Origin of the sequence: Denitromonas ohlonensis, from assembly GCF_007625205.1 — a bacterium.
Taxonomy (GTDB): Bacteria; Pseudomonadota; Gammaproteobacteria; order Burkholderiales; family Rhodocyclaceae; genus Nitrogeniibacter; species Nitrogeniibacter ohlonensis.
On record NZ_VMNI01000007.1, the window covers coordinates 113,608 to 169,739 of the forward strand.

Below are 56,132 nucleotides of genomic sequence, written 5' to 3' on the forward strand. Positions count from 1 at the left end.
CCCGCGACAGGGCGGGATTCTAGCAGAAATCATGGCGCTTCCGTCGGCGCCGAGTGCGTGGATGGGCGTGGGTTTGGCGGGCAATATGTACATCAAAGCCTGTTTCACTTACCATCGAACGCTTACAGTTCACGGCGGCGACGGCCGCCGTACGTGTTTTGAACGGATCAATTTCTGATTCCTGATTTTGGGGCTTTTGCATGTCGCATGTCATGAACACCTATGGCCGCCTGCCGGTCGCGTTTTCCCACGGTGAAGGGGCCTACCTGTTCGACACCGAGGGCAAGCGTTACCTCGACGCGCTGGCCGGAATCGCGGTGTCCACGCTGGGTCATAACCATCCGGATCTGGTCAAGGCCTTGGCCGAGCAGGCCGGGCGTGTCTTGCATACCTCCAATCTTTACCGGATCCCTGCCCAGGAAGCGCTGGCCGATCGTTTGGCCGAGCTGTCGCAGATGGATGAGGTGTTTTTCTCGAACTCGGGCTGCGAGGCCAACGAGGCGGCAATCAAGCTGGCGCGTTACTACGGCCACAAGCGTGGCGTGACGCAGCCGGCCATCGTGGTGATGGAGCAGGCGTTTCACGGGCGGACGCTGGCCACCTTGTCGGCCACGGGCAACCGCAAGGTGCAGGCAGGCTTTGAGCCGCTGGTGCCGGGTTTCATTCGGGTGCCCTTCGATAACATCGCGGCAGTGGAGCAGGTGGCCAAGGCCAATTCCGATGTGGTTGCCGTGATGCTTGAGCCGATTCAGGGCGAAGGCGGCATTCGTGTGGCTCACACCGAGTATCTCAAGGCGTTGCGGGCACTGTGTGATGCACACCAGTGGCTGCTCATCGTTGACGAGGTTCAGTGCGGCGTGGGCCGGACCGGGAAGTGGTTCGGACACCAGTGGTCGGGCATCAAGCCGGACGTGATGACCTTGGCCAAAGGCCTCGGCTCGGGCGTGCCTATTGGCGCATGTCTGACCGCCGGGCGCGCAACTGGTGTGTTTGGCCCGGGCAATCACGGCTCGACCTTTGGCGGCAACCCGCTGGCGTGTACGGCAGGCCTGACAACGATTGATGTGATGTTGCGCGATGGCCTGCTCGACAATGCCGCGGCGCGCGGTGTGCAGTTGCGCGATGGCATGGCGGCGGCCCTCGACGGCGTGGCCGGTGTTGTGGATATTCGAGGTGACGGTTTGATGGTCGGCATTGAGCTCGACCGACCGTGCGCCGAACTGGTGGGTCAGGCACTCGAGGCTGGCTTGCTGATCAATGTGACGGCAGAGCGCGTGATTCGCCTCCTGCCGCCGCTGACGTTTACGGATGCCGATGTGACAGCGCTGATCGATGCGCTGGCGCCGTTGGTGCGTAAGTTTCTGTCGGCGTAACCTACTCCAAGAGCGTGTCATGAACGCCATAAAACACTATTTGCAGTTCAAGGATTTTACTCGCGACGAGTACGCCTACCTGTTTGAGCGTACGCGCTGGATCAAGGAAAAGTTCAAGCGTTACGAGCCGCACCACCCCTTGTTTGATCGCACCCTGGTGATGATTTTCGAGAAGGCCAGCACCCGAACGCGCCTGTCGTTCGAGGCCGGCATGCACCAGCTTGGCGGCTCGGCGATCTATCTCAACACCCGCGATTCGCAACTCGGGCGCGGTGAGCCGGTCGAAGATGCGGCGCAGGTGATCTCGCGCATGAGCGATGCGGTGATGATCCGCACCTTCGAGCAGTCGGTGATCGAGCGTTTCGCCGAGAACTCACGCGTGCCGGTGATCAACGGCTTGACCAATGAGTATCACCCCTGCCAGATCATGGCCGATATCTACACCTTCATCGAGCATCGGGGTGATATCAAGGGCAAGACCGTGGCCTGGATTGGTGACTCGAACAATATGTGCAACACCTGGCTGCAGGCCGCCGAGTTGCTGGATTTCAACGTGCATGTGTCGACGCCGCCGGGGTACGAGATTGAGCCCGAGCGCGCCGGTTTGTACGGCACGAATCATTTCGAACAGTTTGCCGACCCGATGGACGCTTGCAAGGGCGCCGATCTGGTGACCACCGACGTGTGGACCTCCATGGGCTTCGAGGCGGAAAACGAAGAGCGGATGAAGGCTTTTGCTGACTGGTGTGTCGACGAGGACATGATGCAGGTGGCGGCAGCTGATGCGGTGTTCATGCATTGCCTGCCCGCGCACCGTGGCGAAGAGGTTACCGCCGGCGTGATCGACGGCGCCCAGTCGGTGGTGTGGGATGAGGCGGAAAACCGCCTGCATGCGCAGAAGGCGCTGCTGGAATATCTCGTTATTGGCCGCGTGGAAAGCTGATCGCGCGGGTGAATTTGAATCTCGCCGCGTGATCCGCGGCATGTTTTATCGTCAGGGAATGCTATGAGCGATGTGAACAAGGTAGTGCTGGCCTATTCGGGCGGCCTGGATACTTCGGTGATCCTGAAGTGGCTTCAAGATACGTACCAATGCGAAGTGGTGACCTTCACCGCCGACCTGGGGCAGGGCGAGGAGCTTGACCCGGCACGCGAGAAAGCGCTCAAGTTCGGCATCAAGCCGGAGAACATCTTCATCGACGACCTGCGCGAGGAGTTTGTCCGCGATTTCGTGTTCCCGATGTTCCGTGCCAATACCGTGTATGAAGGCGAGTATCTGCTGGGGACCTCCATCGCACGCCCCTTGATCTCCAAGCGCCAGATCGAGATCGCCCGTCAGACCGGCGCCGACGCGGTCTCGCACGGCGCCACCGGCAAAGGTAATGATCAGGTGCGTTTCGAGCTCGGTTACTACGCGCTGATGCCGAACGTGAAGGTGATCGCGCCGTGGCGTGAGTGGGATCTGCTCTCGCGCGAGAAGCTGCTCAAATACGCCGAAGATGCGGGCATCTCCATCGACATGAAGCATCGCCAGGGCGGCGCACCGTATTCGATGGATGCCAACCTGCTGCACATCTCCTACGAAGGCCGTCACCTCGAGAACCCGGCGGCTGAAGCCGAAGAGTCGATGTGGCGCTGGACGGTGTCGCCCGAGGCGGCCCCGGATGCGGCCGAATACCTGGATCTGGAATTCGAAAACGGCGATCTGGTGTCGATCAACGGCAAGCGCATGAAGGCGCATGAGCTGCTGGCGACCCTGAACCAGGTCGGCGGCAAGCATGGCGTGGGCCGGCTGGACCTCGTCGAAAACCGCTATGTCGGCATGAAGTCCCGCGGCTGCTACGAGACCCCGGGCGGCACCATCCTCCTCAAGGCGCACCGCGCGATTGAGTCGGTGACGCTGGACCGTGAGGTTGCGCATCTGAAGGACGACATCATGCCGCGCTACGCCAGCACGATTTACAACGGCTACTGGTGGGCGCCCGAGCGCCTGGCCATGCAAGCACTGATCGATCAGACCCAAAAGACCGTCAACGGCTGGGTGCGCATCAAGCTCTACAAGGGCAACGTGATTGTTGTCAGCCGCGACTCGAAAACCGATTCGCTGTTCGATCCGACCATCGCGACCTTTGAAGATGACCAAGGCGCCTACGATCAGAAAGATGCGCATGGCTTCATTCGTCTCAATGCATTGCGCTTGCGTATTGCGGAGAATGCGCGCAACAAGCGCGGCTAAGGATGCAGTGGCGTGGAAAGTGATGTCATCCTGTTCGGTCTGACCGTTGCGGAATTTGAAGAAATTTCGCTCAAGGTCTGCTTTGGTGGATTGATCCTTTACATGCTGTTCATCATCGGCAATCTGGCCAAGGAATCGAAGGCCGGCAAGTACGGCACCGTGTGGATGTTTGCTGCCTTGGGGCTGGGCTTTGTCGGCTTTATCGCCAAAGGGCTTATCGCCCGTTTGTTGGGTATCGAGTGACCCCGGGGAGGGGTTTCAGGGAGAGTGTCATGACAGAAAAAACGCTGATCGAAGGCGTGTCGGTAGCCAAGGAAGCCAATGTGTATTTCGGCGGAAAGTGCGTCAGTCACAACCTTACCTTGGCTGACGGTACGCGCAAATCGGTAGGAGTCGTCCTGCCGGCGACACTCACCTTCACCACGGCATCGCCCGAGGTGATGGAAATCGTGGCCGGCGCGTGCAGTGTGCGCATGGGCGGCGACGCCGAGTGGCGCAGCTTCGAGGCCGGACAGACTTTCAAGGTGGCCGGTTCATCCAGCTTCGATATTCAGGTGGTTGGTTCGCCGATGCATTACGTTTGCCATTTCGGTTGATCCGGCGCTGATGAGCCGAGGTGCGGCGGCTCAGGCCGCCGTTGCCTTTTCTGCCATTCGTATGGCTTGAATAAATCAGAACAGACAGGAGTGCTTATGCCGTCGTTTGATATCACCTCAGAAGTGGATATGCCGTCGCTCAACAACGCAATCGACAGCACCAACAAGAAGATCACCAACCGTTACGACTTCAAAGGGACTGATGCGCGGGTCGAGCACAAGGACAAGATGCTCACCCTGCATGGCGACAACGATTTTCAGATCGATCAGATGAAGGCCATCTTGCTGCCTGAACTGACGGCCAAGAAAATCGATGTGCGCTGCCTTGAAGAAGAAAAGCTGCAGAAGGTCGGCGGGAACAAGGTGAAGCAGGAGATTCGCGTTCGTGTCGGCGTCGAACAGGATCTGGCCAAGAAGATCGTCAAGCTGATCAAGGACGGCAAGGTCAAGGTGCAGGCGGCGATTCAGGGTGAGTCGATTCGGGTGACGGGCAAGAAGCGGGACGACCTGCAAGACTGTATCGCCCTGGTCCGCAAGGAAATTACCGACTATCCTTTGCAATACGAGAACTTCCGGGATTGAACGCATGGATGTTTCAGCGGTATCGGCCAGTGCATTGACCGACGTGCAAAGTCAGGCGGCCTTGCTGATGCAACGCAAGGCGCAGGATATCGCCGCGAGCAATGCGGCGCAGTTGATCGAGGCCTTGCCGCAACCGGCGGCTGCGCCCGATCCGAATGCGACGGTGGGTGGAAAGATCGACGTATTTGTCTGAATTCGCTCAGCGAAGTTTATTACGCTCGGCCGGGCACCTTCAGGGTGGCCGGCCGTTTCATTTTATGAACTGACGCCAAGCGTTATGATGGAGACTGATTCGGTCGGGAGAGGGTGATGTTGCAGCAGACCCGGTGGGTATTTTTTTGCGCCGCTGTATTGATGGCTGGCGCCGTTCAGGCGACTGATGTCGCGGTGGTGGGTCTGTTCCCCGGCAAAGCCGTGCTGGTCATCGATGGCGGGCGCCCTGCGACACTGGCGGTAGGGCGCAGCACAAAGAGCGGCGTGAAGGTGGTGTCGGTGCAGGGCGAGCAAGTGGTTGTCGAGATCAACGGCACGCGTGAAACCCTGCGCCTTGGCCAGCGGGTGGTGAAATCGGCGGCATCCACCGAGGCGCCGACCGTCAACCTCACCGCAGATTCGCGTGGCCATTTTCTTGCCGCAGGCAGTATCAACGGCGCCCCCATGCGTTTCCTGGTCGACACCGGTGCGAGCATGGTCGCGCTTGGGCGGGCGGATGCCGAGCGTGCGCGTATCGACTATCTCAAGCATGGTCGCCCAAGCGTTTCCCAGACCGCCAATGGCATGGTGCGAACCTGGGTCGTCAAGCTGGCGGAAGTCAATCTGGCGGGCGTGACCCTGCATCAGGTGGACGCTGCCATCCATGATTCCGACCTGCCGGTCGCCTTGCTGGGCATGAGTGTGCTCAACCGCATGGAAATGCAGCGCTCGGGCGACACCTTGACCCTCCGAAAACGGTATTGATCGTGTCTCGGCCCGACGCACTCTCTGATCGATTACTGACCGCCGCCGCCCTGCGCGAGCGGTTTGCGCTGTCGCCAGCGCCTGCGGTGATGCGCGACGATGCTGCGCCGGATCGTTTGCGACCCGCAGCGGTGCTGGTGCCACTTGTTGATCGCGATGAGGGGCTGACGGTGTTGCTCACCCGGCGCACCGACCACCTGCATCACCATCCGGGGCAGGTGAGTTTCCCTGGTGGTCGGGTGGAGGCTGGTGACCGGGATGCGGAAATGACCGCGCTGCGTGAAACCCACGAAGAGATCGGCCTGCATCCCGAACGCGTCGAGTTGCTGGGCGCACTGTCCGAATACCATACCGGCACAGGCTTTCGGGTGACGCCGGTAGTCGGGCTCATTCAACCGCCCTTTGATCTGACGCCGGACAGCTTCGAAGTTGCCGAAATTTTCGAGGTGCCGCTCAGTTTTCTGATCGATCCGGCGAATCGCCGTCAGGAGCAACTTCTGATCGACGGGCGGGCGCGAACCTACTACGCCATGCCATGGCAGCATCACCATATCTGGGGGGCGACCGCAGGCATGCTGGTCATGCTCTCGCGTTTTCTCGGTGAGCCCGATTAGCGTTGCCCAGTATCGGATGTCAAATTGCCGCGGCTTGCGCTTTGAGACGCGGGCAATTGTGGTATGTTTCCCGTCGATTCCCGTCTGTCCAGACGCCGCGTAGTTGGCCTGAATGAAACTCCTTGCGATCGTGTTGGCCTTGTTGGTCGAACAAGTACGTCCCCTGTCGGTAGAGCGCTGGGTTCACGCGCCCCTGCACCGATTGGCCGATGCCTGCGCGGGTCGGTTCTATGCCGGTCGCGGCGGCAGCGCGGTGTTTGTCTGGCTCGCTTTTGTCGGTTCCGCCAGTCTTGCAACGCTGGGCTTGTATTGGTTGTTGTGGTCAGTGCAGCCGGTGCTGGCCTTCGCACTCAACCTTCTTGTGCTTTATCTGACCCTGGGCTTCCGGCACGAAAGTCACTATTTCACCGATATTCATCTCGCGCTCGGCATGGGCGAGTTGACACGCGCCCGTGCCCTGTTGGGACAGTGGCGGGGTGCATCGTATTCAGAGGCGACAGACACCGAAGTGGCACGGCTTGCCATCGAAGAGGCCTTGCTGGCCGCCCACCGGAACGTGTTCGGGGTGATGTTCTGGTTCGTGATGTTGCCGGGGCCGGTGGGGGCGGTGGCGTATCGCCTGTCAGATTTCCTTGTGCGCCGCTGGCGCAAGGCGAGTGCTGATGAACCGAACACGTTCGATCGCTTCGCGCGCCGGGCCTTCAACGTGGTGGATTGGGCGCCGGCGCGTCTGACCGGTATCTCATTTGCGATCGTCGGAAATTTCGAGGATGCAATCCTCTGTTGGCGGACCCAGGCAGCCCTATGGGCCGAACCGAGTTCGGGTGTAGTATTGGCCTGCGGAGGCGGTGCGCTCGGCCTGAGGCTGGGCTTGCCAATCCGTCAATCGGGCACTTTGCTTGAGCGTCCGGAACTGGGCGCAGGCGAAGATGTTCGTGTTGAATCCATGCAGGGCGCGATCGGATTACTATGGCGTGCCTTGCTCATGTGTTTGCTCATGCTGACTTTGGGTAGCGTGGTGGTATGGGTGGCACCTTGAGTTTTCCAGGAGGGAGTGTAGATGGCTAATCGTGAAGTAGTGGTTTTGAGTGCCGTGCGTTCGCCGATCGGCGCGTTCGGTGGCAGCCTGGCCGATTTCGAAGCATCGGAACTGGCCGGAATCGTCATGAAGGAGTCGGTCGCCCGTTCCGGTGTCGATCCTCAACTGATCAATTACGTGACCGTCGGTAACTGCATCCCGACCGACGCGCGTTACGCCTACGTTTCACGTGTTGCGTCCATTCAGGCAGGTCTGCCGATGGAATCGGTGGCCATGCAGGTCAGCCGGCTGTGTTCGTCGGGTTTGCAGGGTATCGTGACCACCGCTCAGAACATTCTCCTGGGCGATGCCGACTACGGTATTGGCGGCGGCGTTGAAGTCATGTCCAAGGGTGCCTACATGCTGCCCGCGCTGCGTTCTGGCGCACGCATGGGTGACACCAAGGCCTTCGACAGCATGGTCGCCGTGCTGACGGACCCGTTTGGCGTCGGCCATATGGGTATCACCGCCGAAAACCTGGCCGCCAAGCATGGCTTCAGTCGTGAAGAGCAGGATGCCTTCGCGGTCGAGTCGCAGCGTCGTGCCGCCGCGGCGCAAGAGGCCGGCTATTTCGAGTCCCAGATCGTCCCGATCGTCAAGCAGACGCGTAAGGGCGAAGTCGTGTTTGCCGCCGACGAGCACCTCAAGCCGGGCACCACCATGGAATCGCTGGCCAAGATGAAGCCGGCATTCAAGAAAGACGGTACGGTGACCGCTGGTAACGCGTCGGGCATCAACGACGGTGCAGCCTTCTTCGTGTTGGCCGACAGTGAAGTGGCAGCCAAAGCCGGCCACAAGCCGATCGCCCGTCTGGTGTCGTACGCCATTGCTGGTGTGCCGAACGAGATCATGGGTGAAGGCCCGATCCCGGCAACGCGTCTGGCACTCAAGAAAGGCGGCCTGACGCTGGATCAGATGGACGTGATCGAGTCGAACGAAGCCTTTGCCGCTCAGGCACTGACCGTCACCAAAGTGCTCGGTCTTGATCCTGCCAAGACCAACCCCAACGGTGGTGCGATTGCACTGGGCCACCCGGTGGGTTGTTCGGGCGCCTTCATCGCGACCAAGGCGGTTTACGAACTGCAGCGCACCGGCGGCCGGTATGCGCTGGTGACCATGTGTATCGGTGGTGGCCAGGGTATCGCTGCCATTTTCGAGCGCATGTAATCGGTTCAAAGCATCAAAAAAAACCCCGCTTCGGCGGGGTTTTTTCATGTCTTGTTCACGCCAGCTTGAACTACCAGCCCTGCGACAAGCGTTTGGCGTTGTGAATCTCGTTGTGAAGCAGCCGGTAGTGCGAGAAGCGACGCGCCGAGATGATGCCTTCTTCGACCGCGGTGAGCAGTGCGCAGCCCGGCTCGGCATCGTGCCTGCAATTGCGGAACCGGCACTGACCGAGAAAGGGGGCGAACTCGCAAAAGCCGGCGAGCAGATCGTCTTCGGTCAGGTGGGCCAGGCCAAAGGCTTGCAGCCCGGGGCTGTCGATCAGCGCGCCACCGCTTGGCAGCGCGTACAGGCGGGTGGAGGTGGTGGTGTGTTTGCCGGTGTCCAGCGCTTCGGAAATCTCCCGCGTCGCTGCATTGGCGTCCGGGACGAGTGCATTGGTGAGTGTGGACTTGCCCATGCCGGACTGCCCGACCAGTATGCTGGTCTCGCCGCTCAGGACGGCCGCCAGCGTGCTGACGTCCTGCATGGCCGATAATTCGATGAGTTCGTAGCCAAGGGCGGTGAACATGGCCAGACGGCGGCGTGCGTCGTCCAGGCCAGCGGTGACGTCGGCCTTGTTCAGCACGATGCGCGCTTTCAGATTCTGGTGCTCCGCCGCGCACAGGCAGCGGGAGATCAGTTCGTCACTGAAGCTGGGCTCGGTGGCGACAACGATGAGAATCTGACTAACGTTAGCGGCCAGGAGTTTTTGGCGAAACGCGTCTGAGCGGTGAAGCAGGCTTTGGCGCGCTTCATTTTTCTGGATGACCCCGTGGCCGGCGCTGGTGGCCTTGAACTCGACCTTGTCGCCGCAGGCGAAATCGATTCGCTTGCCCCGGGTGACACATAGCCAGCGTTCGCCGTCGGTGTCGATAACTTCAAACTGACGGCCAAAGGAGGCAACGATGGTGCCTTGGTTCATCGGGTGTTTCTCAAAGCGTTTTTCCCTGAAGGTGGGCGATTCGGATGCTGGCCGGGGGGTGTGAGTCGTAAATACGTGAGTAGAGCGGATCGGGTGTCAGCGTGCTGGCGTTGTCTCGGTAGAGCTTGACCAGTGCGCTGACCAGCGCTTCGCCGCTCGATTGCTCGGTAGCGTAGCGGTCAGCTTCAAACTCGTGCTTGCGTGACCAGGCGCTCATCAAGGGCGAGAAGGGGAAGCTGAAGACGGGCAGGGCGATCATGAACAGGGCCAGTGCCATGGCGGTGTTCTGCGCCGTTACGCCCAGGCCGGTGAAGAACCACGGGGTCGCCATCAATGCCGAGAGCAGCCATAGCAGGCCCAGCATCATGGCGGACATCAGCACCAGGCGTTTGGTGACATGGCGATGCTTGAAGTGCCCCAATTCGTGGGCCAGCACGGCTTCGACCTCAATGGGCTCGAGTGTGTTGAGCAAGGTGTCGAAGAACACGATCCGCTTGCTCTGGCCAAAGCCGGTGAAATAGGCGTTGCCGTGGGCCGAGCGACGTGAGCCGTCCATCACGAACAGGCCGTTGCTGCGAAAGCCGCAGCGGGCCAGCAAGGCGTCGATGTGGCCGCGCATGCGTTCGTCTTCAAGGGGGGTGAAGCGGTTGAACAAGGGCGCGATGAAGGTTGGCCAGACGAGCAGCACCAACAGGTTGAAGCCAAGCCAGAATAGCCACACCGCCCACCACCAGTGCGCGCCCATGGTGACCATCAGCCAAAGCACGGCGGCGATGACCGGAAGACCGATGATGGCGGCCAGTGCCAGCGTTTTGGCGGTGTCCGCCACAAATAGCGCGGGCGTCATTTTGTTGAAGCCGAAGCGCGCTTCGGTGACGAAGGTGCGATACAGCGTCAGTGGCAGGTCGATGAGCGCGCCAAGTACCCCGATCGATGCAAGAAACGCCGTGCCATGGAGGAGCGAGCCCTCGGCGAACACACCGGTCCAGGCCGCGTGAAGCCACTGCAGGCCGCCGCCGAGGGTCAGCACGAGCACCCAGGCGGCGTTGATCAGCAGGTCGATGCGGCCGAGCCCCAGGCGAGCCAGGGTGTAGTCGGCCGCCTTTTGATGTGCGCCCAGGGTGATCTGTTGGGCGAACTCGCGTGGCACCTCGCTGCGGTGATCGGCGACATGCGTCTGGTGGCGATAGCCGAGCCAGAGTTTGAATGCGGCGGTGGCCACAAGAACGGCAAGAAACAGGCTGGAGAACAGGGTGTTGGTCATGCGCTGTCTGAAAATGGGAGAGGGCGGCGGGCGGGCCGAAAGGCGCACGAACTATGACACAATGCGCGATTATCAACGGCTTTTGGCAAAATTATGGCACAGGATTCTAGCTACCTGATCTGGATCGACATGGAGATGACCGGGCTTGAGCCCGACACGGATCGCATTATCGAGGTGGCGCTTGTGGTCACCAATAGCCAGCTTGAAACGGTGGCCGAGGCGCCGGTGCTGGCGGTTCATCAATCCGATGACGTACTGAACGGCATGGACGAATGGAACACCCGCACCCATGGTCAGTCTGGCCTGACGGCGCGTGTGCGCGCCTCAGCGCTGGACGAAGCCGCCGTCGAAGCGCAGATGCTGGCGTTTCTGGCCGAGCATGTACCGGAGCGCGCGTCGCCGATGGCGGGCAATTCGATCTGCCAGGATCGCCGTTTCCTCGCTCGGCACATGCCCAAGCTCGAGGCGTGGTTCCATTATCGAAACCTGGATGTGTCAACACTCAAGGAACTGGCCAAGCGCTGGCACCCCGAGGTGCACAAGGGCGTTCAGAAGAAAGGCAAGCATGAAGCGCTGGCCGATATTTACGAATCCATCGAAGAGTTGAAGCACTACCGGGCGAACTTCCTGCGCTTGCCGGAGTGAGCTTGACGGGCTGAGTCGAGGCCGCGCTATGTGGCCTGTATCACTCGCCCCGGGCGTACAGGCTGAGGACTTCCTTGCGGCTGCCACCGCCGCGCTCATAGCGCCACAGTGGCTCGCCCATGTCGCGCACCTCGGTGCCGGCAATCAGTAGCAGCGGGCAGGTTTTGTCGGCCACGGCGTGGGGGCGGATGCCGGCGCGATAGTCCAGACTGACCTGCTGGCTCGGCGACAGGCCGAGGCCCGAGAGGCAACCCGCGGGCTGATCCTTGAGCGCTTCGCGCAAGGACAGCACGGCCGGATCGTGGCTCTTGCTGTAGTCAAACCAGGGTTGCAGGAGAATCACCGCCAGGCACCACAGCATGGTCATGCCGAGTGCGGAGTTCTGGGCGCCGCGATACGGGCTGCGCTTCGTGGTGGCGACCAGCCAGGTCCAGCCCGCGCAAAGTGCAAGACCCAGTAGCGATGGCCACAGCAGCCTGTCGAGCGTGAAGGCAGGCGTCACTTTGGCAAAATGCCGACCGAGCCCCGGTGGCCACTCGAAAGCCAAGGCGCTCCATGCGAGCCATAGTAGTAGCGCGAACGCAGCAAACGTCATGCCGCCAAACCAGTCGAACGCGTTGGCCGCGCCACGCCGCAAGGTGCTTACGCCGGCGGAGGCCATCAGCGCCACCGGCAGCAGCAAGGGCAGAAAGCTGGCGGGGCGGAGTGCGCCGGTCAGGCTGGTGACCAGCAGCGCGAGCAGGGCCGCTGTACAGATGATCTGCCATGCGCGGCTGCCCAGATGTCGGCGCTCACGCCATAGCGCCCAGCCGGCGATAGGCCACATTGGCCAGATGAACCAGCCGAGCAGACCGAAGAGCGCCGCGGTGTCAGTGAATTTTTTGCCGTGCGGCACGGACGCTGCGACGCTCATGTCCCACCACTGAGCAAGCATGTTGGGCGCGGTCGTCGCCAAGGGGAGCAGCCACAGGCCGGCGACCGCGACGGCAGCCACAAGACCGATCAGGCGAGCGGCCATCGACGGCAGCAACAGCAGCAATGGTGCGGTCATCAACAAGGCGTTCAGGCCGTTGGCGAGGCAAGCCAGACCCACACCGAGACCGGCGATCAGCGCGCCTTTGCGGGCATGTTTCATGGCCACGGCCATGCCCCAGAAGGTGATCGCCTGAGCGAGCATGACAGCGAGCATGGGTTGGGTTTCATGGGCGTGAACCACGAGTCCCAGGCTCGCGATCAGCAGTAGCATGGCCGGGGCATGGCCACGCTCACCATGCATGCGACGTGCGGCATCTGCGGTCAGGAGTAATGCGATCGCGGTGAGCAAGCCGCTGGCCAGGCGTGCGGCGTCATGCAGGGGCAGGATCGCGCCGAGCGCGGTGGCCAGTGCTGCCGCGATCCAGTAATACAGCGGGCCGAAATCCAGAAAGGCTTCGCCGGCCAGATGCGGCACCAGCCAGTGTCCGTCGCGCACCATGCCGAGTACCGGCCCGAAGAATCGACCGTCATCGCCGCGCCACGGGGCGTGGCCGGTGAGGCCCGCCAGCAGGTATACGCCCAGCAGAACCGCAATGAGGATCGCGGGGGGCGGTGGCGCTAGTGTGGGGGCGAAGGGGTCAGGGCGTGTTGTCATCCGGGGCGGTTAGTAGCCGTCGTGGCGTGCGAATTTTACGCCAGTGCGTGTTTTGTGGTGCGCCGAGCGGCGTGGATGGGCAACAAAAAAGGCAGCCGGGGCTGCCTTTTTTGCTGGCGCAAGACTGCGCAGGGCGAAATCAACCCAGGCGCTGTACGTTGCCGAACTTCTTGTTGAAGCGCTCGACGCGGCCGGCGGTGTCGACGATCTTCTGCTTGCCGGTGTAGAACGGGTGGCACTCGGAACACACTTCGATCGTCATGGCTTCTTTGCCAGAGGTCGAGCGGGTCACGAAGGCGTTGCCGCAGCTGCAGGTGATGGTGATGTCTTTGTACTTCGGGTGGATGTCCGCTTTCATGGCGTTCGTCTCGTCTGGTTCGCGGGCGGCGATTGTGACCGCCCTAGGCTGTAAAGCCGAGCATTATCCTTGATCATTCCATGAAAATCAAGAAGCTGGCCCGGTTGCGGTACATTCGCTAGGTTAGAATTCGCTTTGCTCAGTCGAGCAGTTCGAGCACCTTCTCCGGTGGCCGGCCAATCACTGCGCGCTCCCCTCGAATCGCGATGGGGCGTTCGATCAGTTTCGGGTGGGCTGCCAGTGCGTCCAGCGCCGCGTCGGCGTCGAGGGTTTTGCCCTGATAGTGGGTCTTGAAGATGTCTTCGCCGCGGCGGATCAAGGCGTCGGGCGTGATGCCCAGTTGCGCGACGATGCGCGCCAGGGAGTCGCGGCTGGGCGGCGTGTCGAGGTAGAGCAGCACGCTCACGTCGGCGCCGGCATCCTGCAGCAAGGCAAGGGCGGCGCGGCTTTTGGAGCAGCGCGGGTTGTGGAGCAGGGTAATCGTGTCGGACATGTCTGACGGTTTTTAGTGAGAGAGAGCATGAGTTTACTGTGTTGGGGCGCGTCGTGAAGCTTTTGCTGGCGCCGATGGAGGGTTTGGCCGACGAGGTGCTGCGCGATGTGCTCACCCGGCTGTCGCCCTATGACCAGGCGGTGAGCGAGTTTGTGCGCATCTCGGCGACGGTGCTGCCGCAACGCAGTTTTTATCGCATCAGCCCGGAGTTGGCTCAGGGCGGCCGAACGGCGGCCGGCACGCCGGTCCAGCTGCAATTGATGGGGTCTGACCCGGATCTGATGGCACAGAATGCGGCGCGGGCGGTTCAGTGGTCGCCTGCCGGCATTGATCTGAATTTTGGTTGCCCGGCGCAGCAGGTGAATCGCCATCGCGGCGGCGCGGTCTTGCTCGATGAGCCCGAGACCCTGCATGCCGTGGCGGCGGCGGTGCGCGCCGTGATGCCGCTCGGTGGCCCGAAGCTGACCGCCAAAATGCGCCTTGGTGTGCGCGATACCGGCCTGACCCTGGCCTGTGCCGAGGCGCTGACCGAGGCGGGTGTCGAGCGGATCGTGGTCCACGCCAGAACCAAACTCGAAGGTTACCGTCCGCCAGCGCATTGGGTCTGGGTTGGGCGGATCGCCGACCATGTCAAGGTGCCGGTGGTGGCCAATGGCGAGGTGTGGTCAGTCGCCGATTGGCAGCGTTGTCGGCAGGAAAGCGGTGTGGCAGACGTGATGCTCGGTCGCGGTGCGGTGGCGGACCCCTTTCTGGCGCGCGATATTCGCGCCGGCCGGGTTCGGGATGCAGCGGACCCGCGAGAGGCCGACTGGGCTGAACTGTTGCCGGCGATCGCCTTTTTCTGGGCGCGCGTGCGTGACAAGCTGGCGGCGCGTCATGCACCGGGCCGGCTCAAGCAGTGGCTGGCTTTTCTGAGTCGGCGTTTCGTGCAGGCTGAAGCGCTTTACCAGGCCTTGCGCCCCCTGAATGATATTCATGCAATCGATGCGGCGCTGGCAGCCGCCGGCGCCGATTGTCTCGCTCGCGCTGCATAGGCCAAAACCATGAGCTACGCCAATTCCCGGATTCCGACCAGTGCTCAGGAAGCCGTGCACGGCGATCTGATTCGTCAGGTCGAGCGCCATCGCGAGCGCCCTTTCGCCAAACCGTTCGCGCAGTACAACCGCGCCGCGTTTGATGTGGCCATGTCCGGATGGGACGCGTCCGCACCCTTGATTCTCGACGCGGGTTGCGGGGTGGCGCACAGTACGATTGCGCTGGCGCGTGCGTATCCGGATCACTGGGTGATCGGCGTCGATCAGTCGGCTGACCGGCTGGCGCGGCGCAAGCCCTACCCGGACGCGCTGATGCCGAAAAACATGGTGCTGGTGCGTGCCGATCTGCTGGATTTCTGGCGCTTGATGGAGCAGGCGGGTTTGCGTCTGGCCCGGCACTATGTGCTGTACCCGAATCCGTGGCCGAAAATTGGCCACCTCGGACGTCGCTGGCACGCGCATTCGGTGTTCCCGACGCTGCCGCGTCTGGGGGGCGTGCTTGAATGCCGTACCAACTGGCAGGTGTATATCCAGGAGTACGTGATCGCGCTGGGCCTGCTGATTGGTCGGCCGGTGGCATGGGAAACCTTTGACGCCAAGACGCCGCTGACCCCGTTCGAGCGCAAGTACCGCGACTCGGGGCAGCCGCTGTACCGCGCCGTGGTTGATCTGGACGCCGCGGGCTGAGTTGTTCTTGCGGGCCTTGCTGTCTTGCGGCATGCTGTCGGGCGCCGGTGGCTACCGGCAATATCCTAGGAGAGGCGCATGAACACCACGCAACAGGACGCTGTTTGCCTGAGCGAATCGGAAATGGACGCCTTTGAGGCGCTGCTTGCGTCGGATTCCGTTCCCGATGACTGCATGAGCCTTGAGATGCTCGATGGTTACCTGGCTGGCGTGATCGTTGCGCCCACGCCCCTGAAGCCTGTCGAGTGGCTGCCGTCGGTGTGGTCGGAGTCCGATGTCGACATGCGCGGCTCCGGCGTGCAAAAAGTCCTCTCCCTGGTCTTGCGCTACCACGATGAACTGGTCGAAACCCTGGGCGATCCCGAAGGGTGGGCGCCGTTTTTCTATGGTAGCGACGAGGAGCCCGACGGCACGCGCCTGGGGGACGAATGGATGACCGGTTTTGAGCTCGGACTGAGCCTCTGGGCCGAAGACTGGGCAGACGGTCTTGATGGTCACGATGCCGCGACCTTTGAAGGCCTGATCGAACAAGCCATGGCACCGTGGGCTGACGATGAGGTGGACGCCGCGGATGACGACACGCGCATCGAATGGCTGACCACCACGGCCACCGCCGTGCGCGCCATGCGTCAATTGCGTGAGGATTGCGGCCTGCCGCCAGTGCCGCATGCCACCGCGGCGGCCGGTGCGCCGTCGCCCAGATCGCTGGACGCCTGAGCGCCGCTCGCATCACTCAAGCCGGCTGCTGAGGGCCGGGTCTCCGAAAAGTGCGTGTTATCACGGGTTTTCCCTGATGGGGAAAATCCCGATCGGGTGTCGGTGCGTCGACCGCCTACACTCGACGACGACCGTCATGTCTACAAGTGGCGGCATGACGGAGACAATTCATGATCACACCGCTTTTCCCGCGACACCGGGGCCGATTGCTGTCGGCCCTGTGTCTCTCCTTCGGCCTCGCCGCGAGTCCCGTGCACGCCGAAGACACCATCAAGATCGGCCTGTCTGGCCCGTTCAGCGGCGGTAGTGCGCCCATGGGCAACAGCATGCGCCTGGGCATCCGCATGGCGGTCGACGAAATCAATACCTATGTTGGTGGGGTGCTGGGGCGCAAGATCGAACTGATCGAGCGCGACGATACGGCCAACCCGGCCAAGGGGCTGGAGATCGCGGAGGAGCTTGTCGGCAAGCTGAAGGTGGTGGCCACGGTCGGTATCGTCAATACCGGTGTGGCGCTCAAGTCCATCGATGTGTATCAGAACGCCAAAGTGCCCTTGGTGGTGGCGGTGTCGACCGGCTCTGAGGTCACTCAGCGCTTTGCGCCACCCAATGCGCCAGCCAGTTACGTGTTTCGCATGTCGCCGCGCACCGGTGTGTCAAACGCCTTTCTGGCAAGGCATCTGGTTGAGGCGCGGGGTTTGCGTCAGATCGGCATCGTGGCCGACGACACCGGCTACGGCGAAGCCGAGATGGGCGACCTGGTCAAGGCGCTGGCCACGCATGGCGTGACCCCGGTGCGGGTCGAGCGTTTTGGCATTGGCGACCGCGACATGCGCGCCCAGCTTGACGCGGTGCGTGCTGCCGGTGCCCAGGCCCTGGTGATGTATGGCATCGGCCCCGAGTTGGCGGCGATTGCCAAGACCAAGGTCGACATGAACTGGACGGTGCCCACCTTTGCCAGCTGGACGGTGTCGATGCGCAACTTTCTCGATCAGGCCGGGCCGGCCGGGGACGGTGTCATGACCGTTCAGTCTTTTATTCCGGGTAGTGAAAACACCCGGCACCGGCAATTCGTCAGCGAGTTCGCGACCCGTTTCGGAAAAGATGCCATGGAGTCGGCCATGTCGGCGGCGCAGGGCTACGACGCCATGCGTGTCCTGTTCAATGCCATGTCGCTGGCAGGCGATACTGACGGCAACCGGATCCGCCTGGCGCTGGAGCAGTTGAACCGCGGCGTGGAAGGCGTGGTGACGACCTATATCCGCCCCTTTACGGCGGAGGATCATGACGCGATTACCGAGAATATGCTGGTGCTCGGCGTCGTGCGTGAGGGCCGAATCGACTACGCGTTCAAGGAAGACGCCAGGCGCAGTTTCGCGGTGCGCCGAAAGGCACAGTAAATTGGCCGGGAAGTGATTGTTTTTTAGGAAAAAATCGATATAATCCGCGCGCCGGAATCGATGGATCGCAGTCACAATTAGCCCCCCGTGGTGCCCGTCCGGGCGGCCACAGTCCAGCAGGCGCGAGGCGTCGTCGATTTGGCGGTGTGCACCCGTGGTGCATGCCGGCATTTCCATTGCGTGTGTTGGACATGACTGAACCGAACCCGTGTCTTGAGTGCGGCATTTGCTGCACCCACTTCCGTATCTCGTTCTATTGGGCTGAGGCGGATGACGCCCCCGGCGGCTTTGTGCCGGCCCATATGACCGAGAAGCTCAACCATCATATGAGCTGCATGAAAGGCAGCAATCAGATGCCGCGCCGGTGCAGTGCGCTCGAGGGCGTGGTTGGCGAAGCGGTGTCGTGCAGCATTTACGAGAACCGGCCCACGCCGTGCCGTGAGTTTCCGGTATTTTTCGCCGATGGCACACCCAATCCCAAATGCGACGAGCTGCGTGCCTTGATTGGTCTGCCGGCGATCGAACCCTGGATTCTGCCGACCGCCGCCTGATCAGTCTTGCGCTTCGGCGACGGCTCTGAGTACCTCGAGCGGGCCGGTCTCCGTCAGCGCTTGGAGTTGATCCCGGGATTTGACGAACAAGGACCCCGCAAAGCCGAGGGCATTGATCGACATGTGCTGCCAGCGCTCGACCGAGCGGGGGATCACGCACATCCATTCACGGGTCATCAACAGGTTGTATGGCGGCAGATCCGCGCGCGCCGGTGCGATGCCAAGTTGCGTGAGCAGCGTGCGATAACACTGCCCCAGCCCTGAGCCGAGCTCGTCGGACGACCAGAGGGCGGTGGGGAGTGACGCGAAAGCGTGTCGAAACCCGAACCGCGCGACGGTGTCGTCCGGCTGCTCGGAGACGCGCTGGGCCAGCGGCGGCAGGTCGGGAATCCATTGCAGGTGTTTATGGTCCTGACTGGCGCCGGCGCGCTCGCCTGCGTTGTAGAAACCCAGCCCGCCGTGCGCCGCGAGAATCGCGCCGAGAGCAGCAAAATCGTCGTCGGTGATGGGCCGGGTCTGCGCTTCGAAGTCGCTCGTCACGATCAGCAGGTGGCGCGCCATCACCGGGTACTTGTTCAGCAACACCAGATGATGTTCGCCGATGGCGCCGAGCGTCAGTGTGGCTTCGGGCGGCAGGAAGGGGTTGTGGGTGGCTGAACGGGTGGGTTTGTGGCGGTGCACCTGGCCGTCGCGCCGGGCGATCCACTTGACGACAAAGGGCGCGCCGCGGTCGCTCAGCTGCGCCTGATCGGTTTCGATCGGTTGCAGCGCGCCGCAGGCGTAGGCCTCGCCGAGACGACGGTCGATGGCATCAAGGCTCAGGTCGGGTGGGGCGGGCGGGGCAGTCATGGCCGGCTCATGATCCTAGAAACCGCAGTTGACCGCTTGTGCCCATGAGCAAGGTATTGAACATGCGAACCTTTTCGGTTTCTAGGATGATAGCGATTTGTGTCGAGGCGGCAAGCCGGTTACGGTCAACTTCAGGCAAACTGCAAATCTTCGAAGCGATCCATTCATGAGAGCGACGCATGCGAATCCTGATAGTCGATGATGATTATGTGAATCGCAAGCTGCCTGCGGTTGTCCTGGGGCGTGTCGGGCATGAAGTTGTCGAAGCGGCCACCGGTGCCGAGGCGCTGACGTTCGCGGCCAGTGATGCCTTTGATGTGGTGTTGCTGGATCTGACCATGCCGGACATGAGCGGCTATGAGGTCTGCCGCCAGTTGCGCGCCGCGGACGGCGGCGGCCGGTTGAGGGTGGTGGCCTATACCGCTTACGGCGTGGACGGGCTGCGCGATCAGGTGCTGGCGTCGGGCTTTGATGCCCTGCTGCTCAAACCGGTGACGCCGGCCGAGATTCTCGAGGCGCTGGTGCCGCGCTCAGCCGGCGCCGGCGGCGCGCCGCCGGCGCTCGGCTAACCACTCCCATACCCAGCCGCCGGGCCGGTCAGCGCCGGTCAGTACATAGTCGAGTGTGTGGCCGTTGGTCACCGTCAGCGCAAAGTCGCGCCTTGCGGCCGGCAGGCCGACCAGCAACAAGCGATCTCCCGGGCGGATGATTTCGTCCGGCGATGGCCGGATGATGTGGTCGTCATCATCGCGGCGCAGGTACAGCACGGCAGCTTCGAGTGCGGCGGCGCGATCATGCGGATTTCGCAGCAGGTCGCCCAGGCGCACGCTGCCGCTGTTGCGCATCAGGTGCCGGTACAGCGCCGGCGCACGCCGAAGATTGAGGCGCACACTCCAGACGGCGGGCACCGTCCAGCCAAAGCGGTCGGTCAGCTGCTCGACCAGCTCGGCGGACCATGCGTCGTCTTTGGTGGCGATCTCGGCCAGGAAGGGTTCGAGCAAGGGCGTGGTCAGCACCGCCAGGCACTCATGGCCGATGATCTCGCTCGGGACCACCGTGACGTCAGATTCAAAGGCGTCGAACAACGCGTGATTGGCATAAGCGTTCATGCGCAGGATCACGAACAGATTCGGGTTCAATTCGCGGGCAGTGACGGCAATCGACAGGTTGTCGAAGTCGTTGCCGGTGGTGGCGACGATGCCAACCGCCTGGTTGATGTTGGCACGCTCAAGTGTGGAAGCGCCGGTGCCGTCGCCCTTGACCACGCGGTGTCCGTGGCCGTCAGGCGCTTCGCGATCGATGATGGTGACCGGAACCGCTTCGCGGTCGAAGGCTTCGACGATGACCTTGCCGAATCCTCCGTAGCCGCACAAGACCCACTTGCCCCGCGGCGGATCGCGGTGACGCTCGACGGCGGTGCCGGGCAGGCCGGTGAGCCAGGTCAGCAAGTGATAGGTGTTGGGCGCATGCAGCGCCAGCGCCAGGTATTCGGCGAATTTGGCGTACGGGTTGATGATGTAGCGGGTGCCGAAAGAGGCCATGTTGGCGGCGATTTCGGTCGACCCGGCGCGGCACAGCACCGGCAGTTTCGGCGCCAGCAGCCGGGCCGAAATGGCGACCGCCAGGTTGGTGTTGTCATCGTCCGTCAGCGCCAGCACGCCCCGGCAGTGGCGACTCGTAAGCCCGGCAAAGCGCAGCGTTTCGGGCAGGCTGGCATCCGCCGCCAGGCAGGGCATGTCGGTCACGTAGCCATGCAGTTCCTGCTCGCCGGCCTTGTCGGGGTTGCGCTCGACCACCACGGCGCGCTCGCCCAGGCGATCGAGCGCCTTGCATACCAGGCGTCCGGTTTCGCCGTAGCCGCACACCAGATAGAAGGGTTCGTGGATGCGGCGGACCTGCCGGGCAAAGTGCTCAGTGGCCACGGCGTTCTGAAAGGTATGGTCTTGCAACAGCGAAAACAGCGAGCCGATGGTGTAGGCCCAGCCGACCACCGCCAAGTAAATGCAGATGGTGGCCCACAGGCGTTGCTCGTTGGAGAACTCGATCGGGATTTCACCAAAACCGATAGTGGTGGCGGTGTAGCTGATGAAGTAGAAGGCGTGAAAAAAGCTCATCTTCTCGCCGCCGATTCCCGGCGCCAAGGTGAGGCCAAGCACCGAGATGGCGAAAATCGTGATGAGCGTGATCAGCGGCGCCCGCAGGCGCCGCATGGCAAGAAACAGTGTGCTGTGGTGAGTGGCTGGCGTCATCGACGCTGCATGATGGTTTCGGCGATCAGGATGATGACCGACACCACGTTGGCAAACAGCGCGCCGCCCGACAGCGACACGACCTTGGCGGTCATGTCCGGCGTCATGCCGGTGCCGACCACATGGGCGCCATAACCCCACACCATGGCGGCGGCGATCAGTTGCAGGTCGGCCACCAGCGAGGTGGATAGATGCACCGCGCCGATCTGGGTGCGATCACCGAACTTGAGCACCGTGGCAATCAGGTTCACCACGATGGCGGCGAATAGTTCGTAGATGTCGTGGTGTTCGGGGTTGCTCAGGTCGCCGACAAAGAAACCGAAGTTGAGCGTGGCGGCGAGGACGATGAAGAAGCCGAAGATGACCTTCTCGAGATTCATGCGCGGGCGCTCCGGATGACGGCAAAGCCTGATTATAGGCACCGCTCGGGTGCGCTGTCAGTCGTCCTGAAACTCGCCGTCAACATAAAACCAGCGTCCGTTTTGGCGGCGGAAGCGGCTTCGCTCGCGAATCTGCCCGGCGCGACCGCCGCTGCGATAGCGCGCGATGAAGGACACCGTGCCCGCATCGCCATCGGTTGGCGGGGCGGAAGCGATTGTGAGCCCGAGCCAGCGCATGGGGGGCTCATCGTCCAGGCTGAGGCTGTCGGGGCGGGTGTCCGGGTGCCAGCTGGCGAGCAGGTAGCTCGTGTCGCCGCGCGTGAAAGCCGTGTAGCGGCTACGCATCAGCGTCTCGGGCGTGTCGGCGGCCCGCGTACCCGCCAGGACCGGCCCGCAGCAGGCGTCGAAGGTGGCGGGACGCCCGCAGGGGCAGGGGGTGGGCTTTTTCTTCATGGCGCGGGCCGGGCGAAATGGCGAGCGCGTCAGTCTGCCAGAATCTCCCGCAGCACATAGGGCAGGATGCCGCCGTGCTGGTAGTAGGCGACCTCCACCTCGGTGTCGATCCGCGACAGCAGGGGCACTTCGTCGGTGCCGCCCGCGGCGCGATGAATGCGCAGCGTGATGGTCTGGCGGGGGGCCAGCGCGTCGGTGACGCCGAGGATGTCGAATCGGTCGTCCGCACCGATCTTGAGCGATTGCCAGCTCGCGCCATCAGTGAATTGCAAGGGCAGCACACCCATGCCGACCAGGTTGGAGCGATGGATGCGCTCGAAGCTTTGCGCCACCACCGCGCGCACGCCCAGCAGTTGCGTGCCTTTGGCGGCCCAGTCGCGCGAGGAGCCGGTGCCGTATTCCTCGCCGGCGAAGATCACCGTTGGCGTGCCGGCTTTCATGTAGCGCTCGGCGGCATCGAAGACCGTGGTCTGTTCGCCGTCGAAGAGCGTGAAGCCGCCTTCGATCCGCCCACCGTCGGCGTCGGCGGGCAGCATCAGGTTCTTGATGCGTACGTTGGCGAAAGTGCCGCGCATCATCACGTCATGGTTGCCGCGGCGCGAGCCATAGGAGTTGAAGTCGGCGCGCTCGACGCCGTGCGCGCGCAGCCACTGACCGGCCGGCGTCGGCTCGCCGAAGGCGCCGGCGGGCGAGATGTGGTCGGTGGTGACCGAGTTGCCGAGCAGCATCAGGGCGCGGGCGCCGGTGATGTCGGTGAGCGGCGGGGGGGTCATGTCGAAGCCCTCGAAGAAGGGCGGCTGGGCGATGTAGGTGGACTCGGGCCAGGCATAGACATCGCCGGTCGGGGCGGGGATGTCGGTCCATAGATCGACGTCGCCGGAGAAGTTGGCATAGCGCTTGCGGAAGGTGGCCGGATCGAGCGCAAAGGGCAGCACGGTGTTGATCTCGTCCGAGGTTGGCCAGAGGTCTTTGAGGAATACGGCGCTGCCGTCGGCTGCGGTGCCCAGCGCCTCGGAGGTGAGGTCGATGTTGGCGCGCCCGGCCAATGCATAGGCCACGACCAGCGGCGGCGAGGCGAGGTAGTTGGCGCGGATGTTGGGGTGAATGCGTGCTTCGAAATTGCGGTTGCCCGAGAGCACCGCGGCGGCCACCACGTCGTGCTCGGCGATGGCGGCGTTCAGCTCTGGCGCCAGGTCGCCCGAGTTGCCGATGCAGGTGGTGCAGCCGTAGCCGGCCAGGGCAAAGCCGAGTTCGGCCAGCGGTTCGATCAGGCCGGCGCGGGTGAGGTAGTCGGTCACCACGCGCGAGCCCGGTGCCAGCGAGGTCTTGATATGCGGCTTGACGCGCAGGCCGCGCGCCACCGCTTTTTGCGCCAGCAGACCGGCAGCGATCATCACCGCCGGGTTGGAGGTGTTGGTGCAGGAGGTGATGGCGGCGATGAGGATGTCGCCATGGCCCAGATCGACGCCGGGCAGGGCGGTCGGGTAGCGTTTGGCCAGCGCCTCTGCGCTGCGGTTGAAGCCGTTTTCGGCGGCCGGGGCAACAAACAGTGCGTCGAAGCGCTCGCGCATGGCGGGCATGGCGATGCGGTCTTGCGGGCGCTTGGGGCCGGCGAGCGAGGGGACGATGCTGGCCAGATCGAGGTGCAGGGCGCGGGTGTAGTCGATGTCGCCATGGCCGGGAATGCCGAACATGCCCTGCGCGCGGAAGTAGGCTTCGAACAGTTCGCAGTCGTCGTCGCTGCGACCGGTCTTGCGCATGTAGTCGACGGTCTTTTCGTCCACCGGGAAGAAGCCCATCGTGGCGCCATACTCGGGTGCCATGTTGGCGATGGTGGCGCGGTCGGTGACCGACAGGCTGGCGGTGCCCTCGCCGAAGAACTCTACGAACTTGCCGACCACTTTTTCGCGCCGCAGCATTTCAGTGACGGTCAGCACCAGGTCGGTGGCGGTGGTGCCCTCGGGCAGCGCGCCGGTCAGTTCGACCCCGATCACGTCCGGGGTGAGGATGTACACCGGCTGGCCCAGCATGGCGGCTTCAGCCTCGATGCCGCCCACGCCCCAGCCGACCACGCCGACGCCGTTGATCATGGTGGTGTGCGAGTCGGTGCCGACCAGGGTGTCGGGGTAATACAGGTCGTCACCGCTGGAGCGCACGCCGTGGAAGAGATGCTCCAGATTGACCTGATGCACGATGCCGATCCCCGGCGGCACCACCTTGAACGTATCGAAGGCCTGCATGCCCCACTTCATGAACTGGTAGCGCTCGGCGTTGCGCTCGAACTCCTTGTCCATGTTCTGGCGCAGGGCGGTGGGGGTGCCGTAGTAGTCGACCTGGACCGAGTGGTCGACCACCAGATCGACCGGCACCATGGGTTCGATGCGCTTGGGTGGCTTGCCCATGGCCTCGGCGACATTGCGCATGGCGGCCAGGTCGACCAGCAGGGGCACGCCGGTGAAGTCCTGCAGCACCACGCGAGCGACCACAAACGGGATCTCGTCGGTGCGCTCGGCAGTGGCCTGCCAGTTGACGAGGTGTTGCACATGCTCCGACGTGATCCGTTTCCCGTCGCAGTGGCGCAGCACCGCTTCGAGCACGATGCGGATCGAGACGGGGAGTCGATCGACCGGGCCCAGGGCACGAATGTCGTGGAACCGGGCCGTCTGGCCGGATGGGGTGGTAAAGCGCGAGAGGGTGTTGGGCAGCGGCGTGGCCATGACGGACTCCGATCGGTTGGCGGATGCAGCATTGGAGCAAGTCGGACCCGCGATACGCCCCGGTGTTCCCGCAGGCGTTACGCCGGCGCGGCAAGCGCGCTACAATTGCTGCAGGTGCGTAAGCGTGCCGTAAGTCGCTTCGTCCAAACTGAGTCTTATAAAAGATATATAATTCGATCGTTTGCCCCAAGGTCGTTTCTTGGGGCTCCCTGCCACTGTGTTACAGGAAGGATATCGCCGTGCTACAAGCCTACCGTCAGCATGCCGCCGAGCGCGAAGCGCTTGGCATTCCCGCTCTGCCGCTGGACAAGCAGCAGACCGAAGAACTGGTTCAACTGCTTCAGAACCCGCCCGCCGGCGAAGAAGCGTTCCTGGTTGAGCTCCTGACCTACCGCGTTCCTGCCGGTGTGGATGACGCAGCCAAGGTCAAGGCCGAGTTCCTGGCCCAGGTCGCCAAGGGCGAGCTCGCCTGTGGCCTGATTTCGCGCGCCAAGGCCGTCGAACTGCTGGGCACCATGCTCGGCGGTTTCAACATCAAGCCGATGATCGACGTGCTCGACGATGCAGACGTCGGTGGCATCGCCGCAGAGGGCCTGAAAAAGACCCTGCTGATGTTCGATTACTTCCATGACGTCAAGGAGCTGGCCGAGAAGGGCAGCGCCAACGCCAAGGCCGTGATGCAGTCCTGGGCCGACGCCGAGTGGTTCACCAGCCGCCCGGAAGTGCCGGCCTCGATGAAGATCACCGTATTCAAGGTCACCGGCGAAACCAACACCGACGACCTGTCGCCGGCGCCGGACGCCTGGTCCCGCCCCGACATCCCGCTGCACGCGCTGGCCATGCTGAAGAACCCGCGCGAAGGCATCACGCCGGAAGAAGCCGGTGTACGCGGCCCGGTCAAGTTCATCGAAGACATGCGCGCCAAGGGCAACCTGGTCGCCTATGTCGGTGACGTGGTCGGTACCGGTTCGTCCCGCAAGTCCGCCACCAACTCGGTGCTGTGGTTCACCGGCGAAGACATCCCCTTCGTGCCGAACAAGCGTTTCGGAGGTGTGTGCCTCGGCTCCAAGATCGCCCCGATCTTCTTCAACACCATGGAAGACGCTGGCGCGCTGCCGATCGAAATCGATTGCGGCGAAATGAACATGGGCGACGAGGTCGAGCTCAAGGTTGACCAGGCCACGGCCAAGGTCACCGCCTTCAAGAACGGCACGCAAATCGCCGAATCGCAGCTCAAGACCGCGGTCATCCTCGACGAAGTGCGCGCCGGTGGCCGTATTCCGTTGATCATCGGTCGTGGCCTCACCGCCAAGGCACGCGAAGCGCTGGGCCTGCCGGCTTCCAAGCTGTTCCGTCTGCCGCAAGATCCGGCCGATTCCGGCAAGGGTTTCTCGCTGGGCCAGAAGATGGTTGGCCGCGCATGTGGCCTGCCGGAAGGCCAGGGCGTGCGTCCCGGTACTTACTGCGAGCCGAAGATGACCACCGTCGGCTCCCAGGACACCACCGGCCCGATGACTCGCGACGAGCTCAAAGACCTCGCCTGCCTGGGCTTCTCGGCGGATCTGGTGATGCAGTCCTTCTGCCACACCTCGGCCTACCCGAAGCTGGTCGACGTCAAGACCCACCGTGAACTGCCGAGCTTCATGTCCACCCGTGGCGGCGTCTCGCTGCGTCCGGGTGACGGCGTGATCCACTCCTGGCTCAACCGTCTGCTGCTGCCCGACACCGTCGGTACCGGTGGCGACTCGCACACCCGTTTCCCGATCGGAATTTCCTTCCCGGCCGGTTCCGGTCTGGTGGCCTTCGCGGCTGCCACCGGCGTGATGCCGCTGGACATGCCCGAATCCGTGCTGGTGCGCTTCAAGGGCGAGCTGCAGCCGGGCGTCACCCTGCGTGACCTGGTCAGCGCGATCCCGCTGTACGCCATCCGCCAGGGTCTGCTGACGGTTGAGAAGAAGGGCAAGAAGAACATCTTCTCTGGCCGCATCCTCGAAATCGAAGGCTTGCCGAACCTCAAGGTCGAGCAGGCATTCGAGCTGACCGACGCCTCCGCCGAGCGCTCCGCCGCCGGTTGCACGGTGCACCTCGACAAGGCGCCGATCGTCGAGTACATGAACTCGAACATCACGCTGATGAAGTGGATGATCGCCAACGGCTACGAAGATGCCCGCACGCTCAAGCGTCGCATCGCCTCGATGGAAGACTGGATCGCCAACGGCGAACTGCTGTCGGGCGACGCCGATGCCGAATACGCTGCCGTGATCGACATCGATCTGGCCGACATCACCGAGCCGATCGTGGCCTGCCCGAACGACCCGGACGACGTCAAGCTGCTGTCGGAAGTGTCCGGCACCAAGATCGACGAAGTGTTCATCGGTTCGTGCATGACCAACATCGGTCACTTCCGTGCTGCGGCCAAAGTGCTCGAAGGCAAGTCGGACATCCCGACCCGCCTGTGGGTGGCCCCGCCGACCAAGATGGACGCCATGATCCTGACCGAGGAAGGTTACTACTCCACCCTCGGCAAGACCGGTGCGCGCATGGAGCCCCCGGGCTGCTCGCTGTGCATGGGTAACCAGGCGCAGATCCGCAAGGGCTCGACCGCCATCTCGACCTCGACGCGTAACTTCCCGAACCGTCTGGGTATCGACACTCAGGTCTTCCTCGGTTCCGCCGAGCTGGCCGCGGTGTGCGCCCTGACCGGCAAGATCCCGACCCCGTCGGAGTATATGGCCCAGGTCGAGTCGCTCAAGGCCCAGGCCGGCGAAGTGTATCGCTACATGAACTTCGACCAGATCGAAGCCTTCCAGGAAGTGGCCGATACGGTTGATGCCTGAACCGCAAGCCTGATCAGGTCAGCTTCGGCTGACCTGTAGCAACACCAAAAACGCCACCGGCAGGGAACTGCGGGTGGCGTTTTTTTATGATGCGCGCGGCGAGGCTTTCTGGCGCGGTTTGAAGAAAGTGAGCCGGCCGGACACGCACGAGGCGCTCCCCGTCAGGCCGGCTCGAAAGTCGGTGTTGTCGGCGCGACTGCGTCGCGCCGACGTGTTGCTAGTGTGTTGGACTTAGTGCGAGCGGGGTGCGGTCAGCACCTCGGGGCGCAGCGCGTCGTCGAGTTCTGCCTGCGTCATCAGTCCTTTTTCGAGCACCAGTTCGGCCACGCTGCGTCCGCTGCGCAGTGCTTCACGCGCCGCCCAGGTGGAGTGCTCGTAACCGATGTGCGGGTTCAGCGCGGTGGCCAGGCCAGCCGAGCAGCGCACGCGTTCGGCGAGCATCTCGACGTTGGCGGTAATGCCGACCACGCAGTTGTCGGTCAGCGTGCGGCAGCCGGCGGCCAGGTGCTCGATGCTCTTGAACAGCGAGTGGGCAATGATCGGCTCGAAGGCATTGAGCTGGAGCTGACCGGCTTCCGAAGCCATGGTGATGGTCATGTCGTTGCCGATGACCTCGTAGGCGATCTGATTGACCACTTCGGGGATGATCGGGTTGACCTTGCCCGGCATGATGGACGAGCCGGCGGCGCGCTCGGGCAGGTTGATTTCGTTGAAGCCGGCCTGCGGGCCGGACGACAGCAGGCGCAGGTCGTTGCAGACTTTCGACAGCTTGCAGGCCACGCGCTTTAGCACGCCGGAGAGCTGTACAAACGAGCCGGTGTCCTGCGTGGCTTCGATGAGGTTGTGGGCGGGCACCAGACGCACGCCGGAGAACTCGGACAGCAGCTCGGTGGCGAGCTTGGCGTAGCGGATGTCGGTGTTGATGCCGGTGCCAATCGCGGTGGCGCCGAGGTTGACCTCCTGGATCAGCGCAATCGCTTCCTGCAGGCGGGCCATGTCTTCCTGCACCATGATGGCGTAGGTCATGAACTCCTGACCCAGCGTCATCGGCACGGCGTCTTGCAGCTGGGTGCGACCCATCTTCAACACGGTCGAAAACTCGGTTGCCTTGGCCGAGAAGGCGTCATGCAGCGCAGCCATGGCGCTCAACAGATCCTGGATGGCAAAGACAATCGCGAGCTTCAGCGTCGTCGGATAGACGTCATTGGTGCTCTGCGACATGTTGACATGGTTGAGCGGGTGCAAGGCGGCGTAGTCGCCCTTGGCCTTGCCCAGCTTCTCGAGCGCCAGGTTGGCGATCACTTCGTTGGCGTTCATGTTGGTCGAGGTGCCGGCACCGCCCTGGATGACGTCAACCACGAACTGGTCGTGCAGCTTGCCGTCTTCGATGTCGCGGCAGGCGGCGATGATGGCGTCTGCGTGTTGCGGGTCGAGATGGCCGAGCTGGCAGTTGGCGACTGTGGCAGCGCGCTTAACCAGGGCCAGCGCCTTGACGAGCTCGGGGTAGGAGCTGATGTGGCGGCCGGTGATCTGGTAGTTTTCGATGGCGCGCAGGGTGTGGATGCCCCAGTAGACGTCATTGGGGACGTCACGGTCGCCAAGCAGGTCGTGTTCAGTGCGGGTGGTGTTTGACATGGTGTGGTGTGCCGAGTGGTGGAGCGGCACATTCTGCGCACTTCGCGACAGGGAGTTGATGCTGATTGCGAATTCGCTATGCCGGCGATGCATGGGGCGCCGGGTCATCCGGCTTGCAGGCCGCCCAGATGCGCTCGACCTCACCGCGCGCAGGTTCGGATTGCCGGAACAGGGTGATCGTCAGCGGCGCGGTGTGTGCGTCGGCACCGGCCTGAACGAGCAGCCCGGCGGCCAGTTCGTCACGCACGGCGAGCTCGGGAATCCACGCGATGCCGGCGCCAGCCAATGCGCCGCGCTTGAGCACATCGGACATCGAGCATTCGTAACTGAACTCGAGTTGCTTGCTCAGATCTTCGCGCTCGATTACCGCCGCGGTCACCCGGCCGAGGTAGCTGTTGCTCGAATAGCACAGGTAGGGCAGGGTCGCGCCGGTGCGCAGATCGTGCCGGGCGCGCCCCTTGTCGTCCGGTGCGCTGACCGGAATCAGGCGCTCCGACGCCAGGACGGCCGACGGGTAGCGGGCGATCTCGGTGAGGCTGGGAAAGGCGGGGCTGCTGTACGAGAGCATCAATTCGCAGGAGCCGGAGATCAGGGCTTCGACGCAGCCGGCGACGTGGTCGGCGATCACCCGTGCCCGGACCGCGCCGATCTGCGCCTGTAATCCGGCATGCCAGTCGCCAAAGAAGCTCACGGCGATGGTGTGCGAGGCGGCAATCGAGACGACTTCGCCGGCGCGGGGCACCAGTCCCTGGGCTTCTTCGCGTCCGACGCGCAGTACGTCGAGCACCTCTTGCGCGGTTTTGCGGAAGGCCTCGCCTGCCTGGGTGAGCCCCACGGGGAAGAGACTGCGGTCGATCAGCACGGCGCCGACCCAATACTCCAGGTTGCGGATGCGGCGGCTGAAGGCGGGCTGCGTGACGTTGCGCAACTCTGCCGCGCGCGAGAAGTTGCGCGTCACCGACAAGGTGAGGAAGTCCTCCAGCCAGTTCATTTCCATGCGGATCTCCCGGGGGGTGCGCAGTTCGATAGGGAGCAGATTACACCGTGTGAATCCGCGGGTGGGCGCACCCATGCAAATTCAGCATGGCGCATCGAAAAGAAGAATTGGGCAAGGGCGGCGAGGCGCCGTATAACCACTCCTACCGGCAGATCGGCAACATGGTGCGACTGCCCCACAAGAAGAAGGCGCCGCAAGTCGTCGCGCCGTTCGACAACAGACAGTGTTCGCCACGCTCGGGTGAGCAGATCAGGAGACAAGGATGACAAAACCAAACACGCCAGCAGCACGCGGCCCATTCGCGTTCTGGACCGGCATGCAGTTGTGGAAGCAGATCTTCATCGCGCTGGTCGCGGGTCTGATTATCGGTGTCTTGCTGAACCAGACGGGCAATGCGGATATCGCCAAGAGCGTCAAGCCCTTGGGTGATCTGTTCATTCGCGGCATCAAGATGCTGATCGTGCCGCTGATCTTCGTGTCTCTGGTGACCGGGGTGGCCTCGCTGCAGAACCTCTCCACCATGGGCCGGCTCAGTCTCAAGACCGTGGTGCTTTATCTGGGCACAACCGCCGTGGCAATCACCATTGGCCTCGCATTGGCCGTGGTGTTTGAGCCGGGCGTGGGTGTCGATCTGGGGTCCGCCAAGGCAGTGGCAGCCAAGGAGGCGCCGAGCCTGGTCAACATCCTCATCGGTATCGTACCGACCAACCCGATCGAAGCCTTTGCCACCGGCAACGTGCTGCAGATCATCGTGTTTGCGATCCTGTTCGGTCTGTCCATCACCCTGGCGGGCGACGCAGCCAAGCCGGTGCGCGTGTTTTTCGAATCCGCTGCAGAGGTCATCTACAAGCTGACCTCGGTGGTCATTTCCTTCGCGCCCTATGGTGTGTTTGCGCTGATGATCTGGGTGGCCGGCACTTACGGCATGGATGTGCTCGCCCCCTTGGCCAAAGTGATTGCCATGGTCTACCTCGGCTGCCTGGTCCATGCGGTGGTGGTGTATGGCGGCATGATTCGTGTGCTGGCGCGCCTGAATCCGGTGCGCTACTTCCAGGGCTGCATCGAGCCGGTGATGGTGGCTTTCACCAGCACCTCCAGCTCGGGCACCTTGCCAGTGAGCATGATGGCGGCAGAGCGCAATCTTGGCGTGCCGCGCAGCGTGTCGAGCTTTGTCCTGCCGCTGGGCGCGACCATCAACATGGACGGCACGGCGCTGTACCAAGGCGTGTGCGCGGTCTTTATCGCTCAGGCTTACGGCGTGGATCTGAACTCGGGTCAGTACCTGACCATCGTGCTGACCGCTACGCTGGCTTCCATCGGCACCGCCGGCGTGCCGGGTGCTGGCCTGATCATGCTGTCGCTGGTGCTCGCATCGGTCGGCCTGCCGCTCGAAGGCATCGCGATCATTGCCGGTATCGACCGCATTCTCGATATGGCTCGCACGGCACTGAACGTCGCTGGCGATACCGCGGTGAGCGTCACCGTGGCGCGCAGCGAAGGCCAGCTCGATCAGGCTGTGTACGACACTGCCCATGTACTGCGGGCGGATGATCTGAGCCCGACGGGTGTGGCACCGGCACCGGAGACCGCGCGCGCAGCCTCGTAAGAAAAAATCGGAAAGTTCGGTTGTTTCGTCAGGGCCGGTTGGTGTTTGTTTGATTTTTGATCGAACATGCCCAACCGGCCCTTGATCATCATGAATGGAATGAAGCCAGTGGCGAATCACGCATCTCTCGATCCCAAGAAACGACGTTTCGGCATTGTCGGTGGCCTGGGCGCGCTCGGTGGCGCCGACGTTTTGCTGAAGATGATTCGCACGGCGCAGCGCATGTCCAGCCTGTCCGGCACCGACATCGCCTTCGAGCAGCGGCATTTTGGCGAGGGCGCGATCGTGGCCGATGGCAACTACGATCCAACGCGTCGCAAGTTCTATGTCTACAACGCGCTCAAGGACATGGAAGCGCGCGGTATCGACACTGCCCTGGTGCCGTGTTTCCTGTCGCACACCTTCCTGCGCGAGATCACGCCCGAGGTCAATCTCCAGGTGGTCAGTGTGTTTGACGCCTTGCGCCGGCATGTCACCACCGAACTGAGTGGCGTGCGCAAGATCGGTGTGCTGACCTCCACCTTCCTCAAACGCGCCGGCATGTTCGAGCGTGAGATCGGCCCCTTTGCGCAGATCATTTATCCGGATGAAGAGACGCAGGTCAATACGGTCATGCAGGCCATCTACGGGCCAAACGGCGTGCGGGCCGGTCACCACGGCGGCGAGTGTCAGCACCTGCTGCTCGAAGCCTGCTTGCGACTGATCGATGCGGGGGCCGAAGTCATCGTCCCCGGCATGACCGAAATCCCGGTGCTCATCGATTCGCTGCGCCCGCTGGTGCCGGTGCCCTTGCTCGACTCCAATCTGCTGTATGCCGAGTACGCGCTGGGCATCGATGCCGCCACGCCGAGCCGGGAGTTCAAGCTCGGTGTGGTGGGTGGCGTTGGCCCGGCTGCGACGGTCGATTTCATGCGCAAGGTCGTCAAACTCACCGCCGCCGCCCGCGACCAGGACCACATCAAGATGGTCGTCGAACAGAATCCGCAGATTCCCGACCGCACCGCCAACCTGATCGGCAGCGGCGACGACCCCACCATTCCGCTGCTCGCCACCTGCATGCGGCTCAAGGCCGACGGCGCCGACGCGGTGGCCATCCCGTGCAACACCGCGCACGCCTATGTCGACCGGATCCAGCCGTATCTCGACATTCCCATCGTCAACATGTTGTCCGAAGTCGTGCGCCACATTCGCGAGACTCAGCCCGCCGTCACTCAGGTGGGCTTGCTCGCCACCTCGGGCACGGTGACCAGCGGCGTCTATAAAAGCGTGATCGAAGCCGCCGGGCTCAAGCAGGTGGTGCCGGACGACGCCATGCAGGCGCGGGTCATGGAATCCATCTACGGCGCCAACGGTGTCAAGGCTGGCTTCACGAACGGTGAGTGCACCGCACATCTGACCGATGCGATCACCCATCTGCAAGCGCGCGGCGCCGAAGTTATCGTGCTGGGCTGCACGGAGCTGCCGCTGATTGAACTGGACCAGACGGGTGAGTCGCGTCTTCCGTTGATCGACCCGACGGCTATTCTGGCTGGACGTTGCGTAGCGCTCGCTGCGGCAGCGCGCGAACGTCGTTCCGAGGCGATCGCGGCCGGGGCGGCGTAACGTGACGCACCCGGCATGGCGACATTGTCAGCGGCTCACTGCCAGTCGCTGACCGCCTTCACCTCCAGAAAATCCTCCAGGCCCCACACCCCGCCTTCGCGCCCGTTGCCTGACTGCTTGTAGCCGCCAAAGGGCGCGCCTGCGCCGAGCGGCTTGCCGTTGACCTCGACCATGCCGGCGCGCAGGGCGCTGGCGACGCGTTTTACGCGGGCCGGGTCTTGCGTTTGCAGATAGTGGGTGAGGCCGTAGGGGCTGTCGTTGGCGATGGCGATGGCGTCTTCTTCGGTATCGAAGGGGATAAGGCTGAGCACCGGGCCGAAGATTTCTTCACGGGCGATGGTCATGGTGTTGGTGACGTCGGCGAACACGGTTGGACGCACGAAGTAGCCGGTGTCGCGGCCTTCGGGTTTGCCGGGGCCCCCGGCGACGAGGCGGGCGCCTTCGTCGATGCCGGTCTGGATGAGGCGCTGGATCTTGTCGAACTGGGCGGCGGAGACGACCGGGCCGATGTGCGGGCCTTCGTTCGCGGCGAGGTCGACCGCCGTGCTTTGGGCAACCTGTGCGGCGGTGGCGACGGCTTGATCGTAAATGGACCGCTCGACCAGCATGCGCGTCGGCGCGTTGCAGGACTGCCCCGAGTTGCCGAAGCAGCGGCGCACACCGCGCACCACCGCCTTTTCATCCGCATCGGCAAAGATCAGATTGGCGCCCTTGCCGCCGAGTTCCAGGCTGACGCGCTTGACGGTGTCGGCGGCGTTTTTGGAGATGGCGACGCCGGCGCGGGTCGAGCCAGTGAAGGAGATCATGTCCACCTCCGGGTGGCCCGACAGCTGCGTGCCGACGCCGGGGCCGTCACCATTGACCAGATTGAACACGCCCGCCGGAAAGCCGGCCGCATCGATCATGTCGGCAAACAGCATCGATGACAGCGGGGCAATTTCCGAAGGCTTGAGCACCACGGTGCAGCCGGTGGCGAGCGCGGGGATGACCTTGAGCGTGACCTGGTTCATCGGCCAGTTCCACGGCGTGATCAGACCGCAGACGCCAATCGGCTCGTAGCGGATGCGGGTGCTCGGCGCGTGCTCGCCGAGCGGCCGCTCGAAGGCGAAGCTGCGCGCGGCGCGCAGGAAGGTCTTGATATGGCCGGCGCCGGCGGCGCTCTGCGCCATTTTGGCGAGGTCGATCGGGGCGCCCATTTCGAGCGAGATGGTGGCGGCCATCTCGTCGGCGCGCTCGGTGTAGATGCGCAGCAGCGCGTCGATATAGCTCAGTCGCTCGTCCAGCGTCTTGTCGCGCCAGGCCGGGAAGGCGGCGCGGGCGGCGGCGACGGCGGCATCGGTGTCGGCCTGGTCGCCGAGCGAGATGACGGCGCAGGCCTGCTCGGTGCTCGGGTTGATGACCTCGAGATCCTTGGCGTGCTTGGGAGCGACCCATTGGCCGTTGATATAGAACTGGCGCTTTTCGAGCATGGACGGACTCTCTGTGTTCGGGGTGATGTCCGAATGATGCCTGTTTTCGCGTTTTGCTGCGGCGGGCGCAAAGCGCCGCTCGGTGCGCGGCGTGCGACATGAAAGAGGCCACCCGACGCTGGGTGGCCTTTGTTTGGCGAGTGCGCGTTACAGCGCCTGGCGCTGGATGAAACGGGCTTCCTGCGTGCGTCCGCCGAAGCCCCAGGCGTCGGCGCGCACATCGTCGATGACGATGTAGCTGGTCGGGGCGCAGTCCGGGAGTAGCGCGGCGAGGTCGTTGAACACGCGCTGCACGTAGCTCGCCTTCTGCGCCTTGGTGTTGGTGCCTTCGGTGATCTTGATGTCGAGATGAAAGGCGCCGCGACCGCTGTGTGCGAGGGCGACGCCGCCGATTCGCCAGTGTCGCGGATCGACAAATTCGACGCGGATGGCGGTGACCTCGGGTTTTTTGCCGAGCAGCGTGGTGGTGTGTTCGAGCAGCACGGCACTGGCCTTTTCGGCGAGCGTGTCCGATGCCGCTGCGGCGAGGCGCAGGTGCAGATAAGGCATGTTGCGGTCTCCGTTAAACCCGCCCCGGGTGGGGCGGGCAGGGGGGCTCAGGCGTTGAGGCCTTCGGCTTCGCGCGCGGCCTGAATACTCGGACGGGCGGCAACGCGTTCCAGGAATGCGGTGATCGCCGGCCAGCGATGGACATCCACATCGACGAACTGCCCCCAGCCGAGCACGGTGTAGAGGTAGCCGTCGGCGACGGTGAATTGATTGCCGGTCAGATAGTCCTGGCCTTCGAGTCGCTTGGCGATGCTGCCGATGCGGTTGGCCAGATGGGTTTTGGCAGCGGTTTTGGTGGCTTCCGGCGTGTCGGGCTTGAACAGCGGCGAGAAGCCTTTGTGGATTTCGGAGTTGATCAGGCCGAGCACCGACTGCAGCTGGTAGCGCGCGATGGTGCCGTTTGCCGGGGCAAGACCGCTGTCGGGCGCCTGGTCGGCGATGTACTGCACGATGGCCGGGCCTTCGGTGAGGATGGTGCCGTCGTCGAGTTCAAGTGCCGGCACATAGCCGTTGGGGCTGATGGCCAGGTAGTCGCGGCCGTCAGCGGTTTTCTTGGTCTTGAGGTCGACACGCACCAGCTCGAAGGGCAGGCCCGCTTCGCGCAGGGCGATGTGCGGGGAGTGGGAGCAGGTGCCAGGGGCGAAATAGAGCTTCATGGGGGTTCTCCGTGGGTGGGGGTGGGGCGTTTTATGCGGTCTGACCGAGGTGGGGTAGTTGGATTTGGCGGGAGTTGTCGAGCGCGAAGGCGCCGCTGCCGAGCAGGGCTTGAGCCAGCGCGGCGATGACCAGATAGACAGGGTATTCCCATCCTCCGTTCGGTGCGCTGAACACCCAGCCGTTGCCGGCGTGAACACTGGCGGCGCCGATCAGAACCGGCAACAGGGCGAGGCTCACCCACCGGGTCTTCAGGCCGGCAACCAGCGCGATACCGCCGAGGAGTTCGACCGGGGTGACCACATAGGCCAGCACGCCTGGCAGGCCGACCGACTCGAAGAAGCCGGCCGTGCCCGGGAGGGTGTAGACCAGAAGTTTGAGCAAGGCGTGGGCGATGAACATCACGCCCAGCGTGACGCGTAGCAGGGCGATGCCCAGTTCGGTGGTATTGGTTTGGGTTTGCATGACAGGCTCCGTGGGTTGGGGATGCGATGAACTGAAGTCTATCCATCCCTTGATATTGGATAAACTGGCTAACCATCAAATCACTGTTGCAGAAATTGGGATAGTCGAATGGATCGAATCGAGGCGATGCGGGTGTTCTGTGCGGTGGTCGAGGCCGGCGGGTTCGCCGCTGCAGCCACGCAGTTGGGGGTGTCCACGTCGGCGGTGTCGCGGCATGTGGCGCAACTTGAAACGCATTTGAATGTGCGCCTGCTCAATCGCACGACGCGCAAGGTGAGCGCGACCGATGCCGGGCAGGCTTACTTTGAGCGTTGCGTGCAATTGCTGATCGATCTCGACGAGACGGAGGCCGCGGTGGCTGGCGAGGCGCATCGGCCAACCGGACGATTGCGATTGTCCGCGCCGATTGCGCTGTCGATTCATCGTCTGGCGCCGGCCTTGGCGGCGTTTCAGCAACGCTACCCCGAGGTAACGCTGGATGTGGCTTTGTCGGACAACGTGGCGGACTTCGTCGACGAAGGTCTGGATCTGGCGATCCGGGCCGGGCGACTGGGGAGCGACAATCTGGTGGCCCGGCGGATCGACACAGCGCGCCTGGTGTTGGCGGCGTCGCCGGCGTATCTGAAAACGCATGGCGTGCCGATGCACCCCGAGGCGCTGGCTGATCACAACTGTCTGGGTTACAGCTACGCCGCCACCGGCAACTTGTGGCAGTTCGAAGGCGCGCAGGGCGAGACCTGTGCGGTGCGTATCAATGGGGCGGTGCGCGCCAACAACGGCATGTTGCTCGCCGAGATGGCGGCCTGTGGTGACGGCATCGTGCATGTGCCCGATTTTCTGGCGAGGCCCTTGCTCGATAGCGGTCGGCTGGAGGCCTTGCTGCCCGAGTGGTCGTACCGCGAGTTGCCGATCCATGCGGTGTATCCGAGCCGGCGCTATTTGTCCGCCAAGGTGCAGGCGCTGGTGAGTTTTCTGACCGACTGGTTTGCCACGGGCGACGCAACATAGAGGTGTCGGTTATCACGGATGCCCTGCGCGTTAACTGTGGATGCTCACAATGTCGCGCCTGCTGCAGTGCGCCAATACTGTGTCACGCGAATCGAATTTCCGTTGCATGACGAATCAGGAGAAGCCGCATGGATAGCATTGAAGTCCGTCAGGATGGCCACATCGGCATCATCACGCTCGACAATCCAAAGAAGCTCAACGCGCTCAGCCATGCCTTGGTGACGTCTCTCATCCATGCGCTGAACCAGTTTGCCGAGCGCGATGTGCGGGTGGTCATTCTCCGTGCGCAGCCGGGAGTCAAGGTGTGGTCGGCCGGCCACGACGTAGGCGAACTGCCGGAAGGCCGGCGTGATCCGCTGGGCTGGGATGACCCGCTGCGCAATCTGGTGCGCAGCATCGAGAGTCATCCGACGCCGGTGATCGCGATGATCGAAGGCACGGTCTGGGGTGGGGCGGTCGAGTTGGTGCTGGCTTGCGATATCATCATCGCGGTGCCGGAATCGACCTTTGCCGTCACGCCGGCGCGCCTTGGCGTGCCTTATAACGTGAGCGGCATGATGACCTTCATGAGCGCCGCCAGCCTGCGCATCGTCAAGGAGCTGGCCTTCACCGCTGCGCCGGTCGACGCGGTGCGTGCCGAGCGGGTGGGCATGATCAACCATGTGGTGGCGAGCGACGAACTCGAGGCCTTCACCCTGGCAATGGCCGCCACCATCGCTGATAACGCACCGATGAGCATCCGGGTGATGAAGGAGCAGTTACGGGTGCTCGCCGGCGCCAAGCCGGTCAGCCCCCGCGGCTTCGAAAAAGTGCAGGGGCTGCGGCGCGTGGTGTATGACAGCTACGACTACGCCGAGGGCATCCGTGCGTTCAAGGAAAAACGCCGTCCGGCGTTTCTCGGGCGCTGACGGGCGCGCCGGCGGCCGGGGGGTGAGGGCCGGCCGTCGGCGCGTTCTGTCAGCCATCAGCCGTTGCTGGGAAAGGCGAACTGTGCCTTGCCGACGGTATCGACCGCCCAGCGCTGGGTCAGTGTTTTGCGCCGGGTGTAGAAGCGGATCGCATCCGGGCCGTAGGCGCACAGGTCGCCAAACAGCGAGCGCTTCCAGCCACCGAAGCTCTGGCAGGCGACCGGCACCGGCAGTGGCACGTTGACGCCCACCATGCCGACCTGAACCGCGTCGCTGAAGTAGCGCGCGGCGGCGCCGTCGCGGGTGAAGATGCAGGTGCCGTTTCCGAATTCGTGCGCGTTGGTCAGGGCGATGCCCTCTTCCAGCGTGCTGACCCGAACCACGATGAGCACCGGGCCGAAGATCTCTTCGCGGTAGATGGTCATCTCGGGCGTGACGCGGTCGAACAGCGTGCCGCCGACAAAGAAGCCTTCTTCAGCGCCAGCGACTTTCAGGCCGCGCCCGTCCACCACCAGATCAGCGCCCTCGGCGGCACCGGTGTCGATATAACCGACCACCTTGTCGCGATGCGCGGCGGTGACCAGCGGGCCCATGTCGAGCCCACGGGTGCTGCCGTTGCCGATGTTCAGTTCGCGCACCTTGGGCGCCAGTTTGGCGACCAGCGCGTCGGCCACCGCGTCACCCACCGCAACGACCACCGAGATCGCCATGCAGCGCTCGCCGCAGGAGCCGTAGGCCGCGCCCATCAAGGCGTTGGTGGCGGCGTCGAGATCGGCGTCGGGCATCACGATGGCGTGATTCTTGGCGCCACCGAGCGCCTGGATGCGCTTGCCGTGGGCGGTGCCGGTGGCGTAGATATATTCGGCAATCGGTGTCGAGCCGACAAAGCTGACCGCCTGCACGCGCGGGTCGGTCAGCAGGGTGTCGACTGCTTCCTTGTCGCCATTGACCACGTTGAACACGCCCGGCGGCAGGCCGGCTTCGGTGAGCAGTTCGGCGAGGATCATCGACGCCGACGGGTCTTTTTCGCTCGGCTTGAGCACAAAGGTGTTACCGCAGGCGATGGCCATGGGGAACATCCACATGGGCACCATGGCGGGAAAGTTGAAGGGCGTGATGCCGGCCACCACGCCGAGCGGCGGAAATTCGGACCACGAGTCGATGTCCGGGCCTACATCACGCGAGTGCTCGCCCTTGAGCAGTTCGGGCGCGCCGCAGGCGTACTCGACCACTTCAATGCCGCGCGCCAGTTCGCCGTGGGCGTCTTCCCACACCTTGCCATGCTCTTCGACGATGGCGGCGACGATGCGGTCGGCGTGCTGTTCGAGCAGCGCCTTGAAGCGGAACAGCACACGCGCGCGCTTGAGCGGCGGCGTCTTGCGCCAGGCCGGGAAGGCCTCGGCGGCGGCCGCGATGGCCGATTCCACCGTGGCCTGGTTGGCCATGGCGACCTGTCGGGCCGGGCGGCCGAGGGCGGGGTTGAAGACGTCTTGCGGGCGATTGCGGTCAGCGATGCGTTCGCCGTTGATGTAGTGGCCGAGTGTGGGCATGGTCGGATTCCTGTGGTGTCGTGATCAGGCGGTGGTGGCGAGCGCCTGACGCACCGTGGTGAAAATGTGGGACAGCTCGTCCGGCGTGCTGTTGAGGAAGGGCGAGAGCTGCAGCGTGTCGCCGCCATTGCGAACGACCACGCCGGCCTCGAAGCATTTGAGGAACACCTCGTAACCCCGCGCGCCGGGGGCGCCCTCGCGTGGCGCCAGTTCGATGCCGCCCATCAGGCCGATGTTCCGGATGTCGACCACGTGCGGCGCGTCGCGCAGGGCGTGGATCGCTTCCTCAAACACCGGCTCCAGCGTGCGGGCGGTGGCAAAGGTGTTTTCCTCAGCATAGACATCCAGCGTCGCCAGCGCGGCGGCGGCGGCCAGCGGATGACCCGAGTAGGTGTAACCATGCAGGAATTCGATGGTCTGCGCCGGGCCTTGCATCAGCGCCTGGTAGATCGCCTCGCGCACCAGCACCGCGCCCATCGGCACCACGCCGTTGGTCAGGCCCTTGGCGGTGGTGATGATGTCGGGCGTGACGCCGAAGCGTTCGGCGGCAAAGGGGGCGCCCACGCGGCCGAAGGCGGTGATGACTTCGTCGAAAATCAGCAAGATGCCATGGCGGTCGCAGATGTCACGCAGGCGCTGCAGGTAGCCGATGGGCGGCACCAGAATGCCGGTCGAGCCGGCCACGGGCTCGACGATGAGGGCGGCGATGTTGCTCGCGTCGTGCAGCGCACAGAGGCGTTCCAGATCGTCTGCCAGGTGCACGCCCCAGCTCGGCTGGCCGCGTGTGAATGCCATGTCGGCCAGCGAGTGGGTGTGGCGGATATGGTCGACGCCCGGCAGCAAGGCGGCGCTGAACACCTTGCGGTTGCCGGGAATGCCACCCACTGACATGCCGCCGAAGTTCACCCCGTGGTAGCCGCGCTCGCGGCCGATCAGCCGGGTGCGATGCCCCTCGCCACGGGCGCGGTGATAGGCCAGCGCCAGCTTGAGTGCGGTGTCGGCGGACTCTGAACCCGAGTTGGTGAAGAAGCAGCGGGTGAAGCCTTCGGGCGCCATGTCGGTGAGCCGGGTGGCCAGCTCGAACACTTTGGGGTGCCCCATCTGAAAGCCCATGCCGTAGTCGAGTTCGGCCACTTGCGCTTGCACCGCGTCGACAATCTTTGGATGGCAGTGGCCGAGGCCCGAGGTCCACAGGCCGGAGAAACCGTCGAGCAATTCGCGGCCGTCGTCGGTGGTGTAGTAGTGGCCGCGGGCGCGGGTGATCATGCGCGGCGCCTGCTTGAAGGCGCGGTTCATGGTGAAGGGCATCCAGTAGGCGTCGAGCGGGTTCATGAAGGTCTCCACAAAGCGTTGATGCATCCTAGTCGCGCAAAACGATGCATAAAACTACAATCAACGTCAGTAAAGTTTCGGATAAATGAAACAATGAAACCGCGCGCGCTGTTGAACAATCTGGCCGAAGCCGACCTGCGCTTGCTGCGGGTGTTTATTGCCATCGCCGAATCCGGGGGTTTGGCGGCGGCCGAGTTGCGACTCAACATCAGCCGGTCGGTGATCAGCCGTCATCTCAAGGCACTCGAGTCGCGGCTGGGTGTGCGCCTGTGTGAGCGCGGTCGGGCCGGCTTTGCGCTGACTGAGGAGGGCGCCACGGTGCTGGCGGCCGCGCGGCGTCTGCTGGCACAGATCGATGCCTTTCGTACCGAGATCGGTGAATTGAATGAGGGCTTGCGTGGTGAGCTGAACCTGGCGGTGTTCGACAAGTTTGTGACGAATCCCGGTTGCCGTCTGCCCCAGGCCATTGCGGCATTTGATGCGGTCGCGCCGTCGGTACGCATCAATCTGCATGTGGCGCACAGCGGCGAGATCGAGCCCGGTTTACTCGACGGGCGCTTTCAACTCGGCATCCAGCCGATGCACCGGGCGAGCGACAGCTTCGACGCCGTGTGGCTGTTTGGTGAGCCGATGCAGCTCTATTGCGCGGCCTCGCATCCGCTGGTGGCCGGGGGGCGTGCGCCGGATGATGCCGACATTCGGGCGGCCCGGCTGGTCGGGCTGGGGTATCACTCACCCAATATGGAAACCTTCTGGCGGCTCGGGCTCCAGCCGACGGCGCGCGCGTTTGACCAGGAGGCGACGGTGGCGCTGATATTGTCGGGCGGCTACGTCGGATTTTTACCTGCGCATTACGCGCAGCGTTTTGTGGCGGATGGCGCATTGTGTTGTATCGGTGCGTCGGTGTTTCATTACCACTGCGACTGGCATGCGTTCGTGCCGCGCAATCCGGCACCGTCGCGGCTCGCGCGCCGGTTTCTTGAGATCTTGTGCGCCTGTCATGACGCGGGAAATGTCAGCGACGGTTCGCCGCACTTCGTGAGGCCGCCTGAGGGGTCTTGATCGTCCCGAACATCGCGCGGGTGAGTGCGTGCTGCTCGAGCAGGTGCCGGAACCTGAGTCAGGTCGTCGTGTCCGGCGCGGTCTCCCACGCCGGTGCGATGCCGACCAAGCGGCGGATGGACTGACGGCCGTAGCGCGCGACTTCAATGCCTTCGTTGGAGCGGCCGAAACGTTGCTGCGCGACAAGCCTGCGCAGTCTCAGGGTCATTCCTTGAGCGGCTGTTCGCGCCCCGGCGGGCTTTTCAACGCGTGCCGGGCAGTGCATGCTGGCCCCTGAACGGGAACACCCGTGCGGGAGCGCCTGTGTCAGGGATCTTCATCAGCCACAGCAGTCGTGACAACACCGCGGCCGACGATCTGGCCACGCGGCTGCGTGCGCAAGGCTACCAGTCGCTATTCCTCGACTTCGACCCGGCTGACGGTATTCCCGTCGGTCGCCATTGGGAGCGCGAAATCTACGCGCAGTTGCGCGCTTGCAGCGGCGTGGTGGTGCTGTGCAGCGTGCACTCGATGGCTTCCGACTGGTGCTTTGCCGAAATCACTCATGCCCGCGCGCTCGGCAAACAACTTTTTCCGCTGATCATCGACGCATGCGAGTTGCGCTCCGTGCTGCTCGATACCCAGAGCACCGATCTGCGCCCCGACGCGGAGGCGGGCTACGCACGTCTGTGGCGCGGCATGCGCAGCGCCGGCCTGGACCCGACCGACAGCTTTGACTGGGATGTGCATCGTCCACCGTATCCTGGCCTGACGCCGTTTCAGATGGCCGATGCGGCGGTGTATTTCGGCCGCGATGACGACCAGCGGTGCTGTCTCGATACGTTGGCGCAGATGCGCCGGTATGGCGGCGACCGGCTGCTGGTGCTGGTCGGTACGTCGGGCAGCGGAAAATCCTCGCTGGTGCGCGCCGGGGTGATCCCGAAACTGTCGCGCATGCCCGACTGGCACGTGCTGGCGCCGATGCGACCGCGCCAGCAACCGGTCGACGAACTGGCGCGCGCCTTGCCCGAGGCCCCGCGGGTGCGGCTGATCGGAGACACCAGCGAACGGGCGCTCGCCGTTGCGGCGGCGGAGGTGGCGGCCGCATCGAATCCGGGCGCCGAGCGGCGCGCGGTGCTGCTCGTCATTGACCAACTGGAAGAGCTCGTCACCACTAGCGACGCCGCCGCGGCGGCGCGCTTTGTCGATCTGTTGCGTACCGCGCTGGTCGGCGAGGGAGGGGATCTGTATTGCCTGGCCACGCTGCGCGCGGATTATCTGTCCGCGCTGCAGTCGCACGCCGCCTGGGGGCAGATGCCGTTTCGCGAAATGTCACTCGGTCCGATGACACCACGCCATTTTGCCGAGATCATCAGCAAACCGGCGCAGGTTGCCGGCATCGAGCTCGAGCCCGGGTTGGTCGAAACCATGGTGCAGGATACCGGCACGGCCGACGCGCTGCCCTTGCTCGCGTTCACGCTCAACCGCCTGTGGCGCGACTTTGGCGCCGACGGCAAGATCACGCTCGACGAATACACCGAGCGCGTCGGCGGGCTCGAAGGCGCGATCCGGCAGGAGGCGGACGCCGTGCTCGCCGCGCTCAAACCCACGCGACCGCAGATTTCCGAGTTGCGCCGCGCCTTCCGCCACATGGTGCGGGTCGACCCGGAGGGGCAGTACACCCGGCGCTCGATGCGCTGGCAGGAGATTCCCGCCGAGATTCATCCGCTCATGGAAGCCTTCGTCAAGGCACGCCTGCTGGTGTCGGGGCAGGAGGATCCAGGCGCGGGCAGCGAGGGCGCGCGCACCCTGGAAGTTGCGCACGAGGCGCTGTTCCGCGCCTGGGATCGGCTCAAACGCTGGCTCGACGAAGACCGCGCGTTCCTGCTGTGGCGCCAGCATCTGCGTCCCGAGGCCGACGCCTGGCAGGCGGCGCCGAAGGATCAGGGGCTGCTCTTGCGTGGCGGTCCGCTGGCCGAAGCACACCGCTGGCTGAACGAGCGCGAGCGTGAAGTCGACGACACGCTGCGCGCCTTCATCGCCGCCAGCACCCAGGCGGCTCGTCGAGCGCGCCGACGCTGGCGCGCGCTCGAAGCCGGCATCGCGATCGGCTTTGTGGCGGTGAGCTGGCTGGGCGTCAAACTGTGGCAACAGCGCCTGGAGACCCACACTCAGTTGGTCAACAGCTACTGGAGCGGCGCCGTGTCGGCGCGTGACGCCACCGGCGACGCGCTCAAGGCCGCCCATTATTTCGCGCGCGTCGCGGATCTCACCCCGCTCACCCAGGCCCGCGAAAGTGCGCTCATTGGCGTGGGCGTGCTCAGCGGAGGGGTGGCGCTGAACCGTATGATCGCGCTTCCCGCCGCACCTGACGGTGTGGGCGTGCGCGCCGACGATGCGCTGCTGGTGTCGTGGTCCGCAGGAGACGCCACGCTGCATGATTTGCACAGCGGCGCCACGCTGGCGCAAGCCGCACACGCCACGCCCTTGCAGGAGGCGCTTATCGCAGCGCAACGCCATGTTGTCTCGCGTGACGCGGCGGGTGGCGTGTGGTTGTGGAGCCCCGGGCAAGCGGCGCGCGCGTTGGCATCGGACGCCATCGCCGGTATTGCGCTCGACGAGGATGGGCGGCGCCTGCTCGGCTGGCATGCGGGCGGTGTGCGGATATGGTCGCTGCCGGAAGGCGACGTGGTGCACCGCCTCACGCTCACGGCGTCGATTGCCGGCGCGCGTTTCCTTGGCGGTGAAGGCGTGCTGGCGTGGAGCAAGGACGGCCAGTTCTGGCAATGGCGCATTGGCGAGGCCGAGGCGTCATCGACCTGGCAAATGGCTTGCGCCGTGCGCGGCGTGGACATCGCTGTCGACGCGGGCAGTGTGCTGAGCTGGTGCGACGCCACATTGATGCGCCACGATTTCACGCCGGACGGGGCGCAAGTGCCGCCGTGGGCGTCGCCGGAAACGGTTGACGGTGCCCGTATCGTGCCGGGCGGTGACGTCATTGTTTCGTGGAACGCGGCGCGCGGGCGTTTGCGTCTATGGAACGCCGCGACCGGCCAGCCGCGTTTCGATCAGCCGCTCGCACGCGACAGCGACGACAGCATCTCGCACGTGCTGGTCGCGCCACAGGGGGCGCGCATCATCAGCAGCGGAGGCGGGGGCAACATCGACCTGTGGGATGTTGCCGAAGGCGCTGCCGCGGCGCGAGGCCGTCATGACAAGAACGAGGCGACGGTGTCGACCGCGATCGCCCCGGATGGCACACGCGTGCTCGCCTGGAGCGCCACGGCCGGCGCGCGCCTGTGGGACACCAACACGATGACGCCGCTCAGCCTTCCGCTGCGGCACCGCGAACGCATTACCGGCGCCGCGTTTTTCGACGACGGCGAGGGCATCGTGACCTGGTCCAACGACGCCGATCTGCGGGTGTGGCGGCGTCACCCGGGGGCCGAGCTGACCGCGCCGGTCGCAGCTTCGAGCAGCGCATCAAGCAAGGCCAGGGCGACAGTGCCGGACACCGCCCTCAAGGCGCGCCTCGACGCGCTTGGTCTGCATGGTTATGAATTGCTCGATCAACGCGATGACGCCACGCTGGTGGCAGCCGGACCGCTAGCGCGTCGCCTTGGCGCCGACGGCCTGCTCTCGCCACCGCTCACCCTCAACGAAGGTGTCAGCAGCGGCGCGCTGTTGGCCGACGGCCGTATCGTGCTGTGGGGCAATACCAGCGTACAACTCTGGGACGCCATCTCCGGCCAGCCGCTCAGCGCGCAACTGCGTTCCGACGTGCTCTATCCAGAATCCGCCCGCGTCGATGGCGGCTTGCTGACTTCCGACGGCAATCGCGCGCGCCAATGGCGCTGGCCCGTACCCGACACCGCAGGCGTGGCGGCGCAACAGTGGTTGGCCGTAACGAGTGCAACGCAGATGGACGCGCAGGGCGCAATGTCGGTGATGACGCGTGAGGCGTGGTGCGCACTGGCGGGGGCGGTGCCTGATCGTGCGGCTTGCGCGAAATAGCCGGTGCCGGAGTCGATGCGTTTTTCAGCCCGCGCGCTTATCGCACCTGAACCAGCGAATCAGACCACGCGCCGATCCAGTCTCCGCCGTCGTCCCAGACGCGCACCTGCAACTGGTGGCGGCCCCGTGAGACGCGGGCTTGTTCGTCCTGACCGTTCCAGCGTTGCGCCGGGGCGCTCTCCACACGACTGTTGCGCTGTACGCTGCCGATCCGCTGGCCATTGACATAGCGTTTGCGTGCGCCGTCCGGGCTTTGCGTGATGCGCATGTATTCGACTGCGGAGTTGTCAAAATCGGAGCGCGAGCGGAAGGCGAAGCTGGCGGTGTCGCCGTTTTGTACGCGCACTTCGCCGGGGTTGAATTCGAGCTGGTCGACGGCGATGGAGCCGACGGCGCGCGGGCCGCAGCCGATGCCGTACACGGTGAATCCGTCGATGGTTTCGGTGCCGGTTTGTGCATCGGCGGCGGTGACGGCGAACACGGCAGGTCTGACGCTATCGCCCAGAAAAGGGGGCAGATCGAAGCGCAGCAGATGACGCCCGAGGCCGAACTGGTCGAGCCGATAGGTGACGATTTCGGCACCGGGCACGCTGATGCGGAGCAGCACACGCCCCGGTTTATGCTGCGCATAATCGACCACGATCGGCCAGCCGCTGCGCACCAGCGCGCGGATGCCGAAGGCGCTGGTATTGAACTGGGTGGGGACTTGCGGTCCGGTCTGCAGCAGTTGCTGCATGCCTTTGTCGTCATTGCGTTGTTCGGTCGTCTCGGCCTTGAGGTGACGGTTAATGGCAAACAGCGCCACCGCGCCGACAATGAGCGCGGGGATGCCCCAGTTGCTGCCGCCGTCGCCGCCTTTGTCGCCGTTATCATAATTGCTCGGCGGGGTAGGGTAGGGTACGCGTGTCGGTGCTGAAGTGCCTGGAGGTGTATTGGGTGGCGGATATGGGTTCGGCGACTGCGCCCAAGCCGATGTCGGCGAGATCGCGCACAGCACGAAGCCAAGAAAGACGCAAAGGCCGCGCTGCCATTGTCGCCTCATCATGACGGGCCTCCTTATACCTGCTGACCGTCGACGGCGAGCGCATCGCTACCCGGCGACTTGCAGGCCACACCCTCCATCACCTCGCGTTTGCCGTCGACAAAAACGACCTGATCAAAACGCCGGCACTGCTGTTCGCCTTTGGCGTAGACGTCGGACGTTGGTGTGACCGCAAAGTCGCGATTGCTGTCATCGTTGTGCCAACGCACGGTTTGCCCGGTGGGCGCTTCGTTAATGGTCTCGGCGAAGCGTTTTTTGTCGGCCTCATCCATGTATTGACCGATCATGCGGCCGACTGCAGCGCCGACCAAGGCGCCGATGATCGTGCCGCCGGCGCCGCCGTCGTCGACTTGATTGCCGAGGATGCCGCCGAGAACACTGCCGATGATGGTGCCCGTATCACGCTTGTTGGTCGTTTCACAGCCTGTTGTGCTGACCAGGGTGAAGGCGACGGCGATGGACGACGCGATGGTTCGTGCTGAGACCAAATGACGCATCTTCTTTACCTCCGAAATGGCACGGGCCAAGCATGTGCAAGCGGCGCCGAGGCTGCGGTTGGCGCAGAATGGGTCGGCTGTTTATTGCAGTATAGGTAGGGATGTCGCCCATGTAATTGTGGGCCTTGGCGCTGATGCGCGCAGTGCGATGCGCCACCGGACCAGCGTGACGCAGTGCATGCTGGAGACAGCCCCTGACGACGCCGGTTTGTCTCGTGGTCGCGTGCCGGGTCTTCGTGGGAGACCAGCATTGGGTGCATTGCCCTTCGGCTATTGCACCCACACACCAGCATGCCTTCCATCTGCGGCGTCTGCCGCATGAATTCCAGATATTCCTCCGGCGTGCAAAAGCTCATCACGAACTCAACGCCGGCCCGGTTGTACCAGGAGCGATCGAAGAACACCATTTCGCCGGCGGTGGGCAGGCGTTCGATGTAGCGCGGGAAGTACCACGGGGGTGCTCGGTTTCGGTCGGCTTTTTCAGTGCCACAACGCGTGCGCCGCGCGGGTTCAGATGCTCCATGAGGCGCTTGATCGTGCCGCCCTTGCCGGTCGCGTCGTGGCCTTCAAACAACAGCGCGACTTTCTGCCCGCGCTTCTTGATCCAGTTCGGCACCTTGAGCAGTTCGATCGGCAACGCCTGTTTGGCCGCTTCGGATTCCTTGCGACCCATGCGCTGGGCGTAGGCTTAGTCGGCGGGCAGGGGGAGGCTTGCCGCGGTCTTCATGGGTGCCGTGCGATGCCTTGGCGACCTGCAGCGCGTTTGGGCCGTGACTGATTTCGAAGATTTCTTCGGCGGCATCGGCCTGTTGTTTTGCGGTGTGGTGCGACGCGTACACCACCAGTGTCTCGTCGTCCTGATCGGGTATGGCCGGCGGGGCGGATTTGTGTGGCGGCGGGTGTAGCTGTCGCGCAATGACTGCGGTCGGCGGATGGGTCGCCGTGTCCTATGCCGCAGCGGATCTCGGAAGCTGCGACAGATGGAATGCGACGGCGAGCATTGCGATCAAGAGCAGGCTCAGGCTGATGACGACGCCGATCCACAGGCCGGTGTCCCAGGCAAAACCCACCGCGGTGCCAAGCAGGCTGCTGCCGAGGTAGTAGCTGGAAAGATAGACCGCCGCGGCGAGTGCTCGGCTGGGCCCGGCGCGCCGGCTGACCCAGCCGCTGGTGGTGGTGTGCGCGCCAAAAAAACCGAAAGTGAAGATCGCGATGCCGATGATGACGGTGGCCAGGTTCACGGGCAGCGTGATGAGCACACCGAGCAGCATCAGCGCGGCCATCATCCACAACACCTGGCGGCGGCCGATGCGGTCCACCAGTTGCCCGACCCAGGCCGAACTCCAGGTGCCAACCAGGTACAACAAAAAGATGCCGCCAATGGCGGTCTGGCCCAGTTCGAAGGGCGGTGCGACGAGGCGGAAGGTGACGAAGTTGTAGAGCCCGACGAAGCAGCCCATCAACAAAAAGGCGCTCAGAAACAGCCAGGGCAGGCCGGCGTCGCGCATCAGGTTTTTGGCGTCTGCCAGGACTTTGGCCGGAGAGATGGAGCGGCGGCGGAAATGACGAGAGGCGGGCAGGCCAAACCAGAAGGCCAATGCGGCGATGGCGCCGAGCACGCCGAGCACCAGCAAGCCGGTCTGCCAATCGAAGTGGTCGGTGACCCAGGCCGTCAGGAAACGTCCGCTCATGCCACCAAACGCGTTGCCGGCGATGTAGAGCCCCATCGCGCGGCCTTGGGCGTTCGGCGCCACTTCTTCACCCAGGTAGGCCATGGCGGCGGCCGGCAGGCCGGCCAGCGCAACGCCGAGCAATGCACGCAGGACAAGCAGCTCATTGAAGGTGCTGACCCAGGGGCACAGCAGCGACAGCACCGCGGCAAGGACCAGCGAAAGCGTCATCATCGTGCCGCGGCCAAAGCGGTCGGAGAGGAGACTGGCCGGGATCAGCGCGAGGGCCAGCGCGCCGGTGCTGACCGACACCGACAGGCTGACCTCGGTGGCTGAGGTAGCGAAAACCTGTGACAGCAAGGGCAGCAGCGGCTGGGTGCCATAGAGCATCGCAAAACACGCAAACCCGCCCAGAAACATGGCTAGATTTGCCAGGCGATAGGGGCGGGTGCCGGCGTGAAGGAAACCGTCGGAGCTTGAAGTGTCGGCGTGATTGCTGGGGGGCATGAAGGTGCGATTGCTGGTGTATGGGCAGTGCTGGCATCCTAAGTCGGCAAAATATCGGCGTCCAATATATATTTACGGCTTAATTGATACGCTGGAGGTATGGATGGATTTGCGTCGCCTGCGCTACTTCGTGGCCGTGTCCGAAGAGCTGAACTTCACCCGTGCGGCAGCGCGCCTGCATATGGCACAGCCGCCGCTGTCGATGCAGATCCGCGCATTGGAAGATGAACTCGGTACGGCATTGTTCATCCGCAGCAAGCGCAAGGTCAGCCTGACGGATGCCGGCCAACGCCTGCTTGTGCGCGCACGGCGTCTGCTCGATGACGCCGACAGCGCGGTCGATGAAGTGCGCCGGGTCGCGCGCGGCGAGGCCGGCTGCCTCCGGGTTGGCTTTACCGCGTCGATGCCTTTCAGCGCGGTGCTGGGCGATGTGCTGCGCAGCTATCGCGCGCGCTTTCCGGCGGTGGATCTTCAATTGCGTGAGATGTTCACCCGCGAGCAATTCGTGGCGATCGGTCAGGGCGGGCTGGATGTGGGCTTTGTGCGCCACACGGCAAGCATGGCGAGTGATGGCGTGGTGTTGAGAGAGATCGGGCGTGACCCGCTGCGTCTGGTGATGCATGCCGGGCACCCGGCCGCGACGGGTGATGCGGTGAATATGGCCGATCTGCGCGACGAGGGCTTCATCGTTTTTCCGCCGGATGTCGGGACCGGCCTGCCGGGGGTGCTACAGCAGCTGTGTCGCAACGCAGGGTTTGCGCCGCGCATTGTCCAGACCGCGCGTGAGGCAACCACCCAGATCGGGCTGGCCGCGGCGGGGCTGGGCATCGCCTTGCTGCCGGCGCAGCTCGAATGTGTGCATATTCCGCGCGCCCGCTATGTGCCGATTCGCGATCCGGCGGCGGTGTTTTCGCTCTCAGTGGCGGTGGCGGAGGGGCCGGTCAGCCCCTTGCTGGCGGGTTTTCTGGAGGTGTTGGCGCAGGTCAGCGAAGGCGCGTGATCGGCTTGGCGGCCAATAAAAACGCCACCCGAAGGTGGCGTTTCGTGCGGCGATAGCAGCGAAAGATCAGCGACGCATGGCGTCGAAGAACTCACCGTTGCTCTTGGTCTGGCGCACCTTGTCGAGCAGGAATTCCATCGCGTCGATGTCGTCCATGCCGTAGAGCAGTTTGCGCAGCACCCAGATTTTTTGCAGCACGTCGGCTTTCATCAGCAACTCTTCGCGGCGGGTGCCGGAGCGGTTGACGTTGATGGCCGGATACACGCGCTTCTCGGCCATGCGGCGGTCGAGGTGCAGTTCCATGTTGCCGGTGCCTTTGAATTCTTCGTAGATCACGTCGTCCATGCGGCTGCCGGTGTCGATCAGGGCGGTGGCGATGATGGTCAGCGAGCCGCCTTCTTCGATGTTGCGCGCAGCGCCGAAGAAGCGCTTGGGCTTTTGCAGGGCGTTGGCATCCACACCACCGGTCAGCACCTTGCCCGAGGCCGGCACGACGGTGTTGTAGGCACGGGCCAGGCGGGTGAGGGAGTCGAGCAGGATGACTACATCCTTCTTGTGCTCGACCAGGCGCTTGGCCTTTTCGATGACCATCTCGGCCACTTGCACGTGACGCGAGGCGGGTTCGTCAAAGGTGGAGGCGACCACTTCGCCCTTCACCGAACGCTGCATCTCGGTCACTTCTTCGGGGCGCTCGTCGATGAGCAACACGATGACGACGACGTCAGGATGGTTGGCGGTGATGGCGTGGGCGATGTGCTGCAACATCACCGTTTTACCGGTTTTCGGCGGGGCGACCAGCAGGCCGCGCTGACCTTTGCCGATGGGCGCGATCATGTCGATGATGCGCGATGTGACGTTTTCGCCGCCCTTCATGTCGCGTTCGAGCTGCAGGCAGGCCGTCGGGTGCAGCGGCGTGAGGTTTTCGAACAGGATCTTGTGCTTGCATGCCTCGGGCAGCTCGCCGTTGATCTTGTCGACCTTCACCATCGCAAAGTAGCGCTCGCCATCCTTCGGGGTGCGAATCTCGCCTTCGATGGTATCGCCGGTGTGCAGATTGAAGCGGCGTACCTGCGAGGGCGACACGTAGATATCGTCCGTCCCGGCCAGGTAGGAGGCTTCCGGTGAGCGCAGGAAGCCGAAGCCGTCGGGCAGCACTTCGAGCACGCCATCACCGAAAATCGGCTCGCCTTTCTTGGCGCGGTTTTTCAGTAGCGCGAATACGAGTTCCTGCTTGCGCAGGCGATTGGCGCCGTCAATGCCATTCTCTTGAGCCATCTCAAGCAATTGGCTGACGTGGAGGTTCTTGAGCTCCGAAAGTTGCATGGTGATCTACTGGATGGGGAAGGAGAAAAACGACGGGCCGGAAGCCGTGATAACGGAGGACCGCAGAAGGGAATGTGCAACCGCGACGCCGGGGGAGGGGCTGGGCGCCCGAATTCAGGGCGTCGCGGGAAGTGACCGGAATCTAGCCCGATCAGAGGTTGCTGTCAATGAAGGCCGTCAATTGCGACTTGGACAGGGCGCCGACCTTGGTGGCTTCAACATTGCCGCCCTTGAACAGCATCAGCGTCGGGATGCCCCGGATGCCGAATTTGGCGGGGGTGTCCTGGTTTTCGTCGATGTTGAGTTTGGCGACTTTCAGTTTGCCTTCGTATTCCTTGGCCACCTCGTCAAGAATCGGCGCAATCATCTTGCAAGGGCCGCACCATTCGGCCCAGTAGTCCAGCAGGACGGGGGTCGCGGATTGCAGGACCTCGGCATCGAAAGTGCCGTCGGTGACGTAATGGATATGCTCGCTCATGGTTCCTCGCATCAGGGAGTGATGACTGGTTTGATCAGACAGGGCCATTCAGGCCGATTCAGACGAAACGACACGCGCGGATGGCGTATCGAGTGCGGTTGTGGGAGGAAAGTTATGCCAAGCCACGGCGAACGTCAAGCGAACCGCCCGCATTGTCCGTCGCGTTTCGTGACGCTGGGGGCATGTGCCGCGCTATAGTTCGCGTTGCGGGATAGCAGCCCCCGGCCGTTCGCTGTGGCGCAATTGCAACAATGGAGAGATTTGAATCATGACTTATGTAGTGACCGAAGCCTGTGTCAAATGCAAATACACCGACTGCGTGGACGTGTGCCCGGTCGATTGTTTTTGCGAAGGCCCCAACTTTCTGGTGATCGATCCGGACGAGTGCATTGACTGCACACTGTGTGTCGCCGAGTGCCCGGTCGAGGCCATTTACGCTGAAGATGATGTGCCGGACGATCAGCAGGAATTCATTGCCATCAACGCCGAGCTGGCGAAGCAGTGGAAGCCGATCATCGAGCGCAAGGACGCGTTGTCCGACGCCGAAGAATGGGCGAAGGTGAAGGAAAAGCGCCACCTGCTTGAGCGCTGAGTTCGCCTCATGATCGGGCCCGGGCTCACTCATCATCGTTTTGCGCCGGGGCTGGATTTCATCGACCGCTGTGCTGCGGCCCTGATCGATCGGGCGCCGGGGCCGGATCTGACCGGCTGGCGGGTGGTCGTGCCCAATCTGATGATGGCGCCCGCCTTCAAGCAGGCGCTGCGCCGGGCGGCGGGTCGCAGCCTGTTGCTGCCGCCGGTCGAAACTCTGCAAGTGCATCTGGCGCCGTGGGCGGCGACGTTTTCGCCGTTGTCGGACACCCGCCGGCAGTTCGCGCTGTATCAGCAGTTACGCGCGCGGGGCTGGTTTGAAAACGGCAACCTGTGGGCGCTGTGCGAAGAATTCATCGCGCTCTTTGATGAGCTGACGGAACAGGGCGCCGGCCTGGCCGCCAGTGAGGATGCGCTGGCGGCGCAGCTTGCCGCGGTGTATGGCGCCCGCAATACCGAGGCGCTGCGCTTTGAAGCGGCTGTGGTGCATCAGCTCTGGTATGCCGAAACCCAGGGCGCGCCATCGCGCCGAGCAGCGCGTTTTCTCGGCGCGGCACAATGGACGGCCACCTCACCCACGCCTTTGCTGGTGATCGCGGAGGGCGCCTTGTCTGCGCCCATTCAGGCCTGGCTTCAGCGCCATGCCGAGCGTATCGGCGTCGTGTTGTGTCAGGCCGATCGCAGCGTGGTGGCTGAGTCGCCGCTGTTGCGCATGCTCGACGCTGCCTGGCCATCGACCGGCGCCTCGGCGTTGCAGACACGGGTGGCTGCGGTCAGTGACGATGCTGCCTTGGACGCGCGGGTGCAGATCATCGGCGTCGACGCGCTGGAGCATGAAGCGCACACCGTTGCCCATCACGTGCGCCACGCACTGAGCGCCGGCGCCGAATCGATCGCGCTTGTTGCCGTCGACCGCATGGCGGCGCGACGTGCGCGTGCGCTGCTCGAACGCGACGGCATTCTGGTCGAAGATGAATCCGGCTGGAAGCTCTCCACCACGCGCGCCGCCGCGCTGGTCGACGTGGCCCTCGAAGTGCTGGCACGCTCGGCGTATTGGCGCGATGTGCTCGACCTGTGCAAATCGCCCTTTGTGTTCTCGGCCATGCCCGCCGAACAACGGCAGCGCGCCGTGCTGGCGATCGAACGGGTGATCATCGATGAACACGTCGTCACCGGCCTGGCGCCGATTGCCGCCAAGCTCAGTGAACAGCCTGACGCGCTCGCGCTGATCTCCACCTTGAGCGACGCCTGCCGCGGCTTTTCCATGCAACCGGCGGCGCCGCAAGTGTGGTTGAAGCGCTTGCGCGCCTTGCTGACGGCGCTCGACGCCACCGATGCTTTATTGGCGGATGCCGCCGGTCAGACCCTGCTGGAGAGTTTCGCCGACCATGTCGAGGCCTTGCACGACGAAGGCTGCGAGCTGAGCTTCGAGGAGTGGCGTGACTGGCTGGACGGCGAACTGGACGCGGCCTTGTTCCGCGATCGCAGCATCCGCAGCCCGGTGGTGATGACCCACTTGCCGGCCTGCCGGCTGCGGCATTTCGACGTGGCGATCGTGGTCGGCGCCGACGCTGTTCAACTGGCGGCAGAAGATCGCCGCGCCATTTTCGTGCACGACGGCGTGCGCCAGGAGCTCGGCCTGCCCGGCCGTGCCGACGGCCTGCAACGCTTGCGCGACGACCTGACGATGTTGATCGCCGGCTGTGGGCGGGTGGTGTTTACCTGGCAGCAGTTGCGCGATGGCGACCCGGGGCCGCTGGCCGCCGAGCTGGAGATTCTCGATCTGGCGCACGCGATGCGTTTTGGCCGGCCGCTGATTCAACCCGCGCCGCCCATGCCGCTGGTCCATGCGACACACCAGGGCCAGGTCGTGCCGGGGCCCGTCGTGCCGCGGGCGCAACGCCCGGCGTCGATTACCGCCTACGGTTATGCCTCGCTGGTGAGCTGCCCTTATCAGTATTTCGCGCGCAGCGTGCTTGGGCTCGACGAGGCGGGCGAAGTCAGCGAAGCCATGGAGAAGCGTGACTACGGGCAGTTTGTGCACGCGGTGCTCGAACGCTTTCACACGCGCTTTCCGGTGATTTCAGATGTTGATGACGATACTTTGCTCGCCGCGCTGGAGGCCGAGACCCAGGCCGTTTTCGGCGAGCGGGTGAAGGCCAACTTCCTCGAAACCGCCTGGCTGCTGCGCTGGCGAAAACGCATGGGCGACTACCTCGCCTGGCAGCGCACGCGCGAGCAGGCCGGCTGGCGCCATGCCGAATCCGAACGCAGTGTGCGCCGTGCGCTGACACTGGCCGATGGCGACATGGTGACGCTAAAAGGGCGGCTCGACCGGATCGACCGTGGCACCGACGGCGCGCTGG

Annotated in this window: 53 protein-coding genes and 1 pseudogene (1 of these 54 running past the window's edge); 29 read left to right on the forward strand and 25 right to left on the reverse strand. The window is 63.8% G+C overall.

Going from position 1 to position 56,132, the window contains the following annotated elements; translation table 11 throughout:
* Window positions 1–200 precede the first annotated feature (200 nt).
* The 11 genes from FHP89_RS07755 (at window position 201) to FHP89_RS07805 (ending at window position 8,603) form a co-directional block, all read left to right on the forward strand.
* Window positions 201–1,373 carry an aspartate aminotransferase family protein gene (locus FHP89_RS07755; protein WP_144172775.1) on the forward strand — a complete coding sequence of 391 codons (1,173 nt, stop codon included), beginning with the start codon at window positions 201–203 and terminating at the stop codon, window positions 1,371–1,373.
* Between the two features lie 19 nt (window positions 1,374–1,392).
* Complete coding sequence (argF, locus tag FHP89_RS07760) at window positions 1,393–2,316, forward strand: ornithine carbamoyltransferase (protein WP_144172783.1); 924 nt, start codon at window positions 1,393–1,395, stop codon at window positions 2,314–2,316.
* Between the two features lie 63 nt (window positions 2,317–2,379).
* The gene (locus FHP89_RS07765; RefSeq protein WP_144172791.1) at window positions 2,380–3,609 is read left to right on the forward strand and encodes an argininosuccinate synthase; all 1,230 of its coding nucleotides are present in this window, start codon (window positions 2,380–2,382) and stop codon (window positions 3,607–3,609) included.
* 12 nt (window positions 3,610–3,621) lie between these two features.
* Window positions 3,622–3,852: a DUF2788 domain-containing protein gene (locus FHP89_RS07770; RefSeq protein ID WP_144172794.1), complete on the forward strand. Its 231-nt coding sequence runs from the start codon at window positions 3,622–3,624 to the stop codon at window positions 3,850–3,852.
* 29 nt (window positions 3,853–3,881) lie between these two features.
* The gene (gene ppnP / locus FHP89_RS07775; RefSeq protein ID WP_144172796.1) at window positions 3,882–4,205 is read left to right on the forward strand and encodes a pyrimidine/purine nucleoside phosphorylase; all 324 of its coding nucleotides are present in this window, start codon (window positions 3,882–3,884) and stop codon (window positions 4,203–4,205) included.
* Between the two features lie 96 nt (window positions 4,206–4,301).
* Window positions 4,302–4,787, forward strand: a complete 486-nt coding sequence (locus tag FHP89_RS07780; protein WP_144172799.1) for a YajQ family cyclic di-GMP-binding protein — start codon at window positions 4,302–4,304, stop codon at window positions 4,785–4,787.
* Between the two features lie 4 nt (window positions 4,788–4,791).
* A complete protein-coding gene (locus tag FHP89_RS07785) occupies window positions 4,792–4,980 on the forward strand; it encodes a putative motility protein (protein ID WP_144172801.1) in 189 nt (62 codons plus the stop codon).
* A gap of 116 nt (window positions 4,981–5,096) precedes the next feature.
* Window positions 5,097–5,744 (forward strand): retropepsin-like aspartic protease family protein, encoded by a 648-nt coding sequence (locus FHP89_RS07790; protein WP_222105338.1) that lies wholly within the window; start codon window positions 5,097–5,099, stop codon window positions 5,742–5,744.
* Window positions 5,745–5,746: 2 nt separating this feature from the next.
* Window positions 5,747–6,358, forward strand: a complete 612-nt coding sequence (locus FHP89_RS07795) for a CoA pyrophosphatase (RefSeq protein ID WP_391525480.1) — start codon at window positions 5,747–5,749, stop codon at window positions 6,356–6,358.
* 112 nt (window positions 6,359–6,470) lie between these two features.
* On the forward strand, window positions 6,471–7,397 hold the full coding sequence (locus FHP89_RS07800) for a CobD/CbiB family protein (protein ID WP_144172803.1): 927 nt from the start codon (window positions 6,471–6,473) through the stop codon (window positions 7,395–7,397).
* Between the two features lie 21 nt (window positions 7,398–7,418).
* Window positions 7,419–8,603 carry an acetyl-CoA C-acyltransferase family protein gene (locus FHP89_RS07805; RefSeq protein WP_144172806.1) on the forward strand — a complete coding sequence of 395 codons (1,185 nt, stop codon included), beginning with the start codon at window positions 7,419–7,421 and terminating at the stop codon, window positions 8,601–8,603.
* A 70-nt stretch (window positions 8,604–8,673) separates the two neighbouring features.
* Here FHP89_RS07805 and rsgA read toward each other — a convergent pair whose 3' ends face one another.
* A complete protein-coding gene (rsgA, locus tag FHP89_RS07810) occupies window positions 8,674–9,564 on the reverse strand; it encodes a ribosome small subunit-dependent GTPase A (RefSeq protein WP_144172808.1) in 891 nt (296 codons plus the stop codon).
* Window positions 9,565–9,574: 10 nt separating this feature from the next.
* Window positions 9,575–10,828: a M48 family metallopeptidase gene (locus FHP89_RS07815; RefSeq protein ID WP_144172810.1), complete on the reverse strand. Its 1,254-nt coding sequence runs from the start codon at window positions 10,826–10,828 to the stop codon at window positions 9,575–9,577.
* Between the two features lie 93 nt (window positions 10,829–10,921).
* On the opposite strand from FHP89_RS07815, the gene orn reads away from it, so the two are divergent.
* Window positions 10,922–11,473, forward strand: a complete 552-nt coding sequence (gene orn / locus FHP89_RS07820; RefSeq protein WP_144172812.1) for an oligoribonuclease — start codon at window positions 10,922–10,924, stop codon at window positions 11,471–11,473.
* A 40-nt stretch (window positions 11,474–11,513) separates the two neighbouring features.
* Here the strand turns inward: orn and FHP89_RS07825 are convergent, their stop codons facing one another.
* From FHP89_RS07825 to arsC, 3 genes are all read right to left on the reverse strand, one after another.
* Window positions 11,514–13,103, reverse strand: a complete 1,590-nt coding sequence (locus FHP89_RS07825) for an ArnT family glycosyltransferase (protein ID WP_144172814.1) — start codon at window positions 13,101–13,103, stop codon at window positions 11,514–11,516.
* Between the two features lie 139 nt (window positions 13,104–13,242).
* A complete protein-coding gene (rpmE, locus tag FHP89_RS07830) occupies window positions 13,243–13,461 on the reverse strand; it encodes a 50S ribosomal protein L31 (protein WP_144172817.1) in 219 nt (72 codons plus the stop codon).
* Window positions 13,462–13,600: 139 nt separating this feature from the next.
* On the reverse strand, window positions 13,601–13,954 hold the full coding sequence (gene arsC / locus FHP89_RS07835; RefSeq protein ID WP_144172819.1) for an arsenate reductase (glutaredoxin): 354 nt from the start codon (window positions 13,952–13,954) through the stop codon (window positions 13,601–13,603).
* Between the two features lie 53 nt (window positions 13,955–14,007).
* On the opposite strand from arsC, the gene FHP89_RS07840 reads away from it, so the two are divergent.
* The 5 genes from FHP89_RS07840 (at window position 14,008) to FHP89_RS07860 (ending at window position 18,343) form a co-directional block, all read left to right on the forward strand.
* Entirely contained in the window at window positions 14,008–14,988 is a 981-nt protein-coding gene (locus tag FHP89_RS07840; protein WP_222105339.1) for a tRNA dihydrouridine synthase, read from the forward strand.
* A 9-nt stretch (window positions 14,989–14,997) separates the two neighbouring features.
* Window positions 14,998–15,675 (forward strand): tRNA (guanine(46)-N(7))-methyltransferase TrmB, encoded by a 678-nt coding sequence (trmB, locus tag FHP89_RS07845; RefSeq protein WP_144172821.1) that lies wholly within the window; start codon window positions 14,998–15,000, stop codon window positions 15,673–15,675.
* Window positions 15,676–15,753: 78 nt separating this feature from the next.
* On the forward strand, window positions 15,754–16,392 hold the full coding sequence (locus tag FHP89_RS07850; protein WP_144172823.1) for a YecA/YgfB family protein: 639 nt from the start codon (window positions 15,754–15,756) through the stop codon (window positions 16,390–16,392).
* Between the two features lie 170 nt (window positions 16,393–16,562).
* Window positions 16,563–17,792 (forward strand): ABC transporter substrate-binding protein, encoded by a 1,230-nt coding sequence (locus tag FHP89_RS07855; protein WP_144172825.1) that lies wholly within the window; start codon window positions 16,563–16,565, stop codon window positions 17,790–17,792.
* 191 nt (window positions 17,793–17,983) lie between these two features.
* A complete protein-coding gene (locus FHP89_RS07860) occupies window positions 17,984–18,343 on the forward strand; it encodes a YkgJ family cysteine cluster protein (RefSeq protein ID WP_144172827.1) in 360 nt (119 codons plus the stop codon).
* Here FHP89_RS07860 and FHP89_RS07865 read toward each other — a convergent pair whose 3' ends face one another.
* A complete protein-coding gene (locus FHP89_RS07865) occupies window positions 18,344–19,192 on the reverse strand; it encodes an ATP adenylyltransferase family protein (RefSeq protein WP_144172829.1) in 849 nt (282 codons plus the stop codon). It abuts the gene before it with no gap.
* A 179-nt stretch (window positions 19,193–19,371) separates the two neighbouring features.
* On the opposite strand from FHP89_RS07865, the gene FHP89_RS07870 reads away from it, so the two are divergent.
* The gene (locus FHP89_RS07870; RefSeq protein ID WP_144172831.1) at window positions 19,372–19,761 is read left to right on the forward strand and encodes a response regulator; all 390 of its coding nucleotides are present in this window, start codon (window positions 19,372–19,374) and stop codon (window positions 19,759–19,761) included.
* Here FHP89_RS07870 and FHP89_RS07875 read toward each other — a convergent pair.
* Genes FHP89_RS07875 through acnA form a run of 4 tightly spaced genes read right to left on the reverse strand, consistent with a single transcriptional unit; the run spans window position 19,723 to window position 24,991 of the window.
* Window positions 19,723–21,441 carry a potassium channel family protein gene (locus tag FHP89_RS07875; RefSeq protein WP_144172833.1) on the reverse strand — a complete coding sequence of 573 codons (1,719 nt, stop codon included), beginning with the start codon at window positions 21,439–21,441 and terminating at the stop codon, window positions 19,723–19,725. The genes FHP89_RS07870 and FHP89_RS07875 overlap by 39 nt on opposite strands.
* Window positions 21,438–21,821 (reverse strand): DUF6394 family protein, encoded by a 384-nt coding sequence (locus tag FHP89_RS07880; RefSeq protein WP_144172835.1) that lies wholly within the window; start codon window positions 21,819–21,821, stop codon window positions 21,438–21,440. The genes FHP89_RS07875 and FHP89_RS07880 overlap by 4 nt, the downstream gene beginning before the upstream one ends.
* Window positions 21,822–21,878: 57 nt before the next feature.
* Window positions 21,879–22,274, reverse strand: coding sequence for a YchJ family protein (locus FHP89_RS07885; protein WP_144172837.1), 396 nt, complete (start codon window positions 22,272–22,274; stop codon window positions 21,879–21,881).
* 29 nt (window positions 22,275–22,303) lie between these two features.
* Entirely contained in the window at window positions 22,304–24,991 is a 2,688-nt protein-coding gene (gene acnA / locus FHP89_RS07890; RefSeq protein WP_144172839.1) for an aconitate hydratase AcnA, read from the reverse strand.
* Between the two features lie 239 nt (window positions 24,992–25,230).
* Here acnA and FHP89_RS07895 point away from each other — a divergent pair, with 239 nt between their 5' ends.
* On the forward strand, window positions 25,231–27,828 hold the full coding sequence (locus FHP89_RS07895) for a bifunctional aconitate hydratase 2/2-methylisocitrate dehydratase (protein WP_144172841.1): 2,598 nt from the start codon (window positions 25,231–25,233) through the stop codon (window positions 27,826–27,828).
* A 231-nt stretch (window positions 27,829–28,059) separates the two neighbouring features.
* Here FHP89_RS07895 and aspA read toward each other — a convergent pair whose 3' ends face one another.
* Both aspA and FHP89_RS07905 read right to left on the reverse strand, forming a co-directional pair.
* A complete protein-coding gene (aspA, locus tag FHP89_RS07900) occupies window positions 28,060–29,463 on the reverse strand; it encodes an aspartate ammonia-lyase (RefSeq protein ID WP_144172843.1) in 1,404 nt (467 codons plus the stop codon).
* 76 nt (window positions 29,464–29,539) lie between these two features.
* On the reverse strand, window positions 29,540–30,460 hold the full coding sequence (locus FHP89_RS07905; protein ID WP_186300173.1) for a LysR substrate-binding domain-containing protein: 921 nt from the start codon (window positions 30,458–30,460) through the stop codon (window positions 29,540–29,542).
* A gap of 86 nt (window positions 30,461–30,546) precedes the next feature.
* Between FHP89_RS07905 and FHP89_RS07910 the strand changes: the two genes are divergently transcribed.
* From FHP89_RS07910 to FHP89_RS07920, 3 genes are all read left to right on the forward strand, one after another.
* Window positions 30,547–30,726 carry a hypothetical protein gene (locus FHP89_RS07910; RefSeq protein ID WP_144172847.1) on the forward strand — a complete coding sequence of 60 codons (180 nt, stop codon included), beginning with the start codon at window positions 30,547–30,549 and terminating at the stop codon, window positions 30,724–30,726.
* The gene (locus FHP89_RS07915) at window positions 30,723–32,066 is read left to right on the forward strand and encodes a dicarboxylate/amino acid:cation symporter (protein WP_222105340.1); all 1,344 of its coding nucleotides are present in this window, start codon (window positions 30,723–30,725) and stop codon (window positions 32,064–32,066) included. The genes FHP89_RS07910 and FHP89_RS07915 overlap by 4 nt, the downstream gene beginning before the upstream one ends.
* Window positions 32,067–32,174: 108 nt before the next feature.
* Entirely contained in the window at window positions 32,175–33,668 is a 1,494-nt protein-coding gene (locus FHP89_RS07920; protein WP_260851517.1) for an amino acid racemase, read from the forward strand.
* 35 nt (window positions 33,669–33,703) lie between these two features.
* On the opposite strand, the gene FHP89_RS07925 is transcribed toward FHP89_RS07920, so the two are convergent.
* From FHP89_RS07925 to FHP89_RS07940, 4 genes are all read right to left on the reverse strand, one after another.
* Window positions 33,704–35,137: an aldehyde dehydrogenase family protein gene (locus tag FHP89_RS07925; protein WP_144172851.1), complete on the reverse strand. Its 1,434-nt coding sequence runs from the start codon at window positions 35,135–35,137 to the stop codon at window positions 33,704–33,706.
* Window positions 35,138–35,284: 147 nt separating this feature from the next.
* Window positions 35,285–35,686, reverse strand: coding sequence for a tautomerase family protein (locus tag FHP89_RS07930; RefSeq protein ID WP_144172853.1), 402 nt, complete (start codon window positions 35,684–35,686; stop codon window positions 35,285–35,287).
* Between the two features lie 47 nt (window positions 35,687–35,733).
* On the reverse strand, window positions 35,734–36,342 hold the full coding sequence (gene gstA, locus FHP89_RS07935) for a glutathione transferase GstA (RefSeq protein WP_144172855.1): 609 nt from the start codon (window positions 36,340–36,342) through the stop codon (window positions 35,734–35,736).
* Window positions 36,343–36,373: 31 nt separating this feature from the next.
* Window positions 36,374–36,805: a DoxX family protein gene (locus FHP89_RS07940; RefSeq protein WP_144172857.1), complete on the reverse strand. Its 432-nt coding sequence runs from the start codon at window positions 36,803–36,805 to the stop codon at window positions 36,374–36,376.
* Between the two features lie 108 nt (window positions 36,806–36,913).
* Between FHP89_RS07940 and FHP89_RS07945 the strand changes: the two genes are divergently transcribed.
* Window positions 36,914–37,813 (forward strand): LysR family transcriptional regulator, encoded by a 900-nt coding sequence (locus FHP89_RS07945; RefSeq protein ID WP_144172860.1) that lies wholly within the window; start codon window positions 36,914–36,916, stop codon window positions 37,811–37,813.
* 128 nt (window positions 37,814–37,941) lie between these two features.
* Window positions 37,942–38,721: a methylmalonyl-CoA decarboxylase gene (gene scpB / locus FHP89_RS07950; RefSeq protein ID WP_144172862.1), complete on the forward strand. Its 780-nt coding sequence runs from the start codon at window positions 37,942–37,944 to the stop codon at window positions 38,719–38,721.
* A gap of 56 nt (window positions 38,722–38,777) precedes the next feature.
* Here scpB and FHP89_RS07955 read toward each other — a convergent pair whose 3' ends face one another.
* Window positions 38,778–40,271: a CoA-acylating methylmalonate-semialdehyde dehydrogenase gene (locus FHP89_RS07955; RefSeq protein WP_144172864.1), complete on the reverse strand. Its 1,494-nt coding sequence runs from the start codon at window positions 40,269–40,271 to the stop codon at window positions 38,778–38,780.
* A 24-nt stretch (window positions 40,272–40,295) separates the two neighbouring features.
* On the reverse strand, window positions 40,296–41,603 hold the full coding sequence (locus FHP89_RS07960; protein WP_144172866.1) for an aspartate aminotransferase family protein: 1,308 nt from the start codon (window positions 41,601–41,603) through the stop codon (window positions 40,296–40,298).
* A gap of 93 nt (window positions 41,604–41,696) precedes the next feature.
* On the opposite strand from FHP89_RS07960, the gene FHP89_RS07965 reads away from it, so the two are divergent.
* Window positions 41,697–42,665, forward strand: a complete 969-nt coding sequence (locus FHP89_RS07965) for a LysR family transcriptional regulator (RefSeq protein WP_144172868.1) — start codon at window positions 41,697–41,699, stop codon at window positions 42,663–42,665.
* A gap of 58 nt (window positions 42,666–42,723) precedes the next feature.
* Here FHP89_RS07965 and FHP89_RS20920 read toward each other — a convergent pair whose 3' ends face one another.
* Window positions 42,724–42,873, reverse strand: coding sequence for a hypothetical protein (locus tag FHP89_RS20920; RefSeq protein ID WP_186300174.1), 150 nt, complete (start codon window positions 42,871–42,873; stop codon window positions 42,724–42,726).
* 95 nt (window positions 42,874–42,968) lie between these two features.
* On the opposite strand from FHP89_RS20920, the gene FHP89_RS07970 reads away from it, so the two are divergent.
* On the forward strand, window positions 42,969–46,658 hold the full coding sequence (locus FHP89_RS07970; RefSeq protein WP_186300175.1) for an nSTAND1 domain-containing NTPase: 3,690 nt from the start codon (window positions 42,969–42,971) through the stop codon (window positions 46,656–46,658).
* A 37-nt stretch (window positions 46,659–46,695) separates the two neighbouring features.
* Here the strand turns inward: FHP89_RS07970 and FHP89_RS07975 are convergent, their stop codons facing one another.
* The 4 genes and pseudogenes from FHP89_RS07975 to FHP89_RS07990 all read right to left on the reverse strand — a co-directional run bounded on the left by FHP89_RS07975 (window position 46,696) and on the right by FHP89_RS07990 (window position 50,374).
* Window positions 46,696–47,703, reverse strand: coding sequence for a hypothetical protein (locus FHP89_RS07975; RefSeq protein WP_144172872.1), 1,008 nt, complete (start codon window positions 47,701–47,703; stop codon window positions 46,696–46,698).
* Window positions 47,704–47,714: 11 nt separating this feature from the next.
* A complete protein-coding gene (locus FHP89_RS07980; RefSeq protein WP_144172874.1) occupies window positions 47,715–48,197 on the reverse strand; it encodes a glycine zipper domain-containing protein in 483 nt (160 codons plus the stop codon).
* Window positions 48,198–48,202: 5 nt separating this feature from the next.
* A pseudogene (locus FHP89_RS21340) lies at window positions 48,203–48,870 on the reverse strand (hypothetical protein).
* A 274-nt stretch (window positions 48,871–49,144) separates the two neighbouring features.
* The gene (locus FHP89_RS07990) at window positions 49,145–50,374 is read right to left on the reverse strand and encodes an MFS transporter (protein WP_260851518.1); all 1,230 of its coding nucleotides are present in this window, start codon (window positions 50,372–50,374) and stop codon (window positions 49,145–49,147) included.
* 103 nt (window positions 50,375–50,477) lie between these two features.
* Between FHP89_RS07990 and FHP89_RS07995 the strand changes: the two genes are divergently transcribed.
* Entirely contained in the window at window positions 50,478–51,374 is an 897-nt protein-coding gene (locus FHP89_RS07995) for a LysR substrate-binding domain-containing protein (protein ID WP_144172876.1), read from the forward strand.
* Between the two features lie 66 nt (window positions 51,375–51,440).
* On the opposite strand, the gene rho is transcribed toward FHP89_RS07995, so the two are convergent.
* Together rho and trxA are read right to left on the reverse strand one after the other, a co-directional pair.
* The gene (gene rho, locus FHP89_RS08000) at window positions 51,441–52,697 is read right to left on the reverse strand and encodes a transcription termination factor Rho (protein WP_144172878.1); all 1,257 of its coding nucleotides are present in this window, start codon (window positions 52,695–52,697) and stop codon (window positions 51,441–51,443) included.
* Window positions 52,698–52,848: 151 nt separating this feature from the next.
* Window positions 52,849–53,175: a thioredoxin TrxA gene (gene trxA, locus FHP89_RS08005; RefSeq protein WP_144172880.1), complete on the reverse strand. Its 327-nt coding sequence runs from the start codon at window positions 53,173–53,175 to the stop codon at window positions 52,849–52,851.
* A 268-nt stretch (window positions 53,176–53,443) separates the two neighbouring features.
* Here trxA and fdxA point away from each other — a divergent pair, with 268 nt between their 5' ends.
* Window positions 53,444–53,767, forward strand: coding sequence for a ferredoxin FdxA (fdxA, locus tag FHP89_RS08010; RefSeq protein WP_144172882.1), 324 nt, complete (start codon window positions 53,444–53,446; stop codon window positions 53,765–53,767).
* A gap of 9 nt (window positions 53,768–53,776) precedes the next feature.
* Window positions 53,777–56,132, forward strand: partial view of a PD-(D/E)XK nuclease family protein gene (locus FHP89_RS08015; RefSeq protein ID WP_144172884.1) — the 5' portion only. Its footprint extends 320 nt past the window's final position; 2,356 of the gene's 2,676 nt are visible here — the first part of the coding sequence; it begins with the start codon at window positions 53,777–53,779; the stop codon falls past the right edge of the window.

Bases quoted from the DNA above. Each gene is read 5' to 3' on its own strand.
- FHP89_RS07805 (WP_144172806.1), top strand. From the start codon at position 7,419: ATGGCTAATCGTGAAGTAGTGGTTTTGAGTGCCGTGCGTTCGCCGATC.
- FHP89_RS07965 (WP_144172868.1), top strand. From the start codon at position 41,697: ATGAAACCGCGCGCGCTGTTGAACAATCTGGCCGAAGCCGACCTGCGC.
- FHP89_RS07855 (WP_144172825.1), top strand. From the start codon at position 16,563: ATGATCACACCGCTTTTCCCGCGACACCGGGGCCGATTGCTGTCGGCC.
- FHP89_RS07955 (WP_144172864.1), bottom strand. From the start codon at position 40,271: ATGCCCACACTCGGCCACTACATCAACGGCGAACGCATCGCTGACCGC.
- FHP89_RS07800 (WP_144172803.1), top strand. From the start codon at position 6,471: ATGAAACTCCTTGCGATCGTGTTGGCCTTGTTGGTCGAACAAGTACGT.
- FHP89_RS07815 (WP_144172810.1), bottom strand. From the start codon at position 10,828: ATGACCAACACCCTGTTCTCCAGCCTGTTTCTTGCCGTTCTTGTGGCC.
- FHP89_RS07780 (WP_144172799.1), top strand. From the start codon at position 4,302: ATGCCGTCGTTTGATATCACCTCAGAAGTGGATATGCCGTCGCTCAAC.
- FHP89_RS07905 (WP_186300173.1), bottom strand. From the start codon at position 30,460: ATGGAAATGAACTGGCTGGAGGACTTCCTCACCTTGTCGGTGACGCGC.
- FHP89_RS07825 (WP_144172814.1), bottom strand. From the start codon at position 13,103: ATGACAACACGCCCTGACCCCTTCGCCCCCACACTAGCGCCACCGCCC.
- FHP89_RS07885 (WP_144172837.1), bottom strand. From the start codon at position 22,274: ATGAAGAAAAAGCCCACCCCCTGCCCCTGCGGGCGTCCCGCCACCTTC.
- scpB (WP_144172862.1), top strand. From the start codon at position 37,942: ATGGATAGCATTGAAGTCCGTCAGGATGGCCACATCGGCATCATCACG.
- acnA (WP_144172839.1), bottom strand. From the start codon at position 24,991: ATGGCCACGCCGCTGCCCAACACCCTCTCGCGCTTTACCACCCCATCC.
- gstA (WP_144172855.1), bottom strand. From the start codon at position 36,342: ATGAAGCTCTATTTCGCCCCTGGCACCTGCTCCCACTCCCCGCACATC.
- trmB (WP_144172821.1), top strand. From the start codon at position 14,998: ATGAGCTACGCCAATTCCCGGATTCCGACCAGTGCTCAGGAAGCCGTG.
- fdxA (WP_144172882.1), top strand. From the start codon at position 53,444: ATGACTTATGTAGTGACCGAAGCCTGTGTCAAATGCAAATACACCGAC.
- FHP89_RS07980 (WP_144172874.1), bottom strand. From the start codon at position 48,197: ATGCGTCATTTGGTCTCAGCACGAACCATCGCGTCGTCCATCGCCGTC.
- FHP89_RS07880 (WP_144172835.1), bottom strand. From the start codon at position 21,821: ATGAATCTCGAGAAGGTCATCTTCGGCTTCTTCATCGTCCTCGCCGCC.
- FHP89_RS07960 (WP_144172866.1), bottom strand. From the start codon at position 41,603: ATGAACCCGCTCGACGCCTACTGGATGCCCTTCACCATGAACCGCGCC.
- ppnP (WP_144172796.1), top strand. From the start codon at position 3,882: ATGACAGAAAAAACGCTGATCGAAGGCGTGTCGGTAGCCAAGGAAGCC.
- FHP89_RS07915 (WP_222105340.1), top strand. From the start codon at position 30,723: ATGACAAAACCAAACACGCCAGCAGCACGCGGCCCATTCGCGTTCTGG.
- FHP89_RS07790 (WP_222105338.1), top strand. From the start codon at position 5,097: ATGTTGCAGCAGACCCGGTGGGTATTTTTTTGCGCCGCTGTATTGATG.
- FHP89_RS07930 (WP_144172853.1), bottom strand. From the start codon at position 35,686: ATGCCTTATCTGCACCTGCGCCTCGCCGCAGCGGCATCGGACACGCTC.
- FHP89_RS07850 (WP_144172823.1), top strand. From the start codon at position 15,754: ATGAACACCACGCAACAGGACGCTGTTTGCCTGAGCGAATCGGAAATG.
- rsgA (WP_144172808.1), bottom strand. From the start codon at position 9,564: ATGAACCAAGGCACCATCGTTGCCTCCTTTGGCCGTCAGTTTGAAGTT.
- FHP89_RS07860 (WP_144172827.1), top strand. From the start codon at position 17,984: ATGACTGAACCGAACCCGTGTCTTGAGTGCGGCATTTGCTGCACCCAC.
- rho (WP_144172878.1), bottom strand. From the start codon at position 52,697: ATGCAACTTTCGGAGCTCAAGAACCTCCACGTCAGCCAATTGCTTGAG.
- arsC (WP_144172819.1), bottom strand. From the start codon at position 13,954: ATGTCCGACACGATTACCCTGCTCCACAACCCGCGCTGCTCCAAAAGC.
- FHP89_RS07755 (WP_144172775.1), top strand. From the start codon at position 201: ATGTCGCATGTCATGAACACCTATGGCCGCCTGCCGGTCGCGTTTTCC.
- FHP89_RS07940 (WP_144172857.1), bottom strand. From the start codon at position 36,805: ATGCAAACCCAAACCAATACCACCGAACTGGGCATCGCCCTGCTACGC.
- FHP89_RS07875 (WP_144172833.1), bottom strand. From the start codon at position 21,441: ATGACGCCAGCCACTCACCACAGCACACTGTTTCTTGCCATGCGGCGC.
- FHP89_RS07975 (WP_144172872.1), bottom strand. From the start codon at position 47,703: ATGATGAGGCGACAATGGCAGCGCGGCCTTTGCGTCTTTCTTGGCTTC.
- rpmE (WP_144172817.1), bottom strand. From the start codon at position 13,461: ATGAAAGCGGACATCCACCCGAAGTACAAAGACATCACCATCACCTGC.
- FHP89_RS07865 (WP_144172829.1), bottom strand. From the start codon at position 19,192: ATGACTGCCCCGCCCGCCCCACCCGACCTGAGCCTTGATGCCATCGAC.
- orn (WP_144172812.1), top strand. From the start codon at position 10,922: ATGGCACAGGATTCTAGCTACCTGATCTGGATCGACATGGAGATGACC.
- FHP89_RS07785 (WP_144172801.1), top strand. From the start codon at position 4,792: ATGGATGTTTCAGCGGTATCGGCCAGTGCATTGACCGACGTGCAAAGT.
- argF (WP_144172783.1), top strand. From the start codon at position 1,393: ATGAACGCCATAAAACACTATTTGCAGTTCAAGGATTTTACTCGCGAC.
- aspA (WP_144172843.1), bottom strand. From the start codon at position 29,463: ATGTCAAACACCACCCGCACTGAACACGACCTGCTTGGCGACCGTGAC.
- FHP89_RS07990 (WP_260851518.1), bottom strand. From the start codon at position 50,374: ATGCCCCCCAGCAATCACGCCGACACTTCAAGCTCCGACGGTTTCCTT.
- FHP89_RS07765 (WP_144172791.1), top strand. From the start codon at position 2,380: ATGAGCGATGTGAACAAGGTAGTGCTGGCCTATTCGGGCGGCCTGGAT.
- FHP89_RS07945 (WP_144172860.1), top strand. From the start codon at position 36,914: ATGGATCGAATCGAGGCGATGCGGGTGTTCTGTGCGGTGGTCGAGGCC.
- trxA (WP_144172880.1), bottom strand. From the start codon at position 53,175: ATGAGCGAGCATATCCATTACGTCACCGACGGCACTTTCGATGCCGAG.
- FHP89_RS20920 (WP_186300174.1), bottom strand. From the start codon at position 42,873: ATGACCCTGAGACTGCGCAGGCTTGTCGCGCAGCAACGTTTCGGCCGC.
- FHP89_RS07925 (WP_144172851.1), bottom strand. From the start codon at position 35,137: ATGCTCGAAAAGCGCCAGTTCTATATCAACGGCCAATGGGTCGCTCCC.
- FHP89_RS07870 (WP_144172831.1), top strand. From the start codon at position 19,372: ATGCGAATCCTGATAGTCGATGATGATTATGTGAATCGCAAGCTGCCT.
- FHP89_RS07995 (WP_144172876.1), top strand. From the start codon at position 50,478: ATGGATTTGCGTCGCCTGCGCTACTTCGTGGCCGTGTCCGAAGAGCTG.
- FHP89_RS07910 (WP_144172847.1), top strand. From the start codon at position 30,547: ATGGCGCATCGAAAAGAAGAATTGGGCAAGGGCGGCGAGGCGCCGTAT.